This window comes from Pseudomonas spelaei (assembly GCF_009724245.1).
Lineage (GTDB): Bacteria > Pseudomonadota > Gammaproteobacteria > Pseudomonadales > Pseudomonadaceae > Aquipseudomonas > Aquipseudomonas spelaei.
This window is the reverse complement of record NZ_WNNK01000027.1, coordinates 1-57,317: the sequence shown is the minus strand read 5'-3', so window position 1 is coordinate 57,317 and position 57,317 is coordinate 1. Positions and strand designations below refer to the sequence as shown.

The following is a 57,317-nucleotide window of genomic DNA, read 5'->3' as shown; positions in this document are numbered from 1 at the left end:
TGGCTTTCGCCCGCAGTGGTGACAGTGAACAGCTTGCCGTAGGTATTGCCGGACATGCGGGACGCTCCGTGAAATCAGTTGAAATAACTCAACCGTAATAACTAAGAGCGCCAGTATACGCAGGCTAACCAAGTAGTTCATCCTCGAAACCTTACCGGTAGACATTGGTCCAACCGGCACCTTCCCCATAATGGCGCGATGATGCTTCGAGTTTTGCTCTTGACCCTGACCCTGTTCACCAGCGTGGCCTTTGCCGCCTCCCCCGTCGTGTTGCAACGACCCATTAGCCTGGATACCGGCAGCGGCGAGCTGTTTGGCTCGCTGTTATTGCCCAAATCCGACAGCCCGGTGCCGGTGGTGCTGATCATTGCCGGTTCCGGCCCCACCGACCGCAACGGCAACAGTGCCGACGGCGCGCGCAATGACAGCCTCAAGCGCCTGGCCTGGGTACTCGCCAAACACAACATCGCCAGCGTGCGCTACGACAAGCGCGGCGTGGCGGCCAGCCTGGCGGCCACCCCGGACGAGCGCAACCTGACCCTGGACGCCTACGTCGCCGATGCGGTGGCCTGGGGCAAGTTGCTCAAGGCCGACCCACGCATGGGGCCGTTGATTGTGCTGGGCCACAGCGAAGGCGCGCTGGTAGCCGCCCTCGCCGCGCCCCAACTCAACCCGGCCGGGGTCATTTCGCTGTCCGGCAGCGCCCGCCCGGTGGATCAGGTCATCCGCCAGCAACTGGCCAATCACCTGCCGCCAGCCTTGTTGCTGCGCAGCAATCAGATTCTTGATCACCTCAAGGCTGGCCAAGTGGATACCAACGTACCCGGCCCGCTTGAGGAAATCTTCCGGCCCAGCGTGCAGCCTTATCTGATCAGCCTGTTTCGTGCCGATCCTTCAGCCGCTTTTGCCAAGTTGAAGATGCCGGCGCTGATCATCCAGGGCACCAATGACCTGCAAGTGGGCGTGGGCGATGCGCAAATGCTCAAGGCCGCCAAGCCGGACGCTCAATTGACGGTGATCGAGGGCATGAACCACGTGATGCGCATCGTCCCCAATGAGGTGAAGCAGCAATTGGCCTCCTATAACGACCCGCAATTGCCCCTGGCAGCCGAACTGGGCGCTCGCCTGGTTCGCTTTATCGACGGGCTTCGCGCCAGCTAAGCGACCATTCGTCCTCCAGTCCTGAATAAACCGGCCGATAAGCCAAGGGTCGACAGCAAAAAGCCTGTCGACCCGCAGGGCTTGGACAGGATCGCGCCGCATGACAAACACCGAAACAACACCACCCGAAACAACCGCCGAGAGCACCGTCGAAACTACGGCTGCCGAGACGGCGGCCCAGCCGTGGGCGGACGTCCAGGCTGAACACTTCAAGATGCTGCGCCTCGCCCCCTTGGCCACCGACCGCGCCACCGGCGCCCGGCCATTGCGCTTTGTGCAATTTGGCTATGCCGAACGCAATAACAAGGACCATAGCCTGTTGCGCATGGTCATTCAGCTGCCGGGCCAGCGGGTGCGCCGGGAACAGAATCATCTGGATATCTGGGTGGATCACGCCACCCATCGGGTGCATTTCGGCCCGGGCAATAGCCTGGAAATCGAGCCCGCAAACCGCGGTATTGGTCGCTTCCTGCTGGCTCAGGGTGCCGCTTGGGCGAAAAAGAAATGGTCGCACTATCGCGTCGACGGCGTGGACCTGGCGAACAAGGACGCGCTGAACGAAGCCACGCGCCTGCGCCGGGATCACTTTCTGCGAATTCAGGGGTTTGATGTGGCCTATGCCGATGTCCAGCATTTGAAAGGCAACGTGCAGCCAGGAAAAGTCAGCGAGGTGCTGGACAGCTGGAACACCGAAAAGCTGCAGTTCGTGGAAATCCTTGAAGCCGCACAAATGCTGCAACAGGCCGAGCAGAACCTGGCGGAGCAGGAAGTGAAGTTGCGCAAGGAAGAAGAGAAGGTCATCAAGTTCAAGCGCGAAGACAGCGGCTTGCGCTTTACCATTACCTGCCTGGTAGCGTTTACCGTGTTTCAGGCAGGCTTGCTGATCTGGATTGCGACACACCGCTAACGCAGTTGCGTGCCGCTGCCGAAGCATGAGGCTGCGATGGGCTGCGTAGCGGCCCCCGGCGGCGGCTACAAGGGAGAGGTTAAACCCGTGAGGCAAACACCGCCTGATGTACCCGGCACTGCTCCGCCGTCAGCATGAACACCCCATGCCCACCGCGCTGGAAGTCCAACCAGGCAAAGTCGACTTCCGGGTACAACGCTTCAACGTGTACCTGGCTGTTGCCCACCTCGACAATCAGCAAGCCCTTCTCGGTCAAATGATCCGCCGCCTCGGCCAACATCCGCCGCACCAGGTTCAGACCATCGTCACCACAGGCCAGGCCCAGCTCCGGTTCATGCTGGTATTCATCCGGCATGTCGGCGAAATCTTCGGCATCGACATACGGCGGGTTGGAGACGATCAGGTCGAAACGCTGGCCCGGCAGACCATCGAAGCCATCACCCTGGACGGTGTAGACCCGCTCATCGACGCCATGACGCTCGATGTTCTGGTTGGCCACCTCCAACGCTTCGAAAGACAGGTCCGCCAGCACCACTTCGGCGTCCTGGAATTCGTAGGCGCAGGCAATACCGATGCAACCGGAGCCTGTGCATAAGTCGAGAATGCGTGCCGGCGGTGCACCGAGCCACGGTTCAAAGCGGTTTTCGATCAGTTCGCCAATCGGTGAACGCGGGATCAACACACGCTCATCGACGATAAACGACATGCCACAGAACCAGGCCTCGCCCAACAAGTAGGCCGTGGGAACACGTTCCTCGATACGACGCTTGAGCAAGCGCTGCACGTTGACCAGTTCATCGTCTTCCAGGTTGCAATCCAGGTAGCTGTCGGCAATTTGCCAAGGCAGGTGCAAGGCACCGAGCACCAATTGCCGGGCTTCGTCCCAGGCATTGTCGGCACCATGGCCGAAAAATAGGTCTTCCCCATGGAAACGGCTGACAGCCCAACGAATGTGGTCGCGCAACGTGCGCAGGCGGGAAGTGATCACGGGGCAAGCTCCTGGAAAAAACGACTGGCGATTCTAACAGCCTTGAGCTGTACCGACGATGTACGAAAAACCTTCACCACACGTCGGATTTCATCTGGTTTACAGTTTTTCACCTAAACGTAGTGCCCTCTTGACATCGCTGCACGCCAGCAACGACGTACCTTACGATAGTAGCGATTCACAGAAGCGCTCAGCCAGAGGACAATGTCGCAAAAGCCCCACTCACAGGAGCCCCAGAATGTCCGTTCCAAAGACGATGTTTCAACTCAGCGGTCGCGGTTACGCAGCAGCCAACCTGAACCACGCGACCCTTGTGATCATCGACGCCCAGAAGGAATACCTGAGCGGTCCCCTTGCCTTGTCGGGCATGGAGGCAGCTGTCGAAAACATCAAGCAACTGACCGCAGCGGCGCGTACTGCCAGTCGCCCGATTGTCCACGTGCGTCACTTGGGCACCGTCGGCGGGTTGTTCGACCCCCAGGGTGAACGTGGCGAGTTCATACCCGGGCTGGAGCCCGCCGGTGACGAGACCATCATCGGTAAATTGCTGCCCAGTGCCTTCCACGGCACCGGGCTGGAAAAACACCTGCAAGACCTCGGTTCCCTGGACCTGATCGTCTGCGGCTTCATGAGCCACTCCAGCGTCAGCACCACCGTGCGTGCCGCGAAGAACCTGGGTTTCCGCTGTACCCTGGTGGAAGATGCCTGCGCCACCCGCGACCTGCCTTACAAAGGCGGCATCCTCAGCGCCGAACACGTGCAGCAGACTGAAATGGCCATCATGGCTGACAATTTCGCCACCCTTGCCTTGACCAAAGATCTGATCTGATCGACCTTTCGATGAGCGGCGTGTCCGCTCATCCGCAAAAACCTGTCATTTGCTGCAATTACCTCTGTGCCCGGAACAACCTGTGTATCTTCCGGTCGAAGGGCCGATACCCTGGAGGAAAGGTCGGAATGAAGATATCCGATGGTTTTGACGCTCGTCGCTTGCGCCCCAAAGGCCCGAGAAACTGGCGTCTGCGCTTGGGCGCGTGCTTTGCTGCGCTGTTGGCCATAGTGGGCGTGCTGTTGGCGATCGCCGGAGCCGCCAGTCTGTTGGGACACTCACCCGCCTTGGGCGAACTGAATGCCAGCCCTGGCGGTGCCGCAGTACTGCTGGTGATCGGGTTGTTGGTGCTGTGGTTTGGCGTCTGGTTGTGGCGCCGTTGCCGGCGACGCATGCGTCAGCCGCTGTCACTGAACATCGCCTCACACCTGATGAAAAAGCACGACTGATGGCGCATAGATAGCGTTTCTTGCGCATCCAGCCGCCGCGATTTAGGTAAACTGCCCGCCCTTCGCGGAGGCTGACATGCAAGACGACGATTTTTCCCTGTTCAAAAACGAGCTTCGCGGCGTCAAGCCGATCAAGCACGATCGCGCCGACACCGGCAAACCCAAGGCCGACCGCGCGCAGATTGCCAAGCTGCGCCAGGCGGCGACGGTGCGTACCGATGCCACCACGGTGGATGGCCTGTCCGACCAGTTCGTCATCGACGTCGGCCCCGAAGACGAGCTGATGTGGGCCCGTGATGGCGTGCAGGAAAGCCAGATGCGCAAGCTCAAGGTCGGCCAGATCCCGTTCGAGGGCAGCCTCGACCTCCACGGCATGAACGTGGAAAAAGCCCGGGAAACCCTCTGGGCCTTCCTCGCCGAAGCGACCAAATTCGAAATCCGCTGCGTGCGCGTCACCCACGGCAAGGCCGTGCGCCTGGACGGCAAGCGGCCGATGATCAAAAGCCACGTCAATACCTGGCTGCGCCAACACGCCCAGGTGCTGGGTTTTACCTCCTGCCAGCCGCGTCACGGCGGCGCCGGGGCGGTCTATGTGATGCTCAAGCGGACCATGATGGAAGGCCGCGACGAGTAACCCACGCTTGCAGCGATCTGCCGGCCACCGTACCCTTGTCCTTTGCGAAAATCCCACAGGTAGTTTCATGTCCCTGGAACAGAATTACACAGAGATCCTCGGCCAACTCGGCGAGGACGTCTCCCGCGAGGGCCTGCTCGACACGCCAAAACGTGCCGCCAAGGCCATGCAGTACCTTTGCCGCGGTTATGAACAGACGCTCGAAGAAGTCACCAACGGTGCCTTGTTCAGCTCCGACAACAGCGAAATGGTGCTGGTCAAGGACATCGAGTTGTACTCGCTGTGCGAACACCACTTGCTGCCTTTCATCGGCAAGGCCCACGTCGCGTACATCCCGAGCGGCAAAGTGCTGGGCCTGTCGAAAGTCGCGCGGATTGTCGATATGTACGCCCGCCGCCTGCAGATCCAGGAAAACCTCAGCCGCCAGATCGCCGATGCGGTCCAGCAGGTCACCGGTGCCCTGGGCGTTGCCGTGGTCATCGAAGCCAAGCACATGTGCATGATGATGCGCGGTGTGGAAAAACAGAATTCGTCGATGATCACCTCCGTGATGCTCGGTGAGTTCCGCGAGAATGCGGCGACCCGTAGCGAGTTCCTCAGCCTGATCAAGTAACAGGCTGCGCAAGAAAAAACCGGCGTTCATCGCCGGTTTTTTTTCGTCCGTGGAAATCAGGTAAGCTGCCGACCCTTCAGCCATGGGCAAGAGGTTTCAGCCATGTTCGTCAAAGCACTTCGAGTGGGCCTCGGCCAGCTCATCATCGCAGGCGACTTCATCACCCGCCCGCGCAAACTGCAGCGTCCCGCCAATGCTCAGGCAGCGGTCGACCAGTCGGCCAAGGCCCTGACGCTGTATCAGTTCCACGCCTGCCCGTTCTGCGTGAAGACTCGTCGTACCCTGCGCCGCCTGAATGTGCCGGTCGCCCTCAAGGACGCCAAGAACAACGAGCAGGACCGCCAGACGCTGCTGGAGCAAGGCGGCAAGATCAAGGTGCCGTGCCTGCGCATTGAAGAAAACGGCCAGACCACCTGGATGTATGACTCCAAGGTGATCATCGACTACCTGGACAAACGGTTTGCGGCGGCCTGAAACCGTTCATTGAACACTGAAGAACCGTGTGGGAGCTGGCTTGCCTGCGATAGCATCACCTGGGGCTGCCGGATGCACCGTGCTGTCAGCATCGCAGGCAAGCCAGCGCCCACATTAGCTCGGCATTGCCAATTCCAGGTCCAGCAATGCAGAGCCCAGGCACTTGCCATGGGCATCCAGCGCCAGTGACCGCGTCACTCCACCCCGCAAGACCCCCGGCAATACAAAGTTCAACGCCTGTACGTTCGCCAGTTCGTAACGCCGCACCGGCGCACTGTCCAACGCCAGCAACGGCGCAAAAAACGCCGCCACCCGCTCCGCCGTCAGTTGTTCGCACAGCAGCGAATAGTCTTCAGCCCGATAAGCAATGATCGAAATATTCGAGGTATCACCCTTATCGCCTGTGCGCGAATGGGCCAGGGTGTGCAACTTGACGCTACTCATGATTCGATCCTCGGGTTGACCCTACTTCTGGGCAGCAGCAACGACGCCACCGCCACCACCTGGCGCAGGCTCTTGCTGGCACCGCCGCCGCCCGAAGGACCATTGGTGTAGAGGGTTTCCACTTCATTGCCGACCCGCACCGCATCGCTACGCTCTTCACAGCGGGCGCTCACCCGCAGGCGCACTTCCCAGGGGTCGACGGTGCTGCGCTGACCGTGCAGCGAGTCGATACCGATCAGTTCGGCGCGCACTTCCTGCATCGGTACGCCCGTCAGCTCGAGGCGCTTAAGCACCACATCACGAGCCAGTTGCGCTCGCGCCACGGCCCCCGGACCGCCGTAGGACATTTGCCCCTCGCCGATCCAACCGTCCAGATAACCGACGCTGACTTTCAACTGCTCAGGCCGTGATCGACCCGTCGCACCGTGGGCACGTACCCGGTCCACCGCTTCCTCAACGAAAGCCACTTGGGAAAAATCCGCACACACGTCCGGCGTCAAATACGCGGCCGGATCATGGATTTCATAGATCAGTTGTTCGATGCAGGTGGCACGACTGACCCGTCCCCCAGAACCCTTGACCTTGGTGATCAGAGCTTCGCCATCCGAATCAATCTCGGCCAACGGAAAACCCAATCGCGCCAAGTCCTCGACGTCCTTGAAACCCGGGTCGGCGAAATAACCGCCGCTGACCTGACCGGCACATTCCAACAAATGACCGACCAGTGTGCCTCGCCCCAAACGCTGCCAATCATCAAAAGCCCAGCCGAACTCGAACATCTGCGGCGCGAGGAACAGCGACGGGTCGGCCACACGCCCGGTGATCACCACATCGGCATCGGCGCGCAAGGCATCGATAATGCCCTCGGCGCCGAGGTAGGCATTCGCAGAAATCAGTCGCTCGCCCAATGAGCCGAGTGTCTGGCCGTTATCCAGCAGTTGCTCGGGTTGCTGGCGCAAGGTCTCCAGCACGTCATCACCGACTACAGCCAGCACTTTGAGGTTCAAGCCCAATTCACTGGCAACGCGCCGTACTTCAGCGGTGGCCGCTATCGGGTTGGCGGCGCCCATATTGGTAATCACCCGCAGCCGCCGACGCCCGGTGAGTTGCCCGACAAAAGGCAGCACGCGACGCATGCGCTCACTGAGCAACGGGTCATAACCGCCTTGAGGATCACTGATCCGCACTTGCTGGGCCAAGGCGATAGTGCGCTCAGCCAGGCATTCAAAGACCAGGTAATCCAGATCGCCGTGCTCGGCCAGTTCGACCGCAGGTTCGATACGGTCGCCGGAATAGCCGGCGCCAGAACCAATGCGCAAGGTTTTCATCTCAAAACACTCCCAGGAGCAACGCGGTCAGGGTCATCAACACCGACGCGGCAAACAGAAAAGGAATAGTGAAGCGCTGATGATCGGCCAGTTCGATCTTGCACAGGCCTACCAGCAGGAACGTGGCCGGGGTCAACGGGCTGACCGGGAAGCCGGTGGTGTGTACGCCGAGCAATGAGGCCTGGGCCACTTGCAACGGGTCGACACCCAAGGCCTTGCCGACTTCGGCGATCACCGGCATCACACCGAAATAGTAGGAATCAGGATCAAACAACATGCTTAAGGGCATCGACAGGAAACCCACCACGGCCGGGATCAACTTGCCGTGGCCAGCGGGAATCTGTGCCACCGCCACTTCGGCAATGGCCTTGAGCATCCCGGTGCCTTGCATGATGCCGGTGAACACCCCGGCAGCGAGCAGGATGCTCGCCATGGTCAAGGCGGTTTTTGCATGGGCGTCGATTCGCGCACGCTGGGCATCGACGTTCGGGTAGTTGATGCACAACGCCAGCACCGTGCCGAGCATGAACATCACCACTGGATCGACCCAGCCGGCAATCATCACCACCATCACCAGCACCGTCAGGACCAGGTTGACCCAGAACAGCCGTGGGCGGCGCAGGGCTTCGTCCTGTTCGTTCAACACCCGTTGCGGCACGGCATCAACGCTGGAACCGGCACCCAGGCCCAGGCGTTTTTCTTCACGATGACCCAACCACCAGGCACTGGCGAAGACAAAGATCAGGCCGACGATCTGCACCGGGATCAGCGGCTGGAACAGGTCTGCTACCGGCACATGCAAGGCCGCCGAGGAACGTAGCACCGGGCCGGTCCACGGCAGGAAGTTGACCCCGGCGGCCATCGCGGCAACGCAGGCGAGGATGCGTTTATCGATGCCCAGCCGGGTATACAACGGCAGCATCGCCGGCACTGTCACGAGGAACGTCACCGCACCCGAGCCGTCCAGGTGCACCAACAGCGCCAGGGTCGCGGTGCCGACAACAATGCGTGTAGGACGTGTCCCTACCGTGCGCAGAATTCGGTCGATGATGGGGTCGAGCATGCCGGCATCGGTCATGATCCCGAAGAACAGGATCGCGAACACAAACATGCCCACCACCGGAGCGACGTTCTTGATACCGGTGATGATGAAGACACTGGTTTGCAGGCCGAAGCCACCCAGCAGCGCGGCGATGATCGGCAACGCGATCAGGGCCACCAGTGGCGAGAGGCGTTTGCTCATGACGGCAGCGAGCAAACTCAGGATGGTGATAACACCCAGGGTAGCGAGCATGGGGGTAGCTCCAGAACGGCGTTTTCGGCCGGTTATTGTTTTCCCTGGAGTATTGGAAGCGGGTTAGTCTTTGTAAATTGGAATATTCAGCCGCCCATGTTCGTAAAAACAAAATGATCGGAACAACAACATGAAAAATTCGATCCAGCACATCCAGGCTTTTCTGGCCGTCGCCCGTACCGGCAGTTTTACCAAAGCTGCTAGCGAGCTGCACCTGTCGCCGTCGGCCCTGACGGTACAGGTGCAACAACTGGAAGAGTGGCTGGGCGTTGCCCTGCTCGACCGCAGTCCACGGCATGTGAGCATCACCGCTGCCGGGTTGGATGCCCAGGGACCGATGGAGAAACTGCTGCTGGACCTGGACAACATCGTCACCGGCTCCCGGGACTTGGCGGCGCTGCGCCGGGGCGTGGTGACCATCGCCGCCCTGCCCTCCGTGTGTGCCGGCAGCCTGCCGCCGGTTCTGCGTTTGTTTCGCGAGCGTTTTGCCGGCATCGAAGTACGCCTGCATGACCTGGTGGCCCATCGCATTCATGCCCAGGTACGTTCGGGAGAAGTGGATTTCGGCATTGGTGTACGCGCGCGCCTGAGCCATGGCTTGGCGTTTGTGCCGGTGCTTAATGATCGTTTATGCGCCTTCGTACCGCTGGATCATCCGCTGACCCGGCACACCACGCTCACCCTGGAGCAACTGGCGGACCAGCCAATCATCCTCACCGGCCGCGACAGCAGCGTGCGCGAGCAGGTAGATGCGTTATTCGATGAAACACGCCTGACAATGCTGGCCGGGATGGAGGCCAACTACATGTCGACGGTGCTCGCGCTGGTGCGCCAGGGATTGGGGATCAGTCTCTTGCCGGAGTCAGCGGCGGACAGCCTGGAGGGGTTGAGGCGCATCCCGATCGACCATCCGGGGGTCAATCGGGAGATTGGGTTGATCAGCCGCAGTGGAACGGGCTTAAGCCCGGCAGCGCAGCGGTGTTTTGAGTTGCTGAAGGAAGAGCTATCAAGCACACCGCAACACTTGTAGCCTCGGCAGCGGCTACAACTGCTTTCAGCCCAGCATCGTCACGTGCCCTGGATGACTGGCCACTCGCGTTAACCACGCCTGCACGCCGGGATAAGCGCTCAAATCAAAGCCTCCTTCATCGGCCACATGGGTGTAGGCATACAACGCCACGTCGGCAATGGAGAATTGATCCCCCACCAGATAAGGCGTCAGTTGCAGTTGGCGCTCCATCACCTTCAAGGCTTTGTACCCGCCCTTGTGCAGCTTCTTGTATTCCTCCTGGCGATCTTCCGGCAGCCCGAGGTACAGCTGGATAAACCGGGCCACCGCAATGTACGGCTCATGGCTGTACTGCTCGAAGAACTGCCACTGCAACACTTGAGTGCGCAAGCGTGGTTCGCTGGGCAGGAACTCACTGCCGTCGGCCAGGAAGTTGAGGATCGCGTTGGACTCCCACAGGCAGGTGCCGTCTTCGAGCTCCAGCACCGGGATCTTGCCATTGGGGTTCTTCGCCAGGAACTCGGCGGTCTGGGTGTCGCCCCTCAAGATGTCGACATCCACCCACTGGTACGGGGTGCCCAGCAGGCTGAGCATCAACTTGACCTTGTAGCAGTTGCCCGAACGGTAATCGCCATAAACCTTGTACATGAGGCTCCCCTTATGCCGCTTGCGCGTGCTGTGCTTGACGGACTACCGCAGCGAGACGCTTGAGACCTTCGTCCAAACGCGCCGGGTCGATATGGCTGAAATTGAGCCGCAAATGACCGTGGTGCTGGTCCGGCGCGGAAAAGAACGGTTCACCGGGCATGAACGCAACGTCTTGATCGAGCGCTTGAGCCAACAAAGTGCGGGTGTCGAGCGGCTGTTTCAAGGTCAGCCAGAAGAATAATCCACCTTGAGGCACCTGCCAGTCGGCCAGGTCACTGAAATGCCGCTCCAGGGCCGCCTGGAAGGCATCGCGGCGAGCGCGATAGAAGCTGCGCAGTTCCACCAGGTGCTGCTGGTACTTTTCGGTGCCTATCCACTGCATCGCCTGCCACTGGCCGACACGGTTGGTGTGCAGGTCTGCCGATTGCTTGAGTTTGAGCAAATGGGGAAACAGGTCGGGGCTGGCAATCAGGTAACCGACGCGAAGGCCCGGCAACAAGGTCTTGGACACGGTGCCGGTATAGATCCAGCTCGCCTTTTTCAAGCGACTGACAATCGGCTGGGCGCTGCCGCCATCGAAGGTCAGCTCACGGTAGGGTTCGTCTTCGATCAGGGTCACGTCGAACTCATCCAGCAAGTCGGCAACCGCGTCGCGCTTGGCTTCGCTGTAGCGCACCGCCGACGGGTTCTGGAACGTCGGGATCAGGTAGATGAAGGACGGGCGATGCTGCTCAAGGCTTATGCGCAAGGCCGCCAGATTCGGGCCGTCGGCCTCAAGTGGCACGGTCAGGCAATCGGCACCGAACAGTTGGAAAATCTGCAACGCGGCCAGGTAGGTCGGGCCTTCCAAAAGGATTTTCGTGCCTTTATCGATATACAGCTTGGCCGCAAGATCCAGGGTTTGCTGGGAACCGCTGACCACCAGCACCTGACTGGCTTCACAGGGGACACCCAGCGCCCGCGCCTCGGCCGCCAGCAATTCACGCAACGGCGGCTCACCTTCGCTCATGCCGTACTGGCCAATGCTCAGCGGCATGTCGTCCCAATCAAGCGCGGGCAACATGGCTTCGGCCGGCAGGCCACCGGCAAAGGACATCACCTCTGGACGCTGGGCCGCCGCGAGGATTTCACGGATCAGGGAGCTTTTAAGGCGCGAAACACGTTCAGAGAAAGCCATAAGGTCACCGGTAGCAAAGCCTGTGGGAAATACGTCAAACTGGTTGACCGAAATTACGACGACTTGAGCAGATACGTCAATATGCTTGACCTTAAAAACCAGGCCTCCCAGCAAGCCGCCATGGAAGCGTTCTTCTTTGGCTACCAGGCCTTCACCGCCAAGGCTGATGAAATGCTTGAGCGTCGTGGCCTGAGCCGGGTGCACCAACGCATTGTGTTTTTTATTGCCCGCTACCCGGCCTTGAGCGTCAAGGAGCTGCTGGAATTGCTCGGCGTCAGCAAGCAGGCGTTGAACATGCCGCTGCGCCAATTGCAGGAAATGCACTTGGTGGACAGCGTCGCGTCAGCCACGGACAAACGTAAACGCCTGCTGGAACTGACCGAAGAAGGGCTGCGCTTCGAGCAGTCACTGCGCCGCGAACAAGTGAAATTGCTGCAACGGGCATTCGCTGAGGCTGGAGAGACCGCCGTAGAGGGTTGGCTGGCGGTAAACAAGGCGCTGTGCGGCCAACCCTGAGTGGCCCTCCGTGCCTTTCGCACACAAAATCGAAAACATTATTTGCTTTATTTGTATACAAAAGCATAATTCGTTTCGTGCGAGTTCCTGACCTATTGGTCAACAAAACCCGCTGGCACCTCAAAGCGCCGCTGCCCACTCATGTGTCCGGCGCTGGAAATAACAATAAAACTCTTGAGGAGTACTCGCTGTGGAAAGCCGCAAATCCGAAGCCCCGCTGGACCTCTCCCCGCCGCGCCTCACCCCTATGAAGCAGGGTTGGCTGGAACGCCTGTTCAAACTCAGCTTGCATGGCACCACAGTGAGAACCGAGCTGATCGCTGGCCTCACGACCTTCATCACTATGGCCTACATCATCTTCGTCAACCCCAACATCATGGCCGACGCCGGCATCGATCACGGTGCAGCCTTCGTCGCCACCTGCATCGCCGCCGCCATGGGCTGCCTGCTGATGGGCCTGTACGCCAACTGGCCGGTAGGCCTGGCGCCAGGCATGGGCTTGAACGCGTTTTTCACCTACACCGTGGTCGGCACCATGGGTTACACCTGGGAGACCGCCCTGGGTGCGGTGTTTATCTCCGGGGTGCTGTTCATGATCCTGACGCTGTCGCGCATCCGTGAATGGCTGCTCAACAGCATCCCGGTCAGCCTGCGCTACGCCATGGGCGCAGGTGTCGGGCTATTTCTAGGAATCATCGGCCTGAAAACCTCCGGGATCATCGTCGCAAGCCCAGCCACTCTGATCAAACTGGGCAATCTGCGCGACCCTGCGCCATTGCTGGCGGCAGTCTGCTTCCTGATGATCGCGGTGCTGAGCTACCACCGCGTATTTGGTGCCATCCTGATCAGCATCATCACCGTCACCCTGGCAGGCTGGGGCCTGGGCCTGGTGGAGTACCATGGCATCCTGTCGTCGCCGCCGAGCCTGGCACCGACGTGGATGGCCATGGACGTCGCCGGCGTGTTTAACGTGAGTATGATCAGCGTGGTGCTGGCGTTTCTGTTTGTGCACATGTTCGACACCGCCGGCACGCTGATGGGCGTGGCGCAACGGGCCGGACTGGTGAATGCCGATGGCCGTATCGAGAACCTGTCCCGCGCCTTGAAGGCAGACAGCACCTCCAGCGTGTTCGGCGCCATGGTCGGTGTACCGCCCGTAACCAGTTACGTGGAAAGTGCCGCCGGTGTTGCCGCGGGTGGTCGCACCGGCTTGACCGCTGTCACCGTGGGCGTGTTGTTTATCGCGGCGATGTTTTTCGCCCCGCTGGCCGGCATGATTCCCGCTTACGCCACCGCCGGCGCGCTGATTTATGTGGCGATGCTGATGATGGGCGGCATGGCTCATATTGACTGGGATGAAGCCACCGACAGCATCCCGGCGATTGTCACCATGATCATGATGCCCCTGACCTTTTCGGTCGCCGACGGTATTGCACTGGGCTTTATCAGCTATGTGGTACTCAAGGCCGGTACTGGCAAGTTCAAGGACATTTCCATTAGTTTGTGGGTATTGTGCGCGATTTTCATCGCCAAGTTTGTCTTCCTGTAACCCGCGAATCGTTGAAAACCGCCTCACCCTCGGGTGAGGCTTTTGCATGAATGGAGGAATGGAATGAGTCTGGAAACCTGGCTGCTGTTCAGCGGCGCTGCGCTGGTGGTGATCCTGATCCCAGGACCGCTGTCGTTACTGATGATCAGCAACAGCTTGAACTACGGCCTGCGCCGTTCGTACCCGGCGTTTCTCGGCGGCGTATTTGCCTCGATCTGCCTGCTGAGTGCCTCGGCCCTGGGGCTCGGTGCCCTGTTGCTGGCCTCGGAACAGCTGTTCAGCGCCTTGAAGGTTGTCGGCGCGCTGTATCTGTTTTATCTCGCCTGGCAAAGCTGGCAGCAATCTCGCCAACCGGCCCACGGTGCCGAAGTGCCACAGACACCGCCGGTACCACGCTTTCGTGCCTTGTTTGGCCGGGCCTTTGTACTGGGTGCGAGCAATCCCAAGGACATCCTGTTTTTCGCCGCGTTCCTGCCGCAGTTCCTCAGCAGCCAGCAGCCATTCCTGCCGCAACTGCTGATCATGATTGCCACCTGGACCGTGCTCGACCTGTTGTGCAAGCTGGCCTACGGCCTGGGCGCCCATGGCGCGGCGCGTTACCTGCGCAGCGGCAAGGGCCAGAGCTGGTTCAACCGAATCAGCGCCGGGTTGTTCAGTGGCGCGGGAGCAGCCTCATTATTGAGCCGCTAGCGGTCACGACTCGACCACTTTGATGAAAAACACCGTGCCGGTATTTTTTTTTGCGACGTGCTGAATACCGCCCACCAGCCTGACCAGCCGTCCTTGTTCCCTCGCCTGCTGGACGACCGTGAAGAACCGGCGTTTCTCGTAGGAGCGAGACCAGTAGCTGTCAAGCCAGGCATCCGATAACAAGGGCTTCGCCTGACTCCTTGTCGCCACACTGGCACGGTCCAGCCATCGCTCCACAATGAAATACACTTTGTTGGAACTGGGGTGGGTGCAAATCATGCTGCTAAATATCCGCGACTCCATGTGCCGTATGCGTTGTATAACAAATCCATGGGCCTCCAGAACATTGCGCATCGCCTGGTGAACCGCATGTGTTCGAGCGAGAAACGATTGAGTACGTAACAGCGAAGCGGCTGAGGCATCATAGGTAAAATCCAGCCGCTCCAAGCCTGCTGCAAGAGCCTCATAACCGATGAAAATGCTGCGCCGCACCCGCGGCAATGGCGTTGGCCTGAGCAGTTGAAACAGCTCATCGGTCTGCGCCGGAAGACCGGACACCGACAGCCAGCGGTCAAGGGTTGCCCTGATGTTCAGCAGATGGCTGGCCGTCACCGATCGCTCAGGGTCTGCCAACTCTGCCAGCCGCGAGGCTACACCCCGCCTACTGGAAGCTGTCATTCCAGGAAATGCTTTGGCGATGCTGTCATCCAGTGGCTCGGTGAACAACACCTGGCGAAGGGTTGCCCGGCCCATCTTGTCGAACGACACGGGGATCGGCTGCCGGCTTATGTCGTTTCCCAACCAGCGGGCAATATCGAAGCCGGCATCGGTGGCCAACGGCGTGCGGTCATGCACAAACGCGATTTGCTCATTGGGCAGTGAACCGTCGGGAAGCACCTCAAAGAACGCCTCACGCAGTTTGATTGCCCGGTAATTACGATCCCTGCCACTGATCGTGAAAAGACGCTTTGACAGCGGCGTGATCTGCGTAGGCTGAAGCTCAGGGCCGACGCCCCAGGCGCTCGGGATATCGGTGAGCGGCATTTCCGGTTGCTCCAGGACCCTCGCCAGCCTTTCCAGGGGCGGCGATGGCGTCAGATCCGGGCTGATCGTGCTGCTCGTGGTGGGCCGGCTGGATCCTGGCTGTGGCCCCGAGGGCGCCTCGCCCCTCCATGGCTGCCACAAGGGCCTTTGAGCGCCCGCCGGCGGTTCGGGAGCATCGGCCTTTAGCAGCACTTCACCCGACTCCTGGATATGCAGGAAAAACTCGTTTTGCCCATCCTCTTTCGGATTTTTTACGCGCAAGGCGTTTTCCTGTTTGCGCCGATAAACCGGATAGGCTCGGTCACCATCCGGTACAAACTGCTTGCCGTTCAACACATAACTTCCCTGATTGAGCGGCCCGTGGAGCGCAACCCCCTGACCTGCACTTAAACCGTGTAACTGATATGCCTCCAGCCCCTTAAAGGTCTTGGCCAACAATGTATCGCCCAGCGCTGCCAGTCGCTGGATCGATATCGCCTGGCGCATGAGTACCGAGTGTATCCCTCCTCGGTAAGCAAAGAGCGCCCTGGCCATCCCTGCCCTGACGCCCTTGCCGGCAACACCGACAGCCAGCTTCCCTTGCGGCACAAAAGTGGTTGCGATATCCAGCACCGTCATGTGCACAGCGAAGACCAACGCCACGATATCGCGCGAATCACCGCTCAGGGAAAGCCGCCGAGCCGCCAACAACACCTCATAGACATTGACCAAAATACTGACCAGTGGGATCAGTCCCAATAAACCCCGCATGCGGATGTCTGACTGTTCACCCAGGCGCTGCGCCCGGTACTCGCCTAATGCCTCGGTGGAGTTGGACAGGCTGCGGGCATGACGTTGAATGCCCAACACCTGGGCATGGGCCAGCATCGACAACGCATCGTGGCCATTGGTGGGGACGATCTCCAGCCACCCCTGGGGATTCACCGAGATCTGTTGACGAATTTCATCCTCGATGTCCGTCAATGTCAGAGCCGCAACGGCCTTCTTGGGCATCAACCAGTTCACAGCGCTGGCCAGGATACCGAGCGGACCTTTTGAAACCACGCGTTCAAGGACCTTGGTGAGCCCCCCGCTCATCTCCCTGGGTATCACGTCCTCGAAGGCTCTTTTAAGGTGGCCCGGGTAGCTTTTCAGGGCCTGGTCTTCCCACCCTGGGGCGATTTTCCTGGCAAGTTCGGGCAGGTGGATCGGCGACGCCGCAGTCGCCATCAACTCACTGAGCGCGGCCTCTTCGTTCGGGTACTCGGTAATTGCTCGATGGCCTATCGCATCCGGCCAGTAAACAACGCACGTGCCCGTGATTCGATCTTGAATCACCAACAAGGCACTCACATGTCGCGGTTGCTCCAAGGTCAACCCGCACAGGCGTACAACGCATAGCCGCAAGTGCATATCGTCACACACCAGCCCCTCTGCCGAGCGCGCGGCCAGGGCCGTCGTGAACATTCGCCGGGCCAATTTCCCCAGCCCCTGCTGACAGGCGCTGAACAGCACCATCCGTGCCTGCTCCTGGTGCACACGCCACATCAGTTCCTGCGCAACCCCACCCGCCTGCTCAGGGTAAAAAGCCTCCAGAATGCGTTTTTCGTAGCGCCCGCCGATGTCCATTGAAGACAAGGTCCTGATCAGGTAGTCCGCGCTCAGGCGCTCTTTCCATTTCGGCACCCGATAGACGGTGTTCCTCAGGATCAAGGGTGTCCAGGGTGCCTGGGCATCCAGGTTGCGCAAAGCCAATTGCAGCAGGCTGTAGGTCCTACGCTCCTGGCTGACAACGACTTTGCTCCCGGAGTCGCCGATGGGCCGTACCGGATGGCTTTCCCACTGCGTGTGGACATCATCGGGAACATCGAATGCCGGGGTATCAATGTCGATATCCGGGTATAGACCATCGCGGGTCAACTGTTCGATCAGTTGCTGGCGGGCAAAGGTTTCAAGGTCTGGAAGTACCTCCATCAGGCGGCTGTCACGGGCCCAAACACTGCTCAAGAACCTGCGCTGGGCAGCCCGATATTGTTTACGCACAGCAACAGATGCCAGGGTCAGCCACGCGGGCTGCTTTTTTACCTGTTCAGCAGCAAGCCTCAAGATCGCCACGCTCGCCAGCGCCGCTGTTCTGGCCGAGCTTGCAGCAATACTCAGAACGCCCGTCATCTCGCTCGCCAGCACGGCGTTGGTCAGCACCACGTCACTGACCTCAGTGAAGGGCCGACCGCCTTCATCCACCCATTTAAGGGTCAGATGATGCTCCTTGATCTGCGCCTTGAGCCCATCTGCCAGCACAGCACTCTGACGCTCAACGAACGCCAGGGGAAAGGCCTGGCCCGCACTCAGTGAGCGTACCCAGCTACGGGCCTCGGAACGGTGTCGACGACTGATACAGGACCACAGTGGCGAGCCCTCAGTACTTGTAAAACCGGCCTCCAGCCCTGCAGTCAAGGCGTCCATGGACATGAACCGTTGCAAGCCTGCCTGTGTGCCCGGAACCCAGAGCAAGGCCCATTGCTTGAGGCTTCGATCAGCCAGTGCGGCAGCACTCGTCAAGACAAATGCACCGGCCACAAGATAGCTCCCCAGTGAAATATCCAGCACACGCAGGGGGCTATTACCGCGATCCAGACGCCATGATGCGCCAAGCACTTCAACAAGCGCTTTGTGTTCCGGCTCGCCGATCAACCCGAGCTGGCGCTGCATGTCAGCCTCCTCCAGCAACGCTCGATGCCGGGCGACCAACAGTCGTTCGCCACGGTTCCTGGTCCCCTCCGCCTTGAAGAGCCAAAAATCCTTGTTGCCGAATTGAGCCTCGTCCTCCTCAAGCAACTGTTCGACCTTATTGATCTGCTCCTGCCACCGCCCCTCGCATGCCAGAAACGTCTTGAACGCCGCGGTATCGGTACTCAGGTCCTGAGGATCCAGCAGCGCCAAAAGAGCTCGCTCGTAACGATTGAGTAACCGCTCACGCCCCTTTATCGTCATGTGCACAAGCAACTGGCCAAAATTGACCTCCTTGTGCCGACGTTTCAGGTCCCAGTCCAACAACCATTCCAGCAGGCCAGCCAGAGACGACGATGCCAGTGACGAGTACCGGCTGCGCTCAAGGCGTTGCAAGCGTGTGATGGCATTCAACCGAGGGGCATCGCCAAACCCTTGCTCGAATGTCAACGCCGGGTTGATCGCCAAGGCACATGCCAATTCGTTATCCCATTGGGTTTCCAGGTCGGAAAGAGCGCTGTAGCGCAACGCATCTTCGGCAATGATCGGTCCTCGCTCCACCTTGAACGGGATCAGCTCCACAATGTCGGGGAAACGCAGCAGCTCATCGCGCCGACGCAGCGGTAAACGCTGCCATACCAAGGCGTGCTCCTCATCGTTAAGTACTTTGGGCAAATCGCGCTGCATGTCGGCCAGGGAACGAAACTCAAGGAACTCCCGGCGCAGCCCAGGTAAAAAAACCACTTGGCGACGCAGGCCCTGATCGGCATCACGAAAGATATGCAGCGCGCCACAAACGGGCACTTGTGACGTCCCGCTCCCGGGCCAGACCAACTCACAGACCTGCAAATCGCTCCAGAATCCACCTGCCTGCTGCCGCTGCTCGGGCGTCGGCGCATCGACGATCCCCAGCACCATGGCCAGACCGTGATCGGAAAGGTCCTGCACCTGATGGGCAACAAACGCCTTGTCGGCAAATAGCTGCCGGTAGACTTCGGCCCAACGCTCCTTGCGTGAGCGCCAGGAGCCATAGGCAAGCGCCTGCCAATACGCCTCGTGAGCAACATCAAGACGCTCAAGCAGGTTCAGGCACTGGAGCTTGCCCATCGCATCTGCGGGGGTCATCGTCAGAGGGCTATGCCGGGCTCTTTTGATGCTCAAGGCGGTAAAGCTGTTGATATCGGCCGGATACGCCCGCTGGCTCAGCGATGCCAGTGCCCGCTCCGTGAGACTTTCGATCCGGGTCGGCTCAGCGGGTGGCAGAGGTTCGGTAAACAGCAGCGTCTCGGGCGCAACGCTAAAGGCGTCCCGTAAAACCAGCTGTAGCTGTTGCACGATTCGCGGTGCTTTGGCCACCAGATCGCGCAGAGTCGTTCGGGCCTCGGCACAACGCTGTTCGGCGGCATGCAATTGGTTGATCAGTTGGCTGGGCTGTGCCGTCGAGTTGAGACGGCGGGTCAGGCGCTGCATCAGTTGCGAAATATCGGCTGGCATCACCGCCGAAGCGGTAGCGGGCCCTTCATCGTCGTCATCGTGCAAAGGCAAAAAAACGGGCGTATCGGTACTCATTCGGGCATCCCCCTGCATCCAAATCGAAAGCCTAGGGCTGCCCGTCAAGCACGGGGCAGTGAATATGCGGCGCAACGTGCAAGCAAAAAAAAGCCCGCAGTGTGAGCGGGCGAAACCAACGAAGTGCTTTGGGGGTGTGAAGCGAGGTGACGACTCAGCTACCGCGATACGTGGAGTAGCTGTAAGGCGAAATCAGCAAGGGCACGTGGTAATGGTCTTGTTCGGCACTGATACCGAAACGCAGCACCACCACATCAAGAAAGGCCGGCTCAGGCAATTGCACGCCACGGGCGCGGTAGTAATCCCCTGCGCTGAACTGCAACTGATAGACGCCACTGCGGTAGTCACTGCCTTGCAGCAGCGGTGCATCGCAACGACCGTCGCTGTTGGTCAAGGTGCTGGCGACCAGCTCAAGCTGTGCGCCTTCAACGCGGTAGAGCTCAACCTTGATGGCGCTGCCGGGGCAGCCGTGTGCGGCATCCAGTACGTGTGTGGTCAGTCGTCCCATGGGGCGCTAGCCTCCGAAATCCGATTAGAAAAGGCCGCACTTTTTCAGGGCATTAAAAAGCCGGCGATGTGTGATTAAGACATTTTTCAAAAAAATTGTACACAATAAAAATTACAAACTTCTGCACTGCCCGATTGACCAAGGTTCTACAGGAGATTCCTTATCCGCCCTTGCTTTTAAACGACCTTTCGTCCATTAGCTGACCAGTCAGGCAGGTTTCTTGCAGTGCTATCCTGTCAGGAAGCCATTGAAAAAATGCGGAAATACAGGCTTACAAAGTGACTATCAAGTTGTATACAATCAGTCCATCGCTGTGACGCCACCCAGTCTTTCGCTGGCCGCCACACACTAGCTACCACGAACAAGAAGGAAGACTGCAGTGAGCGCTGACTACCCACGCGACCTGATCGGTTACGGCAGTAACCCTCCTCATCCACACTGGCCGGGCAAGGCGCGCATCGCTTTGTCGTTCGTACTCAACTACGAAGAAGGTGGTGAGCGCAACATCCTGCATGGCGACAAAGAGTCGGAAGCCTTCCTCTCGGAAATGGTCTCGGCGCAGCCCCTGCAAGGCGAGCGCAACATGAGCATGGAGTCGCTGTACGAATACGGCAGCCGTGCCGGCGTGTGGCGCATCCTCAAGTTGTTCAAGGCATTCGATATCCCGCTGACCATCTTCGCCGTGGCCATGGCCGCCCAGCGTCATCCGGACGTGATCCGTGCCATGGTCGACGCCGGCCATGAGATCTGCAGCCACGGTTACCGCTGGATCGACTACCAATACATGGATGAGGCCCAGGAGCGCGAGCACATGCTCGAAGCGATCCGCATCCTCACCGAACTCACCGGCGAACGCCCTTTGGGCTGGTACACCGGACGCACCGGCCCCAACACCCGGCGGCTGGTGATGGAAGAAGGTGGTTTCCTCTACGACTGCGATACCTACGACGACGACCTGCCCTACTGGGAACCCAACAACCCGACCGGCAAGCCGCACCTGGTGATCCCGTACACCCTGGACACCAATGACATGCGCTTTACCCAGGTCCAGGGTTTCAACAAGGGCGACGACTTTTTCGAGTACCTCAAAGACGCGTTCGACGTGCTCTACGCCGAAGGCGCCGAGGCACCGAAGATGCTCTCCATCGGTTTGCACTGTCGCCTGATCGGCCGCCCGGCGCGCCTGGCTGCCCTCAAACGCTTTATCGAATACGCCAAAGGCCATGAACAGGTGTGGTTCACCCGCCGCGTTGACATTGCCCGGCACTGGCACGAAGCCCACCCGTATCAGGGAGCGGCCAAATGAGCACCTTCCAGACCTTGAAACCTTCGACCTTGAGCCGCGATGCCTTCATCAACGCCTTCGCCGATATCTACGAACATTCGCCATGGGTGGCCGAAAAGGCCTTCGACCTGGGCCAGGACAGCTCGATCGATGAGATCGAAACCCTGCACCAGCGCATGAGCGACATCCTGTTGAGTGCTGATCATCAAAGCCAGTTGGCCCTGATCAACGCTCACCCGGACCTGGCAGGCCGTGCGGCCGTCCAGGGCCAGTTGACCGAAGCCAGCACTCATGAACAGGCTGGCGCCGGTATTCACCAATGCTCGAGCGACGAGTTTTCGCGCTTCACCGAGCTGAACGACGCCTACAAGGCCAAGTTCAAGTTTCCCTTCATCATGGCGGTAAAAGGCAGCAACCGGCATCAGATCCTCGCCGCGTTTGAAACGCGCATCCACAACTCGGTGGACACCGAGTTCAAGTGCGCACTGGCCGAGATCAACAAGATCGCGTTGTTCCGATTACTGACCCTCTAACAGACCATCCCCAGCCACTCTATTTAAGGCAGACAAGAAGAATGAAAGCTTATGCCGTACCGTTCGAGAAGTTCGTCAACCTGGCCGACGCCCGCCTGGGCACCAAGATTATCTCGGTGACCGATGACTGGTTCGCTGACGCCAACCGACTGTTCCAGCCGACCCCGGCCGTATGGAAGGAGGGCGTGTTCGATGACAACGGCAAGTGGATGGACGGCTGGGAGTCGCGCCGCAAGCGCTTCGAAGGCTACGACAGCGCGGTGATTCGCCTGGGCGTACCGGGCTCGATCAAGGGCGTGGACATCGACACTTCATTCTTCACCGGCAACTTCCCACCGTCGGCCTCCCTGGAAGCCTGCTTCCTGGCCTGCGGCGAACCTGACGCCAACACCCAGTGGGTTGAAGTGCTGTCGGCCGTCGAGCTGCAAGGCAATAGCCATCACTTCCACGAAATCAACAACGACCAGGCGTTCAGCCACCTGCGCTTCAACATCTACCCGGATGGTGGCGTGGCTCGTCTGCGTGTGTACGGTATTCCGTTCCGTGACTGGTCCGCCGTGGGCGACAACGAACAGGTCGACCTGGCTGCTGCATTGAACGGTGGTCGCGCGCTGGCCTGCTCCGATGAACACTTTGGCCGCATGAGCAACATCCTCAACCCGGGCCGTGGCATCAACATGGGCGATGGCTGGGAAACCGCTCGTCGTCGTACGCCTGGCAATGACTGGGTGATCGTCGCCCTGGGCCATCCGGGCGAGATCGAGAAGATCGTTGTCGACACCCTGCACTTCAAGGGCAACTACCCGGACACCTGCTCGATCCAGGGTGCGTTCGTCAAGGGCGGTACCGACAGCCAGATCGAGACCCAATCGCTGTTCTGGCGTGAACTGCTGCCGGCACAGAAACTGGAAATGCACGCCGAACACACCTTCGCCGAGCAGATCAAGGCACTGGGGCCGATTACTCACATTCGCCTGAACGTGTTCCCGGATGGTGGTGTGAGCCGCCTGCGGGTACTGGGCAAGGTGGCCAAGTAAGCGGTGAACCCAATCGCAGGCAAGCGAGCTCCCACAGGGGAATGCATTCCAAGTGTGGGAGCTGGCTTGCCTGCGATGGCGATACAACAAACAACACAGAATCCGGATAAGAAGACAGCCATGCGCACACTGATGATCGAGCCCCTGACCAAAGAAGCCTTCGCCCCTTTCGGAGACGTTATCGAAACCGATGGCAGCGATCACTTCATGATCAATAACGGCTCGACCATGCGCTTTCATAAACTGGCGACGGTGCAAACCGCCACGCCAGAAGACAACGCCATCATCAGCATCTTCCGCGCCGACGCGCAGGACTTGCCACTGACGGTGTGCATGCTGGAGCGACACCCGCTGGGCAGCCAGGCTTTTATTCCGCTGCTCGGCAACCCCTTTCTGATCGTGGTCGCGCCCCTTGGCGATGAACCTGTATCGGGCTTGGTCCGCGCCTTCGTTACCAACGGCAGGCAGGGCATTAATTACCATCGCGGCGTTTGGCACCACCCGGTGCTGACGATCGAAAAGCGGGATGACTTCCTGGTGGTTGATCGCAGTGGCACAGGCAATAACTGCGATGAGCATTTTTTCAAAGAGGATGAGCGGTTGATCCTCGCCCCCCACCAATAAGAGAAGGTCTGATCACTCGACGACAGAGTGACAGGCGAGAGGTAAAGACTGTGGAAGCACATTTGATGGAATGGCTGAACCTGAGCGTGCGCTGGGTTCATATGATCACTGGCGTCGCCTGGATCGGCGCGTCGTTCTACTTCGTCTGGCTGGAAAACAACCTCAATCGCGTCAACCCCAAGGACGGCCTGGCCGGTGACTTGTGGGCCATCCACGGTGGCGGTATCTACCACCTGGAAAAATACAAACTGGCCCCGCCGACCATGCCGGACAACCTGCACTGGTTCAAATGGGAAGCCTATTTCACCTGGATGTCGGGCGTCGCGCTGCTGTGCGTGGTGTTCTACGCCAACCCGACCTTGTACCTGCTGGCCCCGGGCAGCAGCCTCAGTGGTCCGGAAGGTGTGCTGCTGGGCATTGGCTCACTGTTCGTGGGCTGGTTCGTCTACTCCTTTCTCTGCGACTCGGCCCTGGGCAAGCGCCCTGCCCTGCTCGGTTTGATCCTGTTCGTGCTATTGATTGCCGCCGCCTATGGCTTCAGCAAGGTGTTCAGCGGTCGCGGTGCTTACCTGCATGTGGGTGCCGTGATCGGCACCATCATGGTCGGTAACGTGTTCCGCATCATCATGCCGGCCCAGCGCGCGCTGGTGGCAGCCATCGCGGAAAACCGCACACCGGATCCAGCGCTGCCAGCCAAGGGCTTACTGCGTTCGCGGCACAACAACTACTTCACCCTGCCCGTGCTGTTCATCATGATCAGCAACCACTTCCCGAGCACCTACGGCAGCCAGTACAACTGGTTGATCCTGGCCGGGATCGCGGTGGCGGCAGTGTTGGTGCGTCACTACTTCAACACCCGTCATAACAGCCAGAAGTATGCCTGGACCTTGCCGGTCGGCGCCCTGGCGATGATTTGCCTGGCGTACGTCACCGGTCCGAAACCTGTGGCCACCGCACCGGACGTGGCCAAGGCTCCAGCGGCCATCGAGTACCAGCCGCTGCCGGAAACCGCGCTGGGGGGTGGACTCAAGCCAGCTGCACCCGCCGCACCTGCACCGGCTGCCGAAGCTGCGCCTGCTCAGGCATCAACGGACTTTGGAAAAGTGCACAGCGTGATTCAGGAACGCTGCGCCGTATGCCATTCGGCCAAACCCACCAGCCCGTTGTTCAGCGCAGCGCCTGCCGGGGTGATGTTTGATACACCGCAGCAGATCCAGCAAATGGCGCCTCGGATTCAGGCACAGGCTGTAGCAAGCCAGATCATGCCGTTGGGCAACATCACCCAGATGACCCAGCAGGAACGGGATTTGATTGGCACCTGGATCAATCAGGGGGCGCGTACCAACTAAACCTGCGGCGCACTGACGGCCGCTATCGCGGGCAAGCCCGCTCCCACACTTGAATGTATTCACAAACCAATGTGGGAGCGGGCTTGCCCGCGATCAACCGCGCAGCGGTTGTCCAACAACACAAAAATAAAAAGATCCGAGGTGTTGCATGTCCGAGTTAGCCGAACCGCAGATTCCTGCCGCACCCGCCATGGTGCGGCTACCCCTGTTGCAACTGATTCTGGTAGGCCTGCAACACGTATTGCTGATGTACGGCGGTGCGGTCGCAGTGCCGCTGATCATCGGACAAGCCGCGGGTTTGAGTCGTGAAGAGATCGCTTTTCTGATCAACGCCGACCTGCTGGTGGCGGGCATCGCCACCATGGTGCAATCCTTCGGCATCGGCCCGGTGGGCATTCGCATGCCGGTGATGATGGGCGCCAGTTTCGCGGCGGTTGGCAGCATGGTTGCCATGGCGGGCATGCCTGGCATCGGCCTGCAAGGGATCTTCGGCGCGACCATCGCGGCCGGTTTCTTCGGTATTGTGATTGCGCCTTTCATGTCCAAGGTGGTGCGTTTCTTTCCACCGCTGGTGACCGGCACCGTCATCACCGCCATCGGTCTTTCGTTATTCCCCGTTGCCGTTAACTGGGCGGGCGGCGGTGCCGCTGCCGTACAGTTTGGCTCACCGATTTACCTGGCCATTGCCGCCCTGGTGCTGGCCACCATTTTGCTGATCAATCGCTTCATGCGTGGCTTCTGGGTCAATATCTCGGTGCTGATCGGCATGGCCCTCGGTTACGGGTTGTGCGGGATGATTGGCATGGTCGACCTCAGCGGCCTGGCTCAGGCGCCCTGGGTGCAAGTGGTGACGCCGTTGCATTTCGGCATGCCCAAATTCGAGTTGGCGCCGATTCTGTCGATGTGCCTGGTGGTGGTGATTATCTTCGTCGAGTCCACCGGGATGTTCCTGGCCCTGGGCAAGATCACCGGCCAGGAAGTCACGCCAAAAATGCTGCGTCGTGGCCTGCTGTGTGACGCCGGGGCATCATTCTTCGCCGGGTTCTTCAACACCTTCACCCATTCCTCTTTCGCGCAAAACATCGGCCTGGTGCAAATGACCGGTGTGCGCTGCCGCTCGGTGACCATCGTTGCCGGAGGCTTTCTGATTGTACTCAGCCTGCTGCCCAAGGCGGCGTTCCTGGTGGCCTCGATTCCGCCGGCGGTACTCGGCGGCGCGGCCATCGCCATGTTCGGTATGGTGGCGGCCACCGGGATCAAGATTCTCCAGGAAGCCGACATCGCCGACCGTCGTAACCAGTTGCTGGTGGCGGTGAGCATTGGCATGGGCCTGATTCCAGTGGTGCGACCGGAGTTCTTCGCGCAGTTGCCGTTGTGGATGAGCCCGATCACCCACAGCGGCATCGCTATGGCGACCCTCAGCGCGTTGTCGCTGAACCTGTTGTTCAACATCCTGGGCGGCGCCGAACGGGCTGCGGCCAACGAACACGCTCACCAACACTGATTCAGAAAACAGCTCACCCGGCGTCACAACAACAATAAGAACGATCAGGGAGCAACACCATGCACACCATTCACCCGGGGCCGGCCACACGCCGCGCCCCATTCTCGCCCCACGCGCTCTGTAACGGCGCACTTGAGCACAGGCACGGGAGTCAGTATTCTCCGCGCCCGCTCATGTCGACTCAAAAAAAAACAGCAAATGTAAAAGCTGACTGCCAGGCCAACTTATCCCGGCCCGATGTCAGCGCCAACGTGCACAAAAAACCTCTGGACTCGACTGCGTTGAACGCAGCCGGCGGCGTTTTATTGGCTTTTCGAACACCTTGGCGCAGCTCTTGCTAAAAGCATTAAAGCTGACCAGACGGACGATTTTTGCAGCGAACCAAAAGGCGCCACACCAGAGCGCCTGTGTCGAAGAAAACTAAAAAACCTTAACTTGGGAGCAACCGAATGAAAGCTACATTGAAAGGCCTGATGCTGGCAGGAACTCTGTTGGCTGGCGGCCAGACCATGGCCGGTGATTTGCTGCAGTGGCAGAACAACAGCCTGACGTACCTGTGGGGCAAGAACTTCACCATCAACCCACAGATCCAGCAAACCGTCACCTTTGAACATGCCGATGCCTGGAAGTATGGCGACAACTTCTTCTTCCTCGACCGCATTTTTTACAACGGCAAGGAAGACGGCAACGTCGGCCCGAATACTTACTACGGTGAGTTCAGCCCGCGCCTGTCTTTCGGCAAGATCTTCGACAAGGACCTGTCCTTCGGCCCGATCAAGGATGTATTGCTGGCGTTCACTTACGAGTTCGGCGAAGGCGATACCGACTCGTATCTGGTGGGCCCTGGTTTCGACCTGGCGATCCCCGGCTTCGACTATTTCCAGTTGAACTTCTACCAGCGCCAGACCGAAGGCGGTCGCCCGGGTGACAACATCTGGCAGATCACGCCGGTGTGGTCGTACACCATCCCCGTGGGTAACTCCAACGTGCTGATCGACGGCTACCTCGACTGGGTGGTAGACAACGATAAAAACTCCCGTGGTACTTACCACGCCAACTTGCACATCAACCCACAGATCAAATATGACCTGGGCAAGGCGCTGCATTGGGGCGAGAAGCAGTTGTATGTCGGTATCGAATACGACTACTGGAAGAACAAGTACGGCGTCCAGGACACGCGCGCGTTCGAGACCAACCAGGACACGGCGAGTCTGCTGGTCAAGTATCACTTCTAACGGCTAACCACGCCCCCATGTGGGAGCTGGCTTGCCTGCGATTGCGGTGTGTCTGTGCCAAATGCATTGACTGACCCACCTCTATCGCAGGCAAGCCAGCTCCCACATTCAGCTCGGCGCCAGGCCAAGAAACCGCTTCAACTCCTCACACTTGGCCAACGCATCCCGCCGCCCCAGCTCAATCAGTTCGCTGCAATACCCCGCTTCGAACAACAAGTAACTGAGCACCCCCGCGCCACTGGTCTTGGTTGCCCCCGGGCCACGCAGGAACAGGCGCAACGCCGCCGGCAATTCCTGGCGATGACGGGCCGCAATCTCGTCGATAGGCTGGCTCGGCGCAATCACCAGCACGTCCACCGGCGCCAGGCCTTGCGCGGCACTGTTGACCGGCAACAAACGACTGAACTGGTTCAGGCGCTCCAACAACTCGATGTCACTTTCCAGGCTATCGATGAAGGTACTGTTGAGCATATGCCCACCGATCTGTGCCAGGGTGGGCTCCAGACCGCTGTAGGTGCGTTGCAAGGGGTTTGAAGGGTCAAGCCCTCGTGGGTTGCCACTGACGCCCACCACCAGCACACGGCTGGCCCCCAGGTGCAACGCCGGGCTGATCGGCGCCGACTGACGCACCGCACCGTCGCCGAAATATTCCTGATCGAGTTTGACCGGTGCAAACAGCAATGGGATCGCCGAGCTGGCCAGCAAATGCTCAACGGTCAACTGAGTGGGCACACCGATACGTCGATGGCGTAGCCACGCATCAATGGTGCCGCCGCCCTGGTAGAACGTCACCGCCTGCCCCGACTCGTAGCCGAAGGCGGTGACAGCCACCGCGTGCAAGTGTTTCTGCCGGATCGCTTCGTCGATACCTTCCAGGTGCAGTTTGTCTTGAAGCAGATCCCGCAGCGGCGAGCTGTCGAGCAACGCCACCGGCAATGGCGCCCCGAAACCCAACAGGCTATGGCCAAAGAATCGACTGGCCTGGCGAATCACTCCGGGCCAGTCACTGCGCAGCACCAGATGGCTGCGAAAGCCCTGCCAGAAGGCGGTCAGCCGCACGATCGCGGCTTTGAAGTCCATCGCGCCGCTGGCCAGGCTGACCGCATTGATCGCCCCCGCGGACGTGCCAACGATCACCGGAAACGGATTGGCCGCCCCCGGCGGCAACAACTCGGCAATGGCTGCCAACACCCCCACCTGATAGGCGGCTCGCGCCCCGCCGCCGGAAAGAATCAAGCCTGTGACCGGTTCAGCTGGGCGCATTGCATCACTCCATGGTGCGTGGGGACATCACATCAACGACGGCGCTTTTCGTACAGTTTAGGCTCACCCGGCGGCCGGCTCTTGAAGCGGCGGTGGGTCCACAGGTATTGCTCGGGGCATTCACGGACGGACACCTCCACCCACTGGTTGATGCGCAGGCAGTCGACTTCGTCGGTTTCACCCGGAAAATCAGTCAGCGGCGGGTGGATCACCAACCGATAACCGTTGCCATCAGCCAAGCGCTCCTGAGTAAAGGGCACGACCAACGCCTTGCCCAGGCGGGCGAATTTACTGGTGGCCGTGACGGTCGCCGCCTGAATACCGAACAACGGCACGAAGATACTTTGTTTGGCACCGTAGTCCTGGTCCGGTGCGTACCAGATGGCGCGGCCAGACCGCAGTAGCTTGAGCATGCCGCGCACGTCCTCGCGCTCTACCGCCAGGGAGTCAAGATTATGCCGCTCGCGGCCACGGCGCTGGACGAAATCGAACAGCGGGTTGCCGTGCTCACGGTACATACCGTCAATGGTGTGCTTCTGCCCCAGCAAGGCGGCGCCGATTTCCAGGGTAGTGAAATGCAGGGCCATCAAGATCACGCCCTTGCCTTCCAACTGGGCCTGCTTGAGGTGTTCAAGCCCTTCGACATGGGCCAGTCGCGCCAGGCGTGGTTTGGACCACCACCAGCTCATGGCCATCTCGAAGAAGGCAATACCGGTGGAGGCAAAATTTTCCTTGAGCAGATGTTTACGCTCTTTGGCGGACTTTTCCGGGAAACACAGTTCCAGGTTTCGTGCGGCGATGCGGCGACGTTCACCGGCCACTCGGTACATTCCCGCACCGAGCGCGCGGCCAATCCCCAGTAAAACCCGGTACGGCAACTGTGTGACCAGCCACAGCAGGCCGAGTCCCAGCCATAACAGCCAAAAACGCGGGTGAAAAAATACAGCTCGAAAACGCGGGCGATCCATTACAGATTCCGGTAAAGACAAGGGCCGCGCATTCTACAACGGTTCGACCCGGCTTGCGGCTCGCGGATGTTCTCGTTATAAGTCTCGACACTTTTCGTGACAAGCCGCTTTATGCCGACCATGAGCCAAACCGAACCGCTAGACCAAGATCCCGTGTTCCAGCTGAAAGGCAGCATGCTCGCCATTACCGTGCTGGAACTGGCCCGCAACGACCTTGATGCCCTGGATCGCCAGCTCGCCGCCAAGGTCGCCCTGGCGCCGAACTTCTTCAATAACGCCCCGCTGGTGCTGGCCCTGGATAAACTGCCCGCCGGCCAAGGCGCGGTTGATCTGCCGGGATTGATGCGTGTGTGCCGCTCCCATGGCCTGCGTACCCTGGCGATTCGTGCCAACCGCATCGAAGACATCGCCGCCGCCATTGCCATTGAATTGCCTGTATTGCCACCGTCCGGCGCTCGCGAGCGTGCGCTGGATCCGCTGGAAGGCGAAGTGAAGAAAAAACCGGAGAAACCGCCGGAGCCCACGGTCAAGCCAACCAAGATCATTACCTCGCCCGTACGCGGCGGACAGCAGATTTATGCCCAGGGTGGCGATTTGGTAGTCATCGCCCCGGTCAGCCCTGGAGCGGAACTTCTCGCCGATGGCAATATCCATGTATACGGTCCCATGCGGGGTCGTGCACTGGCTGGCATCAAGGGTGATACCAAGGCCCGGATTTTTTGCCAGCAGTTGACTGCTGAGCTAGTGTCGATCGCAGGCCAGTACAAGGTTTCGGAAGATTTGCGCCGCGATCCACTGTGGGGGGCCGGGGTACAAGTCAGCCTGTCGGGCGATGTGTTGAACATCGTTCGTCTTTAACGGATACTGCCGCATTTTCCAAGCATCTCTAGACTCTGATAGCACAGCGAAAACGGCAAAACTTGCGTAGGAATAATTGGAAAGTGCTGTTTATTTTGAATAAACCACATTTTTTCATCCCGTTCCTACACTGGCTGTCCGCCTGCAGCGAGTTTCAAGAGATGTTTTTCAGGGGCTAAAAGTCCTTTTTCCTTAGGGGTGAAACACCTTGGCCAAGATTCTCGTGGTTACATCCGGCAAGGGTGGTGTGGGTAAGACCACCACCAGCGCCGCTATCGGTACCGGCCTCGCTCTGCGTGGCCACAAGACAGTCATCGTCGACTTCGACGTCGGTTTGCGTAACCTCGACCTGATCATGGGCTGTGAACGCCGCGTGGTGTACGACTTCGTCAACGTGGTCAACGGTGAAGCCAACCTGCAACAGGCCCTGATCAAGGACAAGCGCCTTGAGAACCTGTATGTACTGGCCGCCAGCCAGACCCGTGACAAAGACGCGCTGACCAAAGAGGGCGTAGGCAAAGTCCTGGCCGAGCTCAAGGAAACCTTTGAGTACGTGGTCTGCGACTCTCCGGCCGGCATCGAGACCGGTGCTCACCTGGCGATGTACTTCGCCGATGAAGCCATCGTCGTGACCAACCCTGAAGTGTCTTCGGTACGTGACTCGGACCGTATGCTTGGCCTGCTGGCCAGCAAATCCCAGCGCGCCGAGAAAGGTGAAGACCCGATCAAGGAACACCTGCTGCTGACCCGCTACAACCCGGAGCGCGTCAGTAACGGTGAAATGCTCGGCGTTGAAGACGTCAAGGAAATCCTCGCAGTGACCCTGCTGGGGGTGATTCCTGAATCCCAGGCAGTCCTGAAGGCCTCCAACCAGGGCGTCCCGGTAATTCTTGACGACCAGAGCGACGCCGGCCAGGCGTACAGCGATGCTGTCGATCGCTTGCTGGGCAAAAATGTGGAACATCGCTTCCTCGATGTAAAGAAGAAGGGATTCTTCGAGCGTATCTTTGGAGGCAACTAAACAATGAAATTTCTTGACTTCTTTCGTGCCAACAAAAAGCCAAGCACCGCGTCGGTAGCGAAAGAGCGTCTACAGATCATCGTGGCGCACGAACGCGGCCAACGCAGCACGCCGGATTACCTGCCAGCCTTGCAAAAGGAGCTGGTTGAGGTGATTCGCAAATACGTCAATATCGGCAACGATGACGTGCATGTCGCCCTGGAAAATGACGGCAGTTGCTCGATTCTGGAACTCAATATCACCCTGCCTGATCGTTGATCGAAAAGGCGGTCGCCACGGCGGCTCGATTACCTTGATCCCTGTATGGGAACGGGGTGAGCGAGCCGCCGTTGGCGTTTGTTACGAGGCTGTTTAATGCCGCTGTCCAATGTCCATATTCTTCATCAGGATGCTGCTGTCCTGGTGGTGAACAAGCCTACCCTGCTGCTGTCCGTGCCTGGTCGCGCCGACGACAACAAGGACTGCCTGATCACCCGCCTGCAGGAGAACGGCTACCCCGAGGCCCGTATCGTCCACCGCCTGGACTGGGAAACGTCGGGCATCATCCTGCTGGCACGAGATGCCGATACCCACCGTGAATTGTCTCGTCAGTTCCACGACCGGGAAACCGAAAAGGCCTACACCGCCCTGTGCTGGGGCCAACCGGAACTGGACAGCGGCAGCATCGACCTGCCATTGCGCTACGACCCACCCACCAAGCCCCGGCATGTGGTGGACCATGAGTTCGGCAAAAACGCCCTGACCTTCTGGAAAGTATTGGAACGTTGCGGCGATTGGTGCCGGGTTGAACTGACACCGATTACCGGCCGCTCGCACCAACTGCGGGTGCATATGTTGTCCATTGGTCACCCGTTGCTGGGTGATGGTTTGTACGCTCATGAGCAAGCGTTGGCCGCATGGCCGCGACTATGCCTGCATGCGAGCATGCTGAGCTTTACTCATCCGCAAAGCGGCGAACGCTTGCGCTTCGAGTGCCCCGCCCCGTTCTAAAGGCTGCATACGGTCAAAAATGTGGGAGCTGGCTTGCCTGCGATAGCGGTCTAGCAGTACAAAACAGGCAGACTGAGACACCGCCATCGCAGGCAAGCCCGCTCCCACACTCGATCTGCGTCACTTCTCGCCACCGAGCCAAACCAATACGGTAAACTCCGCGCATTGCTGTCTGGAGCTACTTATGCGCGAAGAGTTGAACCAAGGCCTGATCGACTTCCTCAAGGCCTCCCCTACCCCGTTTCATGCCACCGCCGCCCTTGCTCAGCGCCTGGAAGCTGCGGGTTTCCAGCGTCTGGACGAGCGTGAGACCTGGACCACCGAGGCCAACGGTCGCTATTACGTGACCCGCAACGACTCCTCTATCATTGCCTTCAAGCTCGGCCGTCACTCGCCGCTACAAAGCGGGATTCGCCTGGTCGGCGCCCACACCGATAGCCCATGCCTGCGGGTCAAGCCCCAGCCTGAGCTGCAACGCCAGGGCTTCTGGCAGTTGGGGGTTGAAGTGTACGGCGGCGCACTGCTGGCACCGTGGTTCGACCGCGACCTGTCCCTGGCCGGCCGTGTCACCTTCCGTCGCGATGGCAAAGTCGAAAGCCAGTTGATCGACTTCAAGTTGCCCATCGCCATCATCCCCAACCTGGCCATTCACCTGAACCGCGAAGCCAACCAGGGTTGGGCGATCAATGCCCAGACCGAACTGCCACCGATCCTCGCGCAATTTGCCGGTGACGAGCGTGTGGATTTCCGCGCCGTACTCACCGAACAACTGGCTCGGGAACACGGCTTGAACGCCGACGTGGTGCTCGACTATGAACTGAGCTTCTACGACACCCAGAGCGCCGCAGTGATTGGCCTCAATGGCGACTTCATCGCCGGCGCCCGCCTGGACAACCTGCTGTCATGCTACGCCGGCCTACAGGCCTTGCTCACCAGCGACACCGAAGAAACCTGCGTGCTGGTGTGCAACGACCATGAAGAGGTGGGCTCCTGCTCGGCCTGCGGTGCCGACGGTCCGATGCTGGAACAGACCCTGCGCCGCCTGCTGCCCGAAGGTGACGAGTTCGTACGCACCATTCAGAAGTCGCTGCTGGTATCCGCCGACAACGCCCACGGCGTACATCCCAACTACGCCGAAAAGCACGACGCCAACCACGGCCCGAAACTCAACGCCGGTCCGGTGATCAAGGTCAACAGCAACCAGCGTTACGCCACCAACAGCGAAACCGCCGGGTTCTTCCGCCACCTGTGCATGGCCGAAGAAGTGCCGGTGCAAAGCTTCGTGGTACGCAGCGACATGGGCTGTGGCTCGACCATCGGCCCGATCACCGCCAGCCACCTGGGTGTGCGTACCGTGGACATCGGCCTGCCGACGTTTGCCATGCATTCGATCCGTGAATTGTGTGGCAGCCATGACCTGGCACACCTGGTGAAGGTGTTGAGTGCGTTCTACGCGAGTCGCGACTTGCCTTGATGTAGCCACTGCCGAGGGACGAGTCTGCGATGTGTCGGGGCCGCTACGCAGCCCATCGCAGCCTCGTACCTCGGCAGCGGCTACAAATGTTATTTCTGACACACATCAACCCCACTTCCCACAAACCGGCCTAGACTTATACTCATCCCTCAACGACAAGGCCGTCGCCCATGATCACCATGTCCGCCTTCCACTCCATGCTCATTCCCATCCTCACGGGCATGATCCTTCTGGCCGTCGGCTTCAACTTCCGCGACAAGAACCTTGGCGTGTTCAGCATGTGGATCGGCATGCTGCTGATCCTCGGCACCGTGGTTTACAAGATCCTCGCCAAGCTCGCCGAGTAACAAATGCACTCGCATTGGGCATAGCGGCCTCGTACACTCGGTCAATTCGTCGTATCTAAGGTTGACCGCCTCGTGCTTGCCCGTCTGTTTACCCTGCCGTATTACCTGCTTGTTTGCCTGCTCACCTTGTTGCCCATGGCCCCTGCCCAGGCTGTTGGTCTACCGGGATTGTTGAGTGGCACCAACAAAACCCAACCGCAGGCTGACGTACCTCTGGGGCAATCCCTGGACGAGGTGATCAAGACCCTGGAAAACGACCAGCAGCGCACCAAGCTGCTGAGCGACTTGAAGAAGCTGCGCGAGACCACGCAAAAAGCCCAACCCGTCGCCGAACAAGGCGTACTCGGTTTGATCGGCGGCACCCTGACCAGTCTTGAGCAGCAGTTTTCCGGAGCCGACAGCCCACTGAGCCGCTGGTCCAACGAAGTCGACCAAGCCAAGGATGAACTGACGGCACTGATGCTCCCGGCCAGTGAATGGCTGCCGATCATCTTTGGCTTTGCCGTGATCCTGGCACTCTGGAGCTTGCTGGCCGCTGCGCTGATCTGGATCAGCCATCGAGTGCGCGAGCGTTTCGGCCTCAGCGAAGAACTGCCGCAACACCCCAGGACCTGGGACATGCTGCGCTTTGCCCTGCGCAAACTGGGCCCTTGGCTGATCGCCCTGGTAATCACCGTCTACCTGAGCTACGCACTGCCCTCATCCCTGGGCAAATCCCTGGCGATGATGCTGGCCTACGCATTGGTGGTGGGTACCTGTTTCTCGGCCATCTGCGTCATCGCCTTTTCGGTACTGGACGGTCCTCACCGCCACCGCGCGCTGTACATCCTGCGTCACCAGGCGTTCCGGCCGCTGTGGTGGATCGGCAGCTTTGCCGCGTTCGGCGAAGCCCTGAGCGACCCACGCATGACGGAAAGCCTGGGGCCCCACCTGGCCCACACGACAGCAACCGTCGCCAATGTGATGGCCGCGCTGTCCACCGGCGTGTTCATCCTGCGCTTCCGACGGCCCATTGCGCACCTGATCCGCAACCAGCCCCTGTCACGCCGCCTGACCCGCCGCGCCCTGAGCGACACGCTCTCAATCATCGGCACCTTCTGGTACCTGCCGGCTCTGCTGCTGGTGGGCATCTCGCTGTTCGCCACCTTCCTCTCCGCCGGCGACACCAGCACCGCCCTGCGCCAATCGCTACTGTGCACGGTATTACTGGTGCTGTGCATGGTGATCAATGGCCTGGTACGCCGCCATTCACTCAAACCCCAGCGTGGGCACAAGCGTCATGCGCTGTATTCCGAGCGCCTGAAAAGCTTCGTCTACACCCTGGCGCACCTGGTGGTATGGCTGGTGTTTATCGAACTGGGCCTGCGGGTCTGGGGCCTGTCGTTGATTCGCTTTACCGAAGGCGACGGCCATGAAATCAGCGTCAAGCTGTTCGGCCTTGGCGGCACGTTGCTGTTTTCCTGGTTGATCTGGATCCTCGCCGACACCGCCATTCACCACGCGCTCACCCGCTCGCGCAAAGGCCTGGCCAACGCCCGCGCACAGACCATGATGCCGTTGATTCGCAACGTGCTGTTCGTGACGATCTTCATCATCGCCTCCATCGTCGCCCTGGCGAACATGGGCATGAACGTCACGCCACTGCTCGCCGGTGCCGGTGTGATCGGTCTGGCCATCGGTTTTGGTGCCCAATCACTGGTGGCGGACTTGATCACCGGCCTGTTCATCATCATCGAAGACTCCCTGGCAATTGATGACTATGTCGACGTCGGCGGTCACCTGGGGACAGTCGAGGGGCTGACCATTCGTACGGTGCGCCTGCGGGATATCGACGGCATCGTCCACACCATTCCGTTCAGCGAAATCAAAAGCATCAAGAACTACTCCCGGGAGTTTGGCTACGCGATCTTCCGGGTGGCGATCCCCTACAACATGGAGATCGACGACGCTATCAAATTGATGCGCGATGTCGGCCAGAAGATGCGCAATGATCCGTTGCAGCGCCGTAATATCTGGTCGCCACTGGAGATCCAGGGGGTAGAAAGTTTCGAGTCCGGCAGTGCGATTCTTCGCGCACGCTTCAAGACCGCACCGATCAAGCAGTGGGAAGTTTCGCGAGCGTTCAACCTGTCGCTCAAGCGGCATCTGGACGAAGCCGGGCTGGACCTGGCAACCCCACGCTTGAGCGTGCAGGTAGTGACGGCGGCGGGAGGCATGCAAGAGAAAGAATAGGCGCCGCCCGGACGACACGAGGATCAACAACAATAATCAGGGAGAAGTCCTTATGCGGTTAACCGGTCTTACACATCAATGGGTTCTAGGCCTGCTGTGCGGCGTCGCCAGCAGTGCAGTCATGGCCGCCAGCAGCGGCCAGGACAGCGCCCGGGAAGAAATCGCCGCCCAGGCGAAAATCCTCGAGCCGGCCCTGCTGGAAACCCGGCGCGACATCCACGCCCATCCCGAACTGGGCAACACCGAAAAACGCACGGCCGAACGGGTGGCCAAGCAACTGCGCGAGATGGGCCTGGACGTAAAAACCGGCGTCGCCCGCACTGGCGTGGTCGCGATCCTCAAAGGCGCGTTGCCCGGCCCAACCGTCGCCTTGCGTGCCGACATGGACGCATTGCCGGTCAAGGAAACCTCCGACCTGCCCTTTGCCTCCAAAGCCAAAGGCGTGTACCTGGACAAAGAAGTCGACGTGATGCACGCCTGTGGCCACGACGCCCACACTGCGATCCTGCTGAGTACAGCGAAAATTCTCACCGGCATGCGCGACCGATTGCCGGGCACCGTGGTGTTCTACTTCCAGCCTGCCGAAGAAGGCCCGAGCGACTTCATCCCCGACGGTAAAAACACCTGGGGCGCGAAGATGATGGTGCAGGAAGGCGTAATAAAATCGCCCAAGCCGGATGCCGTCTTTGGCCTGCATGTCTGGGCCGGTGTACCTGCCGGGCAAATCGCCTATCGCCCGGGGCCGACCCTGGCCAGCTCGGATGACCTGCGCATCAAAATCCTCGGTAAACAGACCCACGCCGGCCGGCCATGGGACGGCATCGACCCGATCACCGTGGGCGCGCAGACCATCGTCGGTTTGCAAACCGTGGTCAGCCGTCGCACCGACATCTCTTCGTTTCCGTCGGTGGTGAGCATCGGCACGATCAATGGCGGCACCCGGTACAACATCATTCCTGAGTCGCTGGACATGAGCGGGACCATTCGCTCTTACGATTATGGCATCCGCCAGAAACTGCATGCGGATGTGCGCCAGACCGTGGAGAAGATCGCTGAAAGTGGTGGGGCGAAGGCTGAGGTGACGATCATTGAGAAGTACGATCCGACCATCAACAACCCGGCGCTGACCGAGAAGATGCTGCCGAGCCTGCGGTGGGCGGCCAACGGTGATGTGGTCCAGGGGCCGCTGGTGGGTGGGGCTGAGGACTTTTCGTTTTATGCCAAGGAGGCGCCGGGGTTGTTTGTGTTTCTTGGGGTGACGCCGCGGGATCAGGAGATGAGCAAGGCGGCGCCGAATCATAATCCGGGGTTCTTTGTGGATGAGTCGGCGTTGGTGGTGGGGGTTAGGACGTTGGCTTCGTTGGCTACGGATTATTTGTATGCTGGTGCTAAGCCTTGAGGCTTTAACCGAGTACATATCCGTTTTTTTGGTAATGGCTGATTAGGGTTCCGCTCTTACAGCGGGTCACTTTTGAAAAGAGCCCAAAAGTAACCAAAAGGCTCTTGCCCCACCACTCGGCACCTCGCTCAGGCTCGGTGTGCCCTCACTCCGGCATTGCTCCGTGGGCCGCCGCAATGGGCCATCCCTGGCCCAGTGCGGCTAAACCGGCGTCCTGCCGGTTTACCCACGGACCAATGCCTGCGTTCAGCCATCGTGGTTTAACGGGGCGCCTAAGATCAAGGTCAAAAGCAGATCAAGAACACAGCGGCCTACCGGCCGGCTTGAGTGGTGTGAAGCAAAGGCAAGATCAAAGGCGGGCACGGTCGACTGTGGGAGCTGGCTTGCCTGCGATGGCCATGGGTATCTACACAATTGCGCAGGAACCTGATTTTTGTAGCCGCTGCCGAGGCACGAGGCTGCGATGCGGTCCGCAGGACCGCCCTCGGGGTCTGCTTCGCAGCCCATCGCAGCCTCGTGCCTCGGCAGCGGATACAGGGTTTTTGCAGGATTCAAAAAATGTGTAGATACCTATGCTGCGATGACATCACCTCGGTGTTCCTGAAAGACCGAGTTGCCTGCATCGCAGGCAAGCCAGCTCCCACAGAAAAGCAGCTCTGCTTTCGCTCTGGACCTTGCCTTTGCTTCTACCACTCAGGTCGGCTTTCAGGCCGCCGTGCTTTTGATTTTGATCTTAGGCGCCCCGTTAAACCACGCTGGCCGAACGTAGGCATTACGCAGTGGGCATCCCGGCATGGATGCCGGGATAGCCGCGTTGGGCCATGGATGGCCCGTCGCGGCGGCCCACGGAGTAATGCCGGAGTGCGGGCACACCGAGCCTAGGCGAGGTGCCGAGTGGTGGGGCAAGAGCCCTTTGGTTACTTTGGGGCTCTTTTCCAAAGTGACTCGCTGTAAGAGCGAAACCTTAAGTAGCCGTTACCGAGAGAATGGATATGTACCCAATGATCAAACCACATCCACCCCAACATGAATCGCATCATGGCGCCAAAACTCCAGATCACAATCAATCAACCGCTCATGCTGATCATAATTAACCCGAGCAATCCGTAACCCCGGGCTCCCCACCGACACCCGTAACGCCGCAGCCGCCTCCACCTGCAACGACGTAGGCACAATCTCAAACCGCACCCGCCCGTAATGTAAGTCATACACCCGCGCATACAACTCCGTAATCGACTCATTCAAATCACATTCCAGAATCCCCGGAAAATACTGCGGATTCAGATAGTGCTCCACATACAACACCAACCGCCCATCAATCCTGCGCCCCCGACAAATCTGGATCACGCTGGACAACGCCGGCAACTGCAACCATGCACACACCGCCGCCGAAGCCGGCTGCAGTCGCGCCGAAATCACTTCGGTTGAAGGCACCCGCCCCTGGGCACTGACCATCGCGTGAAAGTGACTGCGTTGCATCAGGTTGTAAGCCAGCCGGGGCGGCGACACAAACCACCCCCGCCGCTCCTCGCGATAAATCTGTCCCTGGGCCTCAAGTTGTAACAAGGCTTCCCGCACCGTAATCCGGGTGGTACCAAACAACTCGCTGAGTTTGCGCTCGGCCGGCAGTTTGCTGGCAGGCGGCAACAAACCGTGGTCGATCTGCTCTTGCAGCGCCAGGCCAATGGTTGTCACCGCTTTGGTTGCCTCATCACGCATCAACGTTACCTATCTGGACTAGACCAGCACTGTTTGAGTGCACAAAACGCCCCTCAAACGAGCCCCTGCTACTGCGTGCAAGCCTAGGCATTGCACATGACCGACAGATGACAGCAGCGGCCAATGCTCTATCCCATAACTTGCAAGACACCGGCCAAGTCCAAGGCTTCCGGGCACTTGGTCTTCGTCTACGCTTACCCCGCAATCGTCCGTTCTTACCATCAAAAAACGACATCGACATGAAACTGTCATCCACCACGCCTAAATTGGCTCGTGTATTGCTGACCTAGACCAACACCACCGCAAACGTTCATAAAAACGCAGCGTTGAAAACGCCCAAAGGAGCTTCGGATGAAACAGCTTTTCCTGGCATCACTGTTAGGCTCGACCATTGCCATGTGCACCGCCGCCATGGCCGCTGATACCGATCTAAAAACCCTGGAAGCCGCCGCCAAGGCGGAAGGCGCAGTGAACAGCGTCGGCATGCCCGATGACTGGGCCAACTGGAAAGGCACCTGGGAAGACCTGGCCAAGACCTACGGCCTCAAGCACATCGACACCGACATGAGCTCGGCCCAGGAAATCGCCAAGTTCGCGGCGGAAAAAGATAACGCCAGCGCCGATATCGGTGACGTCGGTGCAGCCTTCGGTCCGATTGCGGTGAAACAGGGCGTGGTCCAGCCATACAAGCCGAGCACCTGGGCACAGGTGCCGGATTGGGCGAAAGACAAAGACGGCAACTGGGCCCTGGCCTACACCGGTACCATCGCGTTCATCGTCAACAAAAAGTTGCTGCACGGTTCCGAAGCACCGAAAAGTTGGGCTGACCTGAAGACCGGCAAATACAAGGTTTCCATCGGTGACGTCAGCACCGCCGCCCAGGCCGCCAACGGCGTACTCGCGGCAGCCCTGGCCAACGGTGGCGACGAGAAGAACATCCAGCCTGCACTGCTGATGTTTGCCGACATTGCCAAGCAAGGCCGCCTGTCCCTCGCCAACCCGACCATTGCCACCATGGAAAAGGGTGAAGTGGAAGTCGGTGTGGTCTGGGATTTCAACGGCCTGAGCTACAAGGCCAAGATGGCCAACCCGGATGACTACGTGGTGCTGATCCCATCGGACGGCTCGGTAATTTCCGGCTACACCACCATCATCAATAAATACGCCAAGCACCCTAACGCGGCCAAGCTGACCCGTGAATACATCTTCAGCGATGCCGGCCAGATCAACCTGGCGAAGGGCAATGCACGGCCGATTCGTGCCGAGCACCTGACCTTGCCGGCGGACGTGCAAGCCAAGCTTCTGCCAAACGAGCAGTACAAGAAAGTGACGCCAATCAAAGATGCTGACGCTTGGGAGAAGACCTCCAAGGCACTGCCGCAGAAGTGGCAGGAAGAAGTCATTATCAACATGCAATAACACCTGGAACACGGTCAGTGTGGGAGCTGGCTTGCCTGCGATAGCGGTCTGACATTCACTACCTGTGTCGACTGATACACCGTTATCGCAGGCAAGCCAGCTCCCACAGTTGATCCGGCTCCAGCAGAAAAATCGAATCAAGCCTATTAGTTGCGGAGTTCCAGCCCCTATGAAGCACAACGTCATCCTTGTCGTGCTCGACGGCCTGAACTACGAGGTTGCCCGGCACGCCATGGGGCATCTCCAGGCCTATATCGGCGCAGGACGCGCAGCACTGTACAAACTCGAATGTGAACTGCCGGCCCTGTCCCGGCCACTGTACGAATGCATCCTCACCGGGGTGCCACCCATCGAAAGCGGTATCGTCCACAACCATGTCTCGCGCCTGTCCAATCAGCGCAGCATTTTTCATTACGCCACCGACGCCGGTTTGACCACAGCGGCGGCGGCTTACCATTGGGTCAGCGAGTTGTATAACCGCTCCCCCTTCATCGCTGCCCGTGATCGTCATACCGACGACAAGGCCCTGGCGATCCAGCACGGGCATTTCTACTGGAATGACCATTACCCAGACTCGCACCTGTTTGCCGACGCGGAAAGCCTGCGCCTCAAACACACGCCGAACTTTCTGGTAGTACACCCGATGAACATCGATGACGCCGGCCACAAGCACGGCCTCGACACCCCGCAATACCGCAACAGCGCTCGTTCGGCCGACATCATCCTCGCCGACTACCTGCAAGGCTGGCTCGACGCTGGTTACCAGGTGCTGGTGACCGCCGACCACGGCATGAACAACGATCGCTCCCACAACGGCCTGTTGCCGGAAGAGCGTGAAGTACCGCTGTTTGTGCTGGGTAACGCCTTCAGCCTGACGGCATCCGCCACACCCAGGCAGACCGACCTGTGCGGCACTGTTTGCGAGCTGCTCGGCGTGCCCCACGACAAACCTGTATGCCGGGAGCTGTTGAAGTGAATTCCATGACCCGAGGCAAGTGGCTGGCCGCCTTGTGCCTGGTGCCTTTCGCCCTGTTCTTTATCGTCTTCGAGATCGCCCCGCTGCTCTGGGTGATGATCAACAGCCTGCAATCGGAAGAGTTCGGCTGGGGCCTGGCCAACTTCAGCAAGATCTTCAGTTCGAAGTTCTACTTGCAGGCGATTCAATACAGCCTGGAAATCAGCTTCTACTCCAGCATCTTCGGGATCATCATCGCGGTGCTGGGCAGTTACTCGCTGCGTCGGGTGGATGGGCCGCTGCGCAACTTCGTCACCGCCTTCGCCAACATGACCAGCAACTTCGCCGGCGTGCCCCTGGCCTTTGCCTTCATCATCCTGCTGGGGTTCAACGGCAGCATCACCATCATGCTCAAGCAGGCCGGGATCATTCAGGACTTCAACCTGTACTCCAAGACCGGGCTGATCATTCTCTACACCTACTTCCAGATTCCCCTTGGCGTGTTGCTGCTCTACCCCGCCTTCGACGCGCTGCGTGAAGACTGGCGCGAGTCCGCCGCCTTGCTCGGGGCCAACGGCTGGCAGTTCTGGCGGCACATCGGTTTGCCGGTGCTGACACCGGCGCTGCTCGGCACCTTTGTGATCCTGCTGGCCAACGCCCTCGGTGCCTACGCCACGGTGTACGCGCTGACCACCGGCAACTTCAACGTGCTGCCCATCCGTATCGCGGCGATGGTGTCCGGCGATATCTCCCTGGATCCGAACATGGCCAGCGCTCTGGCCGTGGTGCTGGTGGCGCTGATGACCGTGGTCACCGTGGTCCATCAACTGCTGCTCAAGAGGAGCTACCATGTCTCGCGCTGAACCGGGCTCGGCCGCCCTCTACCATCGGGTCGTGGTGTATCTGCTGTTCGCGATCCTGGTGTTGCCGCTGATCGGCACCCTGATCTACTCCATCGCCAGCAGTTGGTCGGCGACCATCCTGCCCTCGGGCTTTACCCTCAAGTGGTATGCGCAGCTGTGGAGCGACCCGCGGTTCCTGCATGCCTTTGGTCAGTCACTGCTGGTGTGCGTGGGCGCATTGATCCTGTCGGTGGTGTTGATTTTGCCGCTGCTGTTTGTGGTGCACTACCACTTCCCCAAGCTCGACGCGCTGATGAACATCCTGATCCTGTTGCCCTTCGCGGTGCCACCGGTGGTGTCCTCGGTGGGTTTGTTGCAACTGTATGGTTCCGGGCCGTTCGCCATGGTCGGTACACCGTGGATCCTGATCGGCTGTTACTTCACTATCGCACTGCCCTTCATGTACCGGGCGATCACCAACAACCTGCAAGCCATCAACCTGCGGGACCTGATGGATTCCGCCCAACTGCTGGGCGCCAGCACCTTTCAGGCGGCGTTCCTGGTGGTACTGCCGAACCTGCGCAAGGGCTTGATGGTGGCGTTGCTGCTGTCGTTCTCGTTCCTGTTCGGCGAGTTCGTGTTCGCCAACATCCTGGTGGGCACCCGCTACGAGACCCTGCAGGTGTACCTCAACAACATGCGTAACAGCAGCGGCCACTTCACCAGTGCGCTGGTCATCTCCTATTTCTTCTTTGTGCTGGTGCTGACCTGGGCCGCCAATATCTTGAACAAGGACAAAAGCCAATGAGCTTCGTCAGCGTCCAACACCTGCAAAAGGGCTATGCCGGAACCCCGGTGTTCAGCGACATCAATTGCGAAATCGCCAAGGGCGAGTTCGTCACCCTGCTCGGCCCGTCCGGTTGCGGCAAGTCCACGCTGCTGCGCTGCATCGCTGGCCTGACCTCAGTGGACAGTGGGACAATCCTCCTCGACGGCCAGGACATCGTCCCGTTGAGCCCGCAGAAACGGCATATCGGCATGGTGTTCCAGAGCTATGCGCTGTTCCCCAACATGACCGTGGAACAGAACGTCGCCTTCGGTCTGCGCATGCAAAAAGTCAATGCCGACGACAGCCACAAGCGGGTCCAGGAAGTCTTGCAACTGGTGGAGTTGAAAGACCTCGCCGGTCGTTATCCGCACCAGATGTCCGGTGGTCAGTGCCAGCGTGTGGCCCTCGCCCGTTCTCTCGTCACCCGCCCGCGCCTGCTGCTGCTCGATGAGCCGCTGTCGGCCCTGGATGCGCGGATCCGCAAGCACCTGCGTGAACAGATCCGCCAGATCCAGCGCGAGTTGGGCTTGACCACGATTTTCGTCACCCATGATCAGGAAGAAGCCCTGACTATGTCCGACCGGATCTTCCTGATGAACCAGGGCAAGATCGTCCAGAGCGGCGATGCCGAAACCCTCTACACCGCGCCCGTCGACGTATTTGCCGCCGGTTTTATCGGCAACTACAACCTGCTGGACGCCGACAAGGCCAGCAAGCTGCTGCAACGGCCGATCACCGGACGTATCGCCATTCGCCCTGAAGCCATCGAACTGAGCCGCAGCGGCGAGCTGGACGCCCTGGTGCGCAGCCACAGCCTGTTGGGCAACGTGATTCGCTACCGCATCGAAGCCCGCGGCGTGGAGCTGGTGGTGGACGTGCTCAATCGCTCGGCGGACGATTTGCACCCTGACGGCCAACGCCTGGCACTTTCCATCGATCCCAGTGCGCTGTGTGAGGTAGCCTGACGGGATTCACGGTTTAGACGATTGATTGAGGAAGCATGACTGATGGCTTTGGTAATTTTTGATCTGGACGAAACGCTGATACACGGCGACTGCGCCACCCTGTGGAGCGAGCAGATGGGCCGCCTGGGCTGGGTCGATGGTGAGTCGTTCATGCGCAAGAACGACGAATTGATGGCCGCCTACAGCCGGGGCGAACTGGCGATGGAAGACTTCATGGCCTTCAGCCTGGAGCCGATGATCGGCCGCACCCCGGAAGAAATCGAACATCTGGTGGAGCCCTGGGTGGAAGACATCATCGAGCCGCTGATCTACAGCGACGCCACCAGGACCATTGCCAAGCATCGCCAGAACGGTGACCGGATCCTGGTGATTTCCGCGTCAGGCACCCACCTGGTCAAGCCGATTGCGGCACGTATCGGCATCGATGAAGTGCTGGGGATCGAGCTTGAGATCAAGCACGGGGTGTACAGCGGCCATACCGTCGGCGTACTGACCTACCGCGAAGGCAAGATCACCCGCCTGATGCAGTGGCTGGAACAGGAAGGTGAAAGCCTGGAGGGTGCGTACTTCTACTCCGACTCGCGCAACGACTTGCCGCTGCTGCTCAAAGTGGAGAATCCGCAAGTGGTGAATCCGGATCCGGTGCTGCGTGAGCAGGCTGAAAAGGCCGGCTGGCCGATTCATCATTGGGACTGACTCAACCAATCTTGAAGTGCAAACCCAATCAAATGTGGGAGCTGTCTTGCCTGCGATAGCGGTGTATCAGCTCAGAAATACTTGGCTGACACTCCGCTATCGCGGCGATGCGGCGACCCGACAAGCCCGGCTCCCACAGTGACCGTATTCCAATCCGGAATCAGACCAAACTGTCGTCAATCACCAACACCAACTTCCCGGAAATCTGGTTGGTCGCCAACTCGGCAAACGCCGCTTCTGCATCCACGATCGGAAAGGTCCTGGCCAATTGCGGGCTCAAGCGACCCTCGGCAAACAACGGCCACACATGCTGGCTCAAATCACTGAACAGGTCAGCCTTGAACTGCTCATCCCGCGTGCGCAAGGTCGAACCCAGCAGTTGCACGCGCTTGGCCAGCACCTTGGCCAGGTCCAATTGCGCCTCACGGCCGCCCATCAGGCCAATCAACACCCAGCGGCCATCAAGGGCCAACAGCTTGACGTTCAGCGCCGCATAATTGCCGCCCACGGGATCAAGGATCACGTCAAACGGACCAAAATCACTCAGGCTCTCGATACCGTCAGTACGTACCACGCCGCCCTGGGCACCCAGCGCCTCGCAGTACGCCAGGCGATCCGCCGAGCCGACGCTGACCCAGCACGGGCTGCCAAAAGCCTTGCACAGCTGGATCGCCGCCGAGCCCACGCCACTGGCGCCTGCATGCAGCAACACCTTCTCGCCAGGCTTGAGGGCCGCCAACTGGAACAAATTCAGCCACGCCGTGCTGTAGACCTCAGGCAACGCCGCCGCTTCCGTCAGCGACAAACCCTCTGGCACCGGCAGCACATGACGAGCGTCAACCACCACTTCTTCGGCCATCCCGCCACCGGCCAGCAGTGCGCAGACACGATCACCGACCTGCCAGGACGAGCCAGCGCCCACTTCACTGATCACCCCGGAACACTCCAGGCCCAGCACCTGACTGGCGCCGGGCGGTGGCGGATAGAGCCCGGCACGCTGTAATAAATCGGCCCGATTCAAGCCCGCAGCCGCCACTCGAATGCGTACTTGCCCTACATCGCATGTAGGACTTGGCTCTTCCAGCCACTCCACATGACCTTCAACGCCTTGCAATGCTTTCACAGTGCCTCCATAGTGAGTCTGGACTGAGCCCGTTGCTGTAGCGCCGGGCTTTTTGCATTATGCGACCGGCCCATATGGAACCGGCGACTTCAAAGACGGCCTAATATGCGTTATCAATTGCCCCCGCGTCGAATCAGCATGAAGCATTTGTTCCCCAGCACCGCCCTCGCTCTTTTCATTGGTATCGGCCTTTTGCCGCTATCGAGCAATACGTTCGCAGCCAACAGCTGGGACAACCTTCAACCTGATCGCGATGAGGTGATTGCCAGCCTTAACGTCGTCGAGTTGCTCAAGCGCCACCATTACAGCAAGCCGCCGCTGGATGATGCCCGCTCGGTGATCATCTATGACAGCTACCTCAAGCTGTTGGATCCCTCGCGCAGCTATTTCCTGGCCAGCGACATTGCCGAATTCGACAAGTGGAAGACGCAGTTCGACGACTTCCTCAAGAGCGGCGACCTGCAGCCCGGTTTCACCATCTACAAGCGTTACCTGGACCGCGTCAAAGCGCGTCTGGACTTCGCCTTGGGTGAGCTGAACAAAGGCGTCGACACGTTCGACTTCACCAAGAAGGAAAACTTGCTGGTAGACCGCAAGGATGCTCCTTGGCTGACCACCACCGCCGAGTTGGACGACCTGTGGCGCAAGCGCGTCAAGGATGAAGTCCTGCGCTTGAAGATCGCCGGCAAAGAGCCGAAGGCCATTCAAGAACTGTTGACCAAGCGCTACAAGAATCAGCTGGCGCGTCTGGATCAGACCCGTGCCGAAGATATCTTCCAGGCCTACATCAACACCTTCGCGATGTCCTACGACCCGCACACCAACTATCTGTCGCCAGATAACGCGGAAAATTTCGATATCAACATGAGTCTGTCGCTGGAAGGTATCGGCGCAGTCCTGCAGAGCGATAACGACCAGGTCAAGATCGTGCGTCTGGTGCCGGCAGGCCCGGCCGACAAGACCAAGCAGGTCGCCCCGGCCGACAAGATCATTGGTGTGGCCCAGGCCGACAAAGAGATGGTCGACGTGGTCGGCTGGCGCCTGGACGAAGTGGTCAAGCTGATCCGTGGGCCGAAAGGCAGCGTGGTGCGCCTGGAAGTGATTCCGCACACCAACGCCCCGAACGACCAGACCAGCAAAATCGTTTCGATCACTCGTGAAGCGGTGAAACTGGAAGACCAGGCAGTCAAGAAGTCGATCCTGAACCTCAAGCAGGATGGCAAGGACTACAAGCTGGGCGTCATTGAAATCCCGGCCTTCTACCTGGACTTCAAGGCCTTCCGTGCGGGCGATCCGGACTACAAGAGCACCACACGCGACGTCAAGAAACTGCTGACCGAGTTGCAGAAAGAGAAAGTCGACGGCGTCGTCATCGACCTGCGCAACAACGGCGGCGGCTCCCTGCAGGAAGCCACCGAGCTGACCAGCCTGTTTATCGACAAGGGTCCGACCGTGTTGGTACGCAACGCTGACGGCCGTGTCGACGTGCTGGAAGACGAGAACCCGGGCGCCTTCTACAAAGGGCCGATGGCATTGCTGGTCAACCGCCTCTCGGCGTCCGCCTCGGAAATTTTCGCCGGTGCGATGCAGGACTACCACCGCGCATTGATCATCGGCGGCCAGACCTTCGGCAAAGGCACGGTGCAGACTATTCAGCCGCTGAACCATGGCGAGCTTAAGCTGACATTGGCCAAGTTCTACCGGGTTTCCGGGCAGAGCACCCAGCACCAGGGCGTGCTGCCGGATGTCGACTTCCCGTCGATCATCGACACCAAGGAAATCGGCGAAAGCGCCCTGCCCGAGGCCATGCCGTGGGACACCATCCGTCCGGCGATCAAGCCAGCAGTGGATCCGTTCAAACCGTACCTGGCGCAGTTGAAGAGCGACTATGAAGCGCGTTCCGCCAAGGATGCCGAGTTCGTGTTCATCCGTGACAAGCTGGCCCTGGCGAAGAAACTGATGGAAGAAAAAACCGTCAGCCTCAACGAAGTGGATCGCCGCGCGCAGCACGCCGACATCGAGAATCAGCAACTTGTGCTGGAGAACGCCCGCCGCAAGGCCAAAGGCGAAGCCCCACTCAAGGAACTGAAGAAAGAAGACGAAGACGCACTGCCAGCCGAGCCTGAAAAGACCAAGCCGGAAGATGATGCCTACCTGAGCGAAACCGGGCGGATTCTGTTGGACTACCTGAAGATCAGTAAGACGGTGGCCAAGCAGTAAGTGATGGCAATTTAATGTGAACGCTCCCCGGAGCGTCATCAAATAGACATCATTCTGTCGTGAAATAAAGGGCCCGATGCTTTCAGGATCGGGCCCTTTTTTTCGACCGAGAAAATCATGACCATGACCGAACAGCTGAATGCATTGGGCTCAATCCTGGCTCAAGGCAGTTTGCACAGTCTGTTCCAACCGATTATTTCCCTGTCCGAGCGCCGCATCCTCGGCTATGAAGCCCTCAGTCGCGGCCCGTCCAATAGCCCCCTGCATTCGCCCGTTGCCCTATTCTCCGTAGCCCGTCACGCCGGACGCCTGAGTGAACTGGAAATGGCCTGCCGGGAAAGTGCCTGCCGGCGCTTCAGCGCTCAAAAACTACCGGGCAAGCTGTTCCTCAACGTCTCACCGGAATCCCTGCTGGAGTCTGCCCACCAACCCGGACGAACCCTGCAACTGCTCAATGACTTCGGTATCGCCCCTAGTCGGGTGGTGATCGAACTGACCGAACAAACCCCTACCGATGACTTTCAATTGCTGCAAACCGCTCTGCATCACTACCGCGCCATGGGTTTCTCGATTGCCCTGGATGACCTGGGCGCCGGCTATTCAAGCCTGCGCCTGTGGTCGGAATTACGCCCGGACTACGTCAAGATCGACCGACACTTTATCGACGGAATTCACCAGGATGCGCTCAAACGCGAGTTTGTCGGCTCGATCCTGCAGATCGCCCGGGCTTCGCGGGCACAGGTGATCGCCGAAGGTATCGAGCTGCCAGAAGAGCTGGCGGTGCTGACGGAGATGGGCGTCGACCTGGTCCAGGGTTACCTGCTCTGCCGCCCACAGGAACATCCACCGCAGGAGGCGCGGTTGATACTGCCCAAACCCGACAGTGCCGCAGTTCCCCTCAGTGACGAAGGCAGCGACCTCAGCGCCCTGCTCAATGAACAGCCGGCCGTGGACCAAAACACTGCGACCGCCCAAGTGCTGGAGGCTTTTCGCCTTCAAGCCAATCTCAACTCGCTGGCGGTGCTGGATGAGCGCGGCCATCCCATTGGCATCGTGCACCGGCATTCGTTGTCTGACGCCCTGCTCAAGCCCTTTGCCACCGACCTGTTTGCCCGCAAGCCCATCAGCCGCTTGATGAGCGACGACTTTCTCGCCGTGGAACTGAGCCAATCCTTGCAGCAGGTCAGCCGCCTGCTCACCAGCCGCGCGCGCCAACGTATCGAGGAGGACTTCATCATCACCCTCAACGGTGACTACCTGGGGCTGGGCCGCGTGATTGACGTGCTCAAGCTGATTACCGAGCTGAAGATCCAGCAAGCGCGCTACGCCAACCCGCTGACCTTGCTACCGGGTAACGTACCGATCCAGCAATGCCTCACCCGGCTGTTGCAGCAGCGGCGCGAATCAGTGATTTGTTACGTGGACATCGACAGCTTCAAGCCATTCAACGATATCTATGGCTACGGCCGTGGGGATGAAGTGCTGCTGTGCCTGGCGCAATGCCTGAACGATCGGGTCGATCCCAGCCGTGACTTTGTCGGGCACATCGGCGGCGATGACTTTCTGCTGGTGCTGGGGCCGCAGGACTGGCGCAAGCGGCTCAATCAGCTATTGGATGACTTCCACACCCAGTGCCGACGCTTCTACCGCAGCGAACACCTGGAGGCCGGCTGCTTCGTCGCGCTGAATCGCCAAGGTGTGCGCCAGGAGTTTGCCCTGCTGTCGCTGTCCATTGGCGTGGTGCATTTATATCCACAGGCCTGTGGACAACTCGATGCAAGCCAATTGGCTGAGCTGGCGTCACAGGCCAAACACCACGCGAAGAACATCGCGGGGTATAGCATTCATGTGATTGATAGTTTGCAGATCGACGCACAAGAAGCGTCGGTGAGCTGACTCGCTTCAGCCAAGCTGTTCCAGGCGAATCTGCGCCAACGGATGCCCGGCCTTGGCAGCCATCTTCCACCAACGGGCCGCCTCAACCGGATCAGGCGCCTTGCCAAGACTGCCCGCCAGGCTCAACACGCCAATCTGGTAGGCCGCCTTGCCATCCCCGCCTTGGGCCGCCAGGCGCAGCAAGCGCACGCCTTCTTCACGAGCGCCCAGGCCCCGACCACGAAAGGTCAGGATATGCCCGTAAAAGCTCTGCGCCCCGACATTGCCGAGGTTGGCCATGCGTGCAAACTGACCTTCCAGCCAACGCCAACCGCGGGGCTGCTGCACAAACCAGGACCAGTGAAACAATTTGCGCGCCAGCCGGTAGCTGACATACGCCTTGAGTTTCCTGAACACTAGGCCTCCGCTGATTCGGGGTAATCGTACTCAAATACCCGCACCACCTCGGATGCGTGCCACGACGCCGCTGCCACCCCATCGGAGGGCCCGCAAAAGCGTCCCAGGCGTTCAACACATTCAAAGAAGCCGGTACGCGGCAAGCGGCTGGCTCCCTGACTGATCACCAGGGAGCTGCGCAGTGGCTGCTCGGCCTTGGCGTCGAGGGCCGCCAAATGCTCCAGGGCAGCCGTCAAGGTTTGCATGGCGGGGGTAGGAAATTGCAGGCGCTCCAGCAACGCGCGATAGGTCAGGAGATGTCGCTGACGGCGGGCCTGATCAAGTTCGTTGATTAACCCTTCCCAATGTTGACGGCTGATGCGTACGCTCACGGTTCTTCCCTCCAGCCCGGCACGCCCAGTTCCCAGGCCAGGCTACGGCGAATGGCGGCATCCGGTTGGCGTTCACCACGTTCGATCAACCCCAGGTACGACGGGCTGATGCCCACCGTACGGGCCAATGTCTCGATGGCCAACCCCTTGGCTTCCCGCAGGCTGCGCAGTTGCTCCAAGGGCTGCAAATCCTCAGCGACTGTGGCCAGGATAGGGTTCGAAGAAGGCGTCGTTGGTGGCTGCACACCGGCGGCTTTTAACAGCGCCTGATACTGAGCCCATGGCAAAACCGCGTATTCGGGTTCGCCATCCCTTGAAATTATTTGAATATCCATGACTGCCCCGTAGGATCACAACACTTACTGAGTAAGCACTTTCCTTAGGAGTGTAATCCTAACAGCCACAAAGAGCGCAGGGGGATATTGGCAAGGTTCAGTTTTTTTGCGGATTTTCCCGCTCAAGCAATTGTGGCGTCGCTGGCAAGCGCTCAACCACGGCCAGCTTCTCGGGCCGCTGTGCGTCACGCCATGCACGAAAAGCGCTCAGTTCGCCGTCCAGGGTCTTCATGACCCATGCCAGCACGGCAATGTCATCGAGCATGCCGAACACCGGGATAAAGTCCGGGATCGCATCAATCGGGCTGAGGAAATACATCAGCCCCGCCACCACTGAAATCAGTGCCTTGGGGCTAATGGCGCGGTACTCACCACGCCAGTAGGCCAGGCACAAGGCCTGGAGCAGCTTGAGATCATCCTTGAGCTTCCCCAACCGACTGCCCTGGCTCGCGCCTTTGGCGGCCACCGCAAACAGCAAGGTCGGCAAACGACCCCGGCCAATCAAGCGCGCGGCCATGGGCAGGAAACGGGTGAAATTCCAGGGTGTGTTCATCATCGCTCCAGTTCCAGGCGTTAGAAAAGGTTATCCACACAAATTGTGGATAACCTTGTGAACAGAGCCCATTTTCAAGGCTGAAAGCCACGTATTACAAGGCTCACAGTCAGATCGGGCATTTTTTGCGCACATAAAAAAAACCCAAGAATTCGTTGACTTGAAGGCCATCTGCGACTAGCCACGCTTGAGTCTTTTATCAGACGGCTCCAGAGCGCTTCCGTTCGATTGGATTTCGAAGGGTATACCTCAGATACAACAACGCCCCGTCGAGACGGGGCGTTGTGTGTTCAGGCGCTGATTATTTCGCAGCGGCTGCTTCTTTTGCCGGATCCTTGATCGCCAGCAGTTCCAGGTCGAATACCAGCACGGAGTTGGCTGGAATCGCCGGGCTCGGGCTCTGGGCGCCGTAGGCCAGGTCGGACGGGATGTACAGCTCGTACTTCTCGCCAACATGCATCAGTTGCAGGCCTTCGACCCAACCTGGAATCACGCCGCTGACCGGCAGATCAATCGGGCTGCCGCGATCCACGGAGCTGTCGAAGGTGGTGCCGTTGGTCAGCTTGCCGGTGTAGTGAACAGTCACCACGTCGGTAGGCTTTGGTTGAGGACCGTCAGCTTTTTTCACGATCTTGTATTGCAGGCCGGAAGCAGTGGTGACCACTCCTTCCTTCTTGGCGTTTTCTTCGAGGAATTTCTTGCCGGCGGCTGCCGACTCTTCACTCATCTTGGCCATGCGCTCTTCAGCACGCTTTTGCAGTGCTGCGAAGGCTTCGACCAACTCGTCATCCTTCAGCTTCTGTTCTTTCTTGCCGACGGCATCTTCGATGCCTTGGGCTACCGCTTTGGAGTCCAGGTCATCCATGCCTTCCTGGGCAAGACTTTTGCCCATGTTCAGGCCGATACCGTAGGAAGCTTTTTGCGCCGGGGTTTTCAGCTCTACGCTGGTTTGCGAATCACAACCCGCAAGTACCAGGCTAACCAGGGCCACCGCCGCCGCCAACCGATGCTGTTTCATGCTATTTCCTTGTTCGTGTGCCAAAAGGGCAATCGAGTAAAGTCGCGAGCTTATCAGGCGGCCACGACCAATGGCTACCGGCATGAGAGCAGGAGATTTCTGATAAGTTCACGTGTTTAAACGCATTTTCATTCACTATAGGGCTCTGCTACGGACAGCAGAACCACTAACAACAGGGCTCATGGCCACTTGCCGCACCTGTGGCGTAATGGCATAAGAACCCTACAACTCGACAAGGATAGTTATCTTGCGCATTTTTTCCCGTGTTTTACTCCTGATCCTCGCATTGCTTGGCCTGGTCCTGGCGGTGGTGATCTACTACGTCATCAACCCGAAACTGCCGAACTACATACCGGTAGAGCAGGTGCACTACCAGGAACAGTGGAGTGCAGCCGATCGGCAGACCTATTACTTCACGCCCCAGGGCACCCAGGTAAAAGGCCTGCGCTATGACTGGTTCACCGCGCTGGAACTACCATTCTCCGAGCAACGCTTTGCCACGCCTGAGTATTTGGCGCGCTTCGGTTTTCTGGTGGATCCCAAGCAGGCACCCACCGCGCAAAACCCGGGCAACCTGCCCGTCGGGTTTGCCCGGCACAAGAATGCCGGCAGCAATGACGAATTTCTCGATATTACCTGCGCCGCCTGCCACACCGGCGAACTGCACTTCAAGGGCCAGGCCCTGCGCATCGACGGTGGCCCGGCCCAGCATGTGCTGCCCTCCAGCGTGCCGACCCTGCGCGGTGGCAGCTTCGGCCAGGCCCTGGTCGCCAGCCTCGCCTCCACCTACTACAACCCGTGGAAATTTGAACGCTTCGCCCGCAAAGTCCTGGGCCAGGAATACGACAACCAGAACGAACAGGCGCTGCGCCAGGACTTCAAGCAATCCCTGAACAACTTCCTGCGCGTGGCCTGGAACGATACCCACCGCGGCCTCTACCCCACCGAAGAAGGCCCGGGGCGCACCGACGCCTTTGGCCGTATCGCCAATGCCAGCTTTGGCGACGCCATTTCCCCGGACAACTACCGCGTCGCCAACGCCCCGGTGGACTACCCGCAGCTGTGGGATATCTGGACCTTCGACTGGGTGCAATGGAACGGCTCGGCCCAGCAGCCCATGGCACGCAACATTGGCGAAGCCCTGGGCGTGGGCGCAACACTGGACTTCTTCGACAGCGCCGGCCAGCCTCTCAAAGGCGATGCCCGCTACCCCTCCAGCGTACGCGTGCGCGACCTGAACCTGATCGAAGAAACCCTGCAACGACTCAAGCCGCCGACCTGGCCTGAAGACCTGTTCGGTGCCATCGACAAACCGCTGGCTGCCCAAGGCCGTGCCCTGTTCACCGAAAACTGTGCCGGCTGCCACGTGCCCGCTGTTACCCAGGTCAATGGCCGCCCGGTACAGCAATTGAAAATGCTACCTGTCGAGGTGATCGGCACCGACCCCGGTGCCGCCAATAACATTGCCGATCAGCGCTACGACCTCAGCGCCCTGCAATGGGACCCGGCAGAGTTGGCGCAGTTGAATGTCGAACTGCACCCGACCCCTACCGAGCCCCTGGACCTGCACAAAATGTCAGTCGCCAAAGGCCTGGCCTACGTCACGGCCTTTGTCGAAGACCACGCCTACCGCGCCGCCGGCGTCACCCCGACCGAACGTCCGCGCCTGGACGGTTACGGCCTGCCCATCGGCGTGCGAGAACTGCGGGCCTACAAGGCACGGCCACTGGCCGGTGTCTGGGCCACACCGCCGTTCTTGCATAACGGTTCGGTACCGACGATTTACCAGTTGCTCTCGCCACAGGACGAACGCAGCGCCACTTTCTATAAAGGCACCTTTGAATACGATCCCCGTCACCTGGGCTATCAAACCGGTGCATTCACCAACGCCTTCCTGTTCGACACGCGCATCACCGGCAACCACAACAGCGGCCACGAATTCCGCGCCGGCCAGCGTGGCAACGGTGTGATCGGCCGAGCCTTGCAGCCTCAGGAACGTTGGGCCTTGCTGGAATATCTGAAAGTGCTGGGCGGCCCGCTGGAGCAGCAACTGCCATGACCCACTCTCTTTGCAAAAAAGGATTTTTTTGATGCTCGCTCGAATGTGGCTGCGCCTCGGCGCATTTCTCGGCAAGACCCTGTTATGGCTGGTGGGCCTGGGGTTGCTCGGCTGGTTGTTGTCCACCATGTGGTTCGCCTGGCAACACAGCGGGCCGGTCTCGGCGGATGAACAAATCCCCCCTGGAGAAGCCGCCATGACCCAAGGCATCATTCAGACTGCAGTGCGCATCGTCGACCAACACCGCGAAGGCACCCGCTACCTGAGGGACGCCCATGCCAAGGCTCACGGTTGTGTGAAGGCCGAAGTCAGCGTCCTGCATGACCTAGACCCGGCCCTGCGCCAAGGTGTATTCGCCGAACCCGGCAAAACCTGGCAGGCGATGATTCGCCTGTCCAACGGCAACGCTTATCCGCAGTTCGACAGCATCCGCGATGCCCGTGGCATGGCGATCAAACTGCTGGACGTGCCGGGCAAGCAACTGCTCGCGGATCAACAGGCGCGCACCGAGCAGGATTTTGTGATGTTCAACCATCCGAACTTTTTCGTCAGTGATGTGGCGGAATATGCGCAGAACGTTGCTGCGCAGGCGGATGGAAAGAAGGTTATGGCGTTCTTCCCCAGTATTGATCCGCGTAGCTGGCAGGTGCGGCATCTGTTTATCGCCTTGGCGACCCTCGCGCCAGCGCCGGCGAGTCCGATGCAGACGACGTATTTTTCGGTGTCGCCTTACAAGTTTGGAGCGGCCAATGCGAAGTTTCGGGTGACGCCGGATCCAGAGAATTGCCCTGAATATATCCTGCCCAAACAGAATCAGGATCTGCCGAACTTCTTGCGCAGTGCGTTGAGTCAGCAGCTGTCGACTGATCGGGTGCCGGCGTGTTTTGTGTTGCAGGTTCAGCGGCAGGATTCGCGCAAGTTTATGCCGATTGAGGATACGAGTATTGAGTGGAAGGAGAGTGATGCGCCTTATGAGACGGTGGCTTATGTCAGGGTTGGGGCTCAGGATTTTGATACGCCTGCGTTGAATCTGGCGTGTGATAACCAGTCGTTTAATCCGTGGTTTGGGGGGGAGGCGCATCGGCCGATTGGGGGGATTAATCGGTTGCGTAAGGCGGTGTATGAGGCGGTCAGTGACTATCGGCATAGTCGTAATTTGTAGGTTTTTTTGGTTGGGGGCATATCCGTTGCTGCGGTAACGGCCGCTTAGGGTTCCGCCCTTACGGCGGCTCACTTTTGAACAGCGCAAAAGTAAGCAAAAC

The 57,317-nt window shown here is 59.5% G+C and carries 54 protein-coding genes (1 of these 54 running past the window's edge); 36 read left to right on the top strand and 18 right to left on the bottom strand.

The annotated features are described in order from the left end of the window. Positions 1 to 56, bottom strand: the start of a protein-coding gene (gene aroC / locus GNF76_RS24920) for a chorismate synthase (RefSeq protein ID WP_155585732.1). It extends 1,036 nt beyond the left edge of the window; only the first 56 of its 1,092 coding nucleotides appear in the window; the start codon lies at positions 54 to 56; the stop codon falls past the left edge of the window. A 142-nt stretch (positions 57 to 198) separates the two neighbouring features. Here aroC and GNF76_RS24915 point away from each other — a divergent pair, with 142 nt between their 5' ends. Beyond that, positions 199 to 1,161, top strand: a complete 963-nt coding sequence (locus GNF76_RS24915; protein WP_155585731.1) for an alpha/beta hydrolase — start codon at positions 199 to 201, stop codon at positions 1,159 to 1,161. Positions 1,162 to 1,261: 100 nt separating this feature from the next. Further along, a complete protein-coding gene (locus tag GNF76_RS24910; protein WP_155585730.1) occupies positions 1,262 to 2,068 on the top strand; it encodes a hypothetical protein in 807 nt (268 codons plus the stop codon). A 79-nt stretch (positions 2,069 to 2,147) separates the two neighbouring features. Here the strand turns inward: GNF76_RS24910 and prmB are convergent, their stop codons facing one another. Then, entirely contained in the window at positions 2,148 to 3,056 is a 909-nt protein-coding gene (prmB, locus tag GNF76_RS24905) for a 50S ribosomal protein L3 N(5)-glutamine methyltransferase (protein ID WP_178123562.1), read from the bottom strand. 238 nt (positions 3,057 to 3,294) lie between these two features. On the opposite strand from prmB, the gene GNF76_RS24900 reads away from it, so the two are divergent. The 5 genes from GNF76_RS24900 to GNF76_RS24880 all read left to right on the top strand — a co-directional run bounded on the left by GNF76_RS24900 (position 3,295) and on the right by GNF76_RS24880 (position 6,055). Next, complete coding sequence (locus GNF76_RS24900; protein WP_155585729.1) at positions 3,295 to 3,885, top strand: cysteine hydrolase family protein; 591 nt, start codon at positions 3,295 to 3,297, stop codon at positions 3,883 to 3,885. A 128-nt stretch (positions 3,886 to 4,013) separates the two neighbouring features. Beyond that, a complete protein-coding gene (locus tag GNF76_RS24895; RefSeq protein WP_155585728.1) occupies positions 4,014 to 4,334 on the top strand; it encodes a hypothetical protein in 321 nt (106 codons plus the stop codon). 76 nt (positions 4,335 to 4,410) lie between these two features. Further along, positions 4,411 to 4,968, top strand: coding sequence for a Smr/MutS family protein (locus GNF76_RS24890; RefSeq protein WP_155585727.1), 558 nt, complete (start codon positions 4,411 to 4,413; stop codon positions 4,966 to 4,968). Positions 4,969 to 5,035: 67 nt separating this feature from the next. Beyond that, entirely contained in the window at positions 5,036 to 5,581 is a 546-nt protein-coding gene (gene folE, locus GNF76_RS24885; RefSeq protein WP_024076633.1) for a GTP cyclohydrolase I FolE, read from the top strand. Between the two features lie 102 nt (positions 5,582 to 5,683). After that, entirely contained in the window at positions 5,684 to 6,055 is a 372-nt protein-coding gene (locus tag GNF76_RS24880; protein WP_155585726.1) for a glutathione S-transferase N-terminal domain-containing protein, read from the top strand. Between the two features lie 114 nt (positions 6,056 to 6,169). Here the strand turns inward: GNF76_RS24880 and GNF76_RS24875 are convergent, their stop codons facing one another. The 3 genes from GNF76_RS24875 to GNF76_RS24865 are packed head-to-tail and all read right to left on the bottom strand — an operon-like array spanning position 6,170 to position 9,121. Then, positions 6,170 to 6,499, bottom strand: a complete 330-nt coding sequence (locus GNF76_RS24875) for an AtuA-related protein (RefSeq protein WP_155585725.1) — start codon at positions 6,497 to 6,499, stop codon at positions 6,170 to 6,172. After that, complete coding sequence (locus tag GNF76_RS24870; protein WP_155585724.1) at positions 6,496 to 7,827, bottom strand: acyclic terpene utilization AtuA family protein; 1,332 nt, start codon at positions 7,825 to 7,827, stop codon at positions 6,496 to 6,498. The genes GNF76_RS24875 and GNF76_RS24870 overlap by 4 nt, the downstream gene beginning before the upstream one ends. A gap of 1 nt (position 7,828) precedes the next feature. Continuing rightward, positions 7,829 to 9,121: a CitMHS family transporter gene (locus tag GNF76_RS24865; protein ID WP_155585723.1), complete on the bottom strand. Its 1,293-nt coding sequence runs from the start codon at positions 9,119 to 9,121 to the stop codon at positions 7,829 to 7,831. A 130-nt stretch (positions 9,122 to 9,251) separates the two neighbouring features. Between GNF76_RS24865 and GNF76_RS24860 the strand changes: the two genes are divergently transcribed. Then, positions 9,252 to 10,151 (top strand): LysR family transcriptional regulator, encoded by a 900-nt coding sequence (locus GNF76_RS24860; RefSeq protein ID WP_155585722.1) that lies wholly within the window; start codon positions 9,252 to 9,254, stop codon positions 10,149 to 10,151. A gap of 24 nt (positions 10,152 to 10,175) precedes the next feature. Here GNF76_RS24860 and GNF76_RS24855 read toward each other — a convergent pair whose 3' ends face one another. Both GNF76_RS24855 and GNF76_RS24850 read right to left on the bottom strand, forming a co-directional pair. Continuing rightward, on the bottom strand, positions 10,176 to 10,778 hold the full coding sequence (locus GNF76_RS24855) for a glutathione S-transferase family protein (protein ID WP_155585721.1): 603 nt from the start codon (positions 10,776 to 10,778) through the stop codon (positions 10,176 to 10,178). Between the two features lie 10 nt (positions 10,779 to 10,788). After that, positions 10,789 to 11,955, bottom strand: a complete 1,167-nt coding sequence (locus GNF76_RS24850; protein WP_155585720.1) for an aminotransferase-like domain-containing protein — start codon at positions 11,953 to 11,955, stop codon at positions 10,789 to 10,791. Positions 11,956 to 12,036: 81 nt separating this feature from the next. On the opposite strand from GNF76_RS24850, the gene GNF76_RS24845 reads away from it, so the two are divergent. The 3 genes from GNF76_RS24845 to GNF76_RS24835 all read left to right on the top strand — a co-directional run bounded on the left by GNF76_RS24845 (position 12,037) and on the right by GNF76_RS24835 (position 14,710). Continuing rightward, complete coding sequence (locus GNF76_RS24845) at positions 12,037 to 12,471, top strand: MarR family winged helix-turn-helix transcriptional regulator (protein ID WP_155585719.1); 435 nt, start codon at positions 12,037 to 12,039, stop codon at positions 12,469 to 12,471. Between the two features lie 247 nt (positions 12,472 to 12,718). Beyond that, positions 12,719 to 14,020, top strand: a complete 1,302-nt coding sequence (locus GNF76_RS24840) for an NCS2 family permease (protein WP_155585755.1) — start codon at positions 12,719 to 12,721, stop codon at positions 14,018 to 14,020. 63 nt (positions 14,021 to 14,083) lie between these two features. Next, positions 14,084 to 14,710, top strand: a complete 627-nt coding sequence (locus GNF76_RS24835; protein ID WP_155585718.1) for a LysE family translocator — start codon at positions 14,084 to 14,086, stop codon at positions 14,708 to 14,710. Between the two features lie 3 nt (positions 14,711 to 14,713). Here the strand turns inward: GNF76_RS24835 and GNF76_RS24830 are convergent, their stop codons facing one another. Both GNF76_RS24830 and uraH read right to left on the bottom strand, forming a co-directional pair. Further along, positions 14,714 to 19,933, bottom strand: coding sequence for a dermonecrotic toxin domain-containing protein (locus GNF76_RS24830; RefSeq protein WP_343037847.1), 5,220 nt, complete (start codon positions 19,931 to 19,933; stop codon positions 14,714 to 14,716). Positions 19,934 to 20,186: 253 nt separating this feature from the next. After that, positions 20,187 to 20,540 (bottom strand): hydroxyisourate hydrolase, encoded by a 354-nt coding sequence (gene uraH / locus GNF76_RS24825; RefSeq protein WP_155585716.1) that lies wholly within the window; start codon positions 20,538 to 20,540, stop codon positions 20,187 to 20,189. Between the two features lie 379 nt (positions 20,541 to 20,919). Between uraH and puuE the strand changes: the two genes are divergently transcribed. The 7 genes from puuE (at position 20,920) to GNF76_RS24790 (ending at position 28,107) form a co-directional block, all read left to right on the top strand. Next, complete coding sequence (gene puuE / locus GNF76_RS24820; protein WP_178123558.1) at positions 20,920 to 21,846, top strand: allantoinase PuuE; 927 nt, start codon at positions 20,920 to 20,922, stop codon at positions 21,844 to 21,846. Beyond that, the gene (gene uraD, locus GNF76_RS24815; protein WP_155585715.1) at positions 21,843 to 22,358 is read left to right on the top strand and encodes a 2-oxo-4-hydroxy-4-carboxy-5-ureidoimidazoline decarboxylase; all 516 of its coding nucleotides are present in this window, start codon (positions 21,843 to 21,845) and stop codon (positions 22,356 to 22,358) included. Before puuE ends, uraD begins: the two co-directional genes overlap by 4 nt. A gap of 41 nt (positions 22,359 to 22,399) precedes the next feature. After that, positions 22,400 to 23,395, top strand: a complete 996-nt coding sequence (gene alc, locus GNF76_RS24810; protein ID WP_155585714.1) for an allantoicase — start codon at positions 22,400 to 22,402, stop codon at positions 23,393 to 23,395. A gap of 120 nt (positions 23,396 to 23,515) precedes the next feature. Beyond that, a complete protein-coding gene (locus GNF76_RS24805; RefSeq protein WP_155585753.1) occupies positions 23,516 to 24,019 on the top strand; it encodes an ureidoglycolate lyase in 504 nt (167 codons plus the stop codon). 50 nt (positions 24,020 to 24,069) lie between these two features. Continuing rightward, positions 24,070 to 25,368 (top strand): urate hydroxylase PuuD, encoded by a 1,299-nt coding sequence (locus GNF76_RS24800; protein WP_178123557.1) that lies wholly within the window; start codon positions 24,070 to 24,072, stop codon positions 25,366 to 25,368. 148 nt (positions 25,369 to 25,516) lie between these two features. After that, positions 25,517 to 26,872, top strand: coding sequence for a nucleobase:cation symporter-2 family protein (locus tag GNF76_RS24795; RefSeq protein ID WP_155585712.1), 1,356 nt, complete (start codon positions 25,517 to 25,519; stop codon positions 26,870 to 26,872). A 449-nt stretch (positions 26,873 to 27,321) separates the two neighbouring features. Continuing rightward, the gene (locus GNF76_RS24790; protein WP_155585711.1) at positions 27,322 to 28,107 is read left to right on the top strand and encodes an outer membrane protein OmpK; all 786 of its coding nucleotides are present in this window, start codon (positions 27,322 to 27,324) and stop codon (positions 28,105 to 28,107) included. A gap of 108 nt (positions 28,108 to 28,215) precedes the next feature. On the opposite strand, the gene GNF76_RS24785 is transcribed toward GNF76_RS24790, so the two are convergent. Continuing rightward, positions 28,216 to 29,370: a patatin-like phospholipase family protein gene (locus GNF76_RS24785; protein WP_155585710.1), complete on the bottom strand. Its 1,155-nt coding sequence runs from the start codon at positions 29,368 to 29,370 to the stop codon at positions 28,216 to 28,218. Positions 29,371 to 29,402: 32 nt separating this feature from the next. Next, positions 29,403 to 30,338, bottom strand: a complete 936-nt coding sequence (locus GNF76_RS24780; RefSeq protein WP_155585709.1) for a lipid A biosynthesis lauroyl acyltransferase — start codon at positions 30,336 to 30,338, stop codon at positions 29,403 to 29,405. Between the two features lie 120 nt (positions 30,339 to 30,458). Here GNF76_RS24780 and minC point away from each other — a divergent pair, with 120 nt between their 5' ends. The 8 genes from minC (at position 30,459) to GNF76_RS24745 (ending at position 38,659) form a co-directional block, all read left to right on the top strand. Continuing rightward, entirely contained in the window at positions 30,459 to 31,196 is a 738-nt protein-coding gene (minC, locus tag GNF76_RS24775) for a septum site-determining protein MinC (protein ID WP_155585752.1), read from the top strand. Positions 31,197 to 31,404: 208 nt separating this feature from the next. Further along, positions 31,405 to 32,217, top strand: a complete 813-nt coding sequence (gene minD, locus GNF76_RS24770; RefSeq protein WP_155585708.1) for a septum site-determining protein MinD — start codon at positions 31,405 to 31,407, stop codon at positions 32,215 to 32,217. A 3-nt stretch (positions 32,218 to 32,220) separates the two neighbouring features. Continuing rightward, positions 32,221 to 32,475, top strand: a complete 255-nt coding sequence (gene minE / locus GNF76_RS24765; protein ID WP_003175252.1) for a cell division topological specificity factor MinE — start codon at positions 32,221 to 32,223, stop codon at positions 32,473 to 32,475. A 96-nt stretch (positions 32,476 to 32,571) separates the two neighbouring features. Next, positions 32,572 to 33,207, top strand: coding sequence for an RluA family pseudouridine synthase (locus GNF76_RS24760; protein ID WP_008432172.1), 636 nt, complete (start codon positions 32,572 to 32,574; stop codon positions 33,205 to 33,207). Between the two features lie 184 nt (positions 33,208 to 33,391). Next, entirely contained in the window at positions 33,392 to 34,681 is a 1,290-nt protein-coding gene (locus GNF76_RS24755; protein WP_155585707.1) for a M18 family aminopeptidase, read from the top strand. 170 nt (positions 34,682 to 34,851) lie between these two features. Continuing rightward, positions 34,852 to 35,028, top strand: a complete 177-nt coding sequence (locus GNF76_RS29375; RefSeq protein ID WP_169353639.1) for a hypothetical protein — start codon at positions 34,852 to 34,854, stop codon at positions 35,026 to 35,028. Positions 35,029 to 35,100: 72 nt separating this feature from the next. Beyond that, entirely contained in the window at positions 35,101 to 37,260 is a 2,160-nt protein-coding gene (locus tag GNF76_RS24750; protein WP_178123555.1) for a mechanosensitive ion channel domain-containing protein, read from the top strand. A gap of 52 nt (positions 37,261 to 37,312) precedes the next feature. Beyond that, positions 37,313 to 38,659, top strand: coding sequence for an amidohydrolase (locus GNF76_RS24745; protein ID WP_155585706.1), 1,347 nt, complete (start codon positions 37,313 to 37,315; stop codon positions 38,657 to 38,659). A 1,005-nt stretch (positions 38,660 to 39,664) separates the two neighbouring features. On the opposite strand, the gene GNF76_RS24740 is transcribed toward GNF76_RS24745, so the two are convergent. Next, entirely contained in the window at positions 39,665 to 40,378 is a 714-nt protein-coding gene (locus GNF76_RS24740; protein WP_155585705.1) for a UTRA domain-containing protein, read from the bottom strand. Positions 40,379 to 40,729: 351 nt separating this feature from the next. Between GNF76_RS24740 and GNF76_RS24735 the strand changes: the two genes are divergently transcribed. The 6 genes from GNF76_RS24735 (at position 40,730) to GNF76_RS24710 (ending at position 46,084) form a co-directional block, all read left to right on the top strand. After that, entirely contained in the window at positions 40,730 to 41,797 is a 1,068-nt protein-coding gene (locus GNF76_RS24735; protein ID WP_155585704.1) for an ABC transporter substrate-binding protein, read from the top strand. A gap of 169 nt (positions 41,798 to 41,966) precedes the next feature. Next, positions 41,967 to 42,773, top strand: coding sequence for an alkaline phosphatase family protein (locus tag GNF76_RS24730; RefSeq protein ID WP_155585703.1), 807 nt, complete (start codon positions 41,967 to 41,969; stop codon positions 42,771 to 42,773). 5 nt (positions 42,774 to 42,778) lie between these two features. Further along, the gene (locus GNF76_RS24725) at positions 42,779 to 43,615 is read left to right on the top strand and encodes an ABC transporter permease (RefSeq protein WP_155585750.1); all 837 of its coding nucleotides are present in this window, start codon (positions 42,779 to 42,781) and stop codon (positions 43,613 to 43,615) included. Beyond that, a complete protein-coding gene (locus GNF76_RS24720) occupies positions 43,602 to 44,402 on the top strand; it encodes an ABC transporter permease (protein WP_155585702.1) in 801 nt (266 codons plus the stop codon). The genes GNF76_RS24725 and GNF76_RS24720 overlap by 14 nt, the downstream gene beginning before the upstream one ends. Beyond that, positions 44,399 to 45,388: an ABC transporter ATP-binding protein gene (locus tag GNF76_RS24715; protein ID WP_155585701.1), complete on the top strand. Its 990-nt coding sequence runs from the start codon at positions 44,399 to 44,401 to the stop codon at positions 45,386 to 45,388. Before GNF76_RS24720 ends, GNF76_RS24715 begins: the two co-directional genes overlap by 4 nt. 42 nt (positions 45,389 to 45,430) lie before the next feature. Beyond that, positions 45,431 to 46,084, top strand: a complete 654-nt coding sequence (locus GNF76_RS24710) for an HAD family hydrolase (RefSeq protein WP_155585700.1) — start codon at positions 45,431 to 45,433, stop codon at positions 46,082 to 46,084. A gap of 160 nt (positions 46,085 to 46,244) precedes the next feature. Here GNF76_RS24710 and GNF76_RS24705 read toward each other — a convergent pair whose 3' ends face one another. After that, the gene (locus GNF76_RS24705) at positions 46,245 to 47,207 is read right to left on the bottom strand and encodes a zinc-binding dehydrogenase (RefSeq protein ID WP_178123553.1); all 963 of its coding nucleotides are present in this window, start codon (positions 47,205 to 47,207) and stop codon (positions 46,245 to 46,247) included. A 138-nt stretch (positions 47,208 to 47,345) separates the two neighbouring features. Between GNF76_RS24705 and GNF76_RS24700 the strand changes: the two genes are divergently transcribed. Further along, complete coding sequence (locus tag GNF76_RS24700; RefSeq protein ID WP_178123551.1) at positions 47,346 to 49,427, top strand: carboxy terminal-processing peptidase; 2,082 nt, start codon at positions 47,346 to 47,348, stop codon at positions 49,425 to 49,427. A gap of 117 nt (positions 49,428 to 49,544) precedes the next feature. Next, complete coding sequence (locus GNF76_RS24695) at positions 49,545 to 51,323, top strand: bifunctional diguanylate cyclase/phosphodiesterase (protein WP_155585698.1); 1,779 nt, start codon at positions 49,545 to 49,547, stop codon at positions 51,321 to 51,323. A gap of 6 nt (positions 51,324 to 51,329) precedes the next feature. Here the strand turns inward: GNF76_RS24695 and GNF76_RS24690 are convergent, their stop codons facing one another. From GNF76_RS24690 to bamJ, 5 genes are all read right to left on the bottom strand, one after another. Beyond that, the gene (locus tag GNF76_RS24690; RefSeq protein ID WP_178123549.1) at positions 51,330 to 51,719 is read right to left on the bottom strand and encodes an SEL1-like repeat protein; all 390 of its coding nucleotides are present in this window, start codon (positions 51,717 to 51,719) and stop codon (positions 51,330 to 51,332) included. Further along, positions 51,719 to 52,090: a hypothetical protein gene (locus GNF76_RS24685; protein ID WP_178123547.1), complete on the bottom strand. Its 372-nt coding sequence runs from the start codon at positions 52,088 to 52,090 to the stop codon at positions 51,719 to 51,721. The genes GNF76_RS24690 and GNF76_RS24685 overlap by 1 nt, the downstream gene beginning before the upstream one ends. After that, positions 52,087 to 52,425: a helix-turn-helix domain-containing protein gene (locus GNF76_RS24680; protein WP_155585696.1), complete on the bottom strand. Its 339-nt coding sequence runs from the start codon at positions 52,423 to 52,425 to the stop codon at positions 52,087 to 52,089. The genes GNF76_RS24685 and GNF76_RS24680 overlap by 4 nt, the downstream gene beginning before the upstream one ends. 97 nt (positions 52,426 to 52,522) lie before the next feature. Next, a complete protein-coding gene (locus GNF76_RS24675; protein WP_155585695.1) occupies positions 52,523 to 52,978 on the bottom strand; it encodes a YkvA family protein in 456 nt (151 codons plus the stop codon). Between the two features lie 301 nt (positions 52,979 to 53,279). Continuing rightward, complete coding sequence (gene bamJ / locus GNF76_RS24670) at positions 53,280 to 53,996, bottom strand: BamJ family beta-barrel-assembly machinery protein (protein ID WP_155585694.1); 717 nt, start codon at positions 53,994 to 53,996, stop codon at positions 53,280 to 53,282. Between the two features lie 247 nt (positions 53,997 to 54,243). Here bamJ and GNF76_RS24665 point away from each other — a divergent pair, with 247 nt between their 5' ends. Together GNF76_RS24665 and GNF76_RS24660 are read left to right on the top strand one after the other, a co-directional pair. Beyond that, positions 54,244 to 56,055 carry a di-heme-cytochrome C peroxidase gene (locus tag GNF76_RS24665; RefSeq protein ID WP_155585693.1) on the top strand — a complete coding sequence of 604 codons (1,812 nt, stop codon included), beginning with the start codon at positions 54,244 to 54,246 and terminating at the stop codon, positions 56,053 to 56,055. Positions 56,056 to 56,086: 31 nt separating this feature from the next. Next, positions 56,087 to 57,217, top strand: coding sequence for a catalase family protein (locus tag GNF76_RS24660; protein WP_155585692.1), 1,131 nt, complete (start codon positions 56,087 to 56,089; stop codon positions 57,215 to 57,217). The last annotated feature ends 100 nt before the right edge of the window (positions 57,218 to 57,317 follow it).

Bases quoted from the DNA above. Each gene is read 5' to 3' on its own strand.
- GNF76_RS24680 (WP_155585696.1), bottom strand. From the start codon at position 52,425: ATGGATATTCAAATAATTTCAAGGGATGGCGAACCCGAATACGCGGTT.
- GNF76_RS24845 (WP_155585719.1), top strand. From the start codon at position 12,037: ATGCTTGACCTTAAAAACCAGGCCTCCCAGCAAGCCGCCATGGAAGCG.
- GNF76_RS24795 (WP_155585712.1), top strand. From the start codon at position 25,517: ATGTCCGAGTTAGCCGAACCGCAGATTCCTGCCGCACCCGCCATGGTG.
- GNF76_RS24860 (WP_155585722.1), top strand. From the start codon at position 9,252: ATGAAAAATTCGATCCAGCACATCCAGGCTTTTCTGGCCGTCGCCCGT.
- GNF76_RS24720 (WP_155585702.1), top strand. From the start codon at position 43,602: ATGTCTCGCGCTGAACCGGGCTCGGCCGCCCTCTACCATCGGGTCGTG.
- GNF76_RS24780 (WP_155585709.1), bottom strand. From the start codon at position 30,338: ATGGATCGCCCGCGTTTTCGAGCTGTATTTTTTCACCCGCGTTTTTGG.
- GNF76_RS24745 (WP_155585706.1), top strand. From the start codon at position 37,313: ATGCGGTTAACCGGTCTTACACATCAATGGGTTCTAGGCCTGCTGTGC.
- folE (WP_024076633.1), top strand. From the start codon at position 5,036: ATGTCCCTGGAACAGAATTACACAGAGATCCTCGGCCAACTCGGCGAG.
- GNF76_RS24870 (WP_155585724.1), bottom strand. From the start codon at position 7,827: ATGAAAACCTTGCGCATTGGTTCTGGCGCCGGCTATTCCGGCGACCGT.
- uraD (WP_155585715.1), top strand. From the start codon at position 21,843: ATGAGCACCTTCCAGACCTTGAAACCTTCGACCTTGAGCCGCGATGCC.
- GNF76_RS24895 (WP_155585728.1), top strand. From the start codon at position 4,014: ATGAAGATATCCGATGGTTTTGACGCTCGTCGCTTGCGCCCCAAAGGC.
- GNF76_RS24805 (WP_155585753.1), top strand. From the start codon at position 23,516: ATGCGCACACTGATGATCGAGCCCCTGACCAAAGAAGCCTTCGCCCCT.
- GNF76_RS24890 (WP_155585727.1), top strand. From the start codon at position 4,411: ATGCAAGACGACGATTTTTCCCTGTTCAAAAACGAGCTTCGCGGCGTC.
- GNF76_RS24710 (WP_155585700.1), top strand. From the start codon at position 45,431: ATGGCTTTGGTAATTTTTGATCTGGACGAAACGCTGATACACGGCGAC.
- GNF76_RS24675 (WP_155585695.1), bottom strand. From the start codon at position 52,978: ATGAACACACCCTGGAATTTCACCCGTTTCCTGCCCATGGCCGCGCGC.
- minE (WP_003175252.1), top strand. From the start codon at position 32,221: ATGAAATTTCTTGACTTCTTTCGTGCCAACAAAAAGCCAAGCACCGCG.
- GNF76_RS24785 (WP_155585710.1), bottom strand. From the start codon at position 29,370: ATGCGCCCAGCTGAACCGGTCACAGGCTTGATTCTTTCCGGCGGCGGG.
- GNF76_RS24840 (WP_155585755.1), top strand. From the start codon at position 12,719: ATGAAGCAGGGTTGGCTGGAACGCCTGTTCAAACTCAGCTTGCATGGC.
- uraH (WP_155585716.1), bottom strand. From the start codon at position 20,540: ATGGGACGACTGACCACACACGTACTGGATGCCGCACACGGCTGCCCC.
- GNF76_RS24725 (WP_155585750.1), top strand. From the start codon at position 42,779: ATGACCCGAGGCAAGTGGCTGGCCGCCTTGTGCCTGGTGCCTTTCGCC.
- GNF76_RS24790 (WP_155585711.1), top strand. From the start codon at position 27,322: ATGAAAGCTACATTGAAAGGCCTGATGCTGGCAGGAACTCTGTTGGCT.
- GNF76_RS24755 (WP_155585707.1), top strand. From the start codon at position 33,392: ATGCGCGAAGAGTTGAACCAAGGCCTGATCGACTTCCTCAAGGCCTCC.
- GNF76_RS24740 (WP_155585705.1), bottom strand. From the start codon at position 40,378: ATGCGTGATGAGGCAACCAAAGCGGTGACAACCATTGGCCTGGCGCTG.
- GNF76_RS24915 (WP_155585731.1), top strand. From the start codon at position 199: ATGATGCTTCGAGTTTTGCTCTTGACCCTGACCCTGTTCACCAGCGTG.
- GNF76_RS24910 (WP_155585730.1), top strand. From the start codon at position 1,262: ATGACAAACACCGAAACAACACCACCCGAAACAACCGCCGAGAGCACC.
- GNF76_RS24700 (WP_178123551.1), top strand. From the start codon at position 47,346: ATGAAGCATTTGTTCCCCAGCACCGCCCTCGCTCTTTTCATTGGTATC.
- GNF76_RS24880 (WP_155585726.1), top strand. From the start codon at position 5,684: ATGTTCGTCAAAGCACTTCGAGTGGGCCTCGGCCAGCTCATCATCGCA.
- GNF76_RS24695 (WP_155585698.1), top strand. From the start codon at position 49,545: ATGACCATGACCGAACAGCTGAATGCATTGGGCTCAATCCTGGCTCAA.
- alc (WP_155585714.1), top strand. From the start codon at position 22,400: ATGAAAGCTTATGCCGTACCGTTCGAGAAGTTCGTCAACCTGGCCGAC.
- GNF76_RS24900 (WP_155585729.1), top strand. From the start codon at position 3,295: ATGTCCGTTCCAAAGACGATGTTTCAACTCAGCGGTCGCGGTTACGCA.
- GNF76_RS24835 (WP_155585718.1), top strand. From the start codon at position 14,084: ATGAGTCTGGAAACCTGGCTGCTGTTCAGCGGCGCTGCGCTGGTGGTG.
- GNF76_RS24715 (WP_155585701.1), top strand. From the start codon at position 44,399: ATGAGCTTCGTCAGCGTCCAACACCTGCAAAAGGGCTATGCCGGAACC.
- GNF76_RS24875 (WP_155585725.1), bottom strand. From the start codon at position 6,499: ATGAGTAGCGTCAAGTTGCACACCCTGGCCCATTCGCGCACAGGCGAT.
- GNF76_RS24730 (WP_155585703.1), top strand. From the start codon at position 41,967: ATGAAGCACAACGTCATCCTTGTCGTGCTCGACGGCCTGAACTACGAG.
- GNF76_RS24660 (WP_155585692.1), top strand. From the start codon at position 56,087: ATGCTCGCTCGAATGTGGCTGCGCCTCGGCGCATTTCTCGGCAAGACC.
- GNF76_RS24735 (WP_155585704.1), top strand. From the start codon at position 40,730: ATGAAACAGCTTTTCCTGGCATCACTGTTAGGCTCGACCATTGCCATG.
- GNF76_RS29375 (WP_169353639.1), top strand. From the start codon at position 34,852: ATGATCACCATGTCCGCCTTCCACTCCATGCTCATTCCCATCCTCACG.
- minC (WP_155585752.1), top strand. From the start codon at position 30,459: ATGAGCCAAACCGAACCGCTAGACCAAGATCCCGTGTTCCAGCTGAAA.
- GNF76_RS24865 (WP_155585723.1), bottom strand. From the start codon at position 9,121: ATGCTCGCTACCCTGGGTGTTATCACCATCCTGAGTTTGCTCGCTGCC.
- GNF76_RS24830 (WP_343037847.1), bottom strand. From the start codon at position 19,933: ATGCAGCGCCTGACCCGCCGTCTCAACTCGACGGCACAGCCCAGCCAA.
- GNF76_RS24855 (WP_155585721.1), bottom strand. From the start codon at position 10,778: ATGTACAAGGTTTATGGCGATTACCGTTCGGGCAACTGCTACAAGGTC.
- GNF76_RS24850 (WP_155585720.1), bottom strand. From the start codon at position 11,955: ATGGCTTTCTCTGAACGTGTTTCGCGCCTTAAAAGCTCCCTGATCCGT.
- bamJ (WP_155585694.1), bottom strand. From the start codon at position 53,996: ATGAAACAGCATCGGTTGGCGGCGGCGGTGGCCCTGGTTAGCCTGGTA.
- GNF76_RS24760 (WP_008432172.1), top strand. From the start codon at position 32,572: ATGCCGCTGTCCAATGTCCATATTCTTCATCAGGATGCTGCTGTCCTG.